Consider the following 56,644-nt stretch of genomic DNA (forward strand, 5'->3'; position numbering starts at 1 on the left):
GCCCTGCTTGAACAAGCGTGCATAGCCTTCTTCGGTGGCAGCCGCGCCGCCCATGCCTGTGCCGATAAAGCAACCGAGCATGTCTGGGCTGAAGGCAGCCAAATCAATCCCAGATTGCTGCAAGGCTTGCTCAGCGCTGTACAAGGCAAACTGGCTGACCCGGTCGAGCAAAGCCAGCTCCTGGCGGCTAAAATGCTGTTCGGGTTCAAACTGGCACTGGGCAGCAATGCGCGTTTCGAGTTGCTCGGCAAACTCGGCCTTGAGCGCACCAATGCCTGACACGCCATTCAACAGGTTTTGTTGAAAGGTCTTCACATCGTTGCCTAGCGGCGAAACGATGCCCGACCCCGTGATCACCACCCGGCGCGGCATGCTCATTATGCACTGGCCCCGGTTTTGAGTAAGTCGTCCAGCATGCGCACAACGTCATCCACGGTAGCAATCTCTTCGGAAGGGTTAGGCACCTTGATGCCGTATTGATCCTCTGCCTGGAAGATAATGTCAAAAATATCCAGCGAGTCCAGGCCCAGGTCAACCAGTTTGCTTTCTGGTGTAATCGTCTTCTGGTCTATCTCCAGCTTGGCGGCAATCAGGCCACTCACCACTTCAAATGTATTCTGCATAAGTACTCCTTACTGATCTCACTGTCCGCGATCAGGCATTCATCACGGATAAACAAAATTCTGCGCTACGTCTGGCGATGTCATCCTTACGCTTGTCCAGTGTCACCACGTGGTAGGTATCGCCGATATAAAAGGTTTCCACATGCTTGCTGGCAATTTCTTTTTCTACCAGATAGGCATTTTTCAGGCTGGCCATGTCATCCTCGGTCGAGTGCACGATCAAGACCGGGCACGTCACTTGCGGCAGCTGCTTGCGCGATGCGCGGATCAATTTGACACTCTGGTAGATGACCGTGGCCGGGGTTTTGAAATAACCGATTTTTTCTGAGGTGCGGGCATCTTTGTTTTCAAGCACGGCCGCCACCATGGCGCGCGTACGCTCACACTTGATGCCGTAAGGTGCGGTTTCTTCCCACTGCATGAAATAACGCAAGGGCGAATACAACACCAAGGGCAACAAAAAACGCTGCTTGAACAAGGGGATATTCCAGCCGTCATACACAAACGTCGCTGACAACAGCACCACGCCAGCCACTTCTTTGCCGTGTTTGGCAGCCACCAGCAAGGCAATCAGCGCACCCATGGACAACCCGGAAACAAACACGCTTTTATAGTGTTTGCGCATCTCCAGAAATACAGTTTCAATCGAGCTAAACCATTCCTGCCAGCTGGTACGCGCCAGCTCTTGTATTGAGGCACAATGGCCAGCCAGGACGGGGCACACCACAGACAAGCCTTTGCGTGCAATTTGCTTGCCATAATGTTTCATTTCTGCAGGCGTACCGGTTAAGCCGTGTACCAGCAAAACGGCGGCATCTTCTGACTGTTGCAGCCAAAAACCGTTTTCGCCTACCATTTGTTGCAATGTGTTCATGTGTTGCTCCCTAACAACCCAACGCCGGCCACGATGAGCAAAGCTCCCAGCCAGCGCTTCTTACCAATCTGTTCATTTAATGCCAATCGTGAAACCAGCATGATCAATACAATGGTGATGCTATACATCGGAAAAGCCTGACTCAGCGAAGAGGCAGACAAATAGGTGATCCAGATCACGTACTCCACCACATACACCAGCAATCCTGCCGTGACATGCCAGCGGGTGAGACTGGCCTTAAGCAACGCCATCGGCGAATCTGCTGCCGATGTTTCTGCCTCTGGTTGCATGGCACCGAGTTTAAACAAAGTGGTTCCCAGTGTATCCAGCAAGACGGCGGCGACAAATAATGCGCCCGTTTGTATCATCATGCTTGCCCCCTGAGCGCATGCAACAAGCGCAGGTTGGCCGCGGCATTGACCTGTGCAGCCGCCTGTAATGCCTCACGTGGATGCACCTTACGGTCTAAATAAGAGGCGATCCACTTAAGCGGTGAGCGGAACCGCACTGGCGAAAAGTCGCCCACCGTATCCGCACCCACCACCTGTTTATGCTGGCTAAGTGCCTGAATCACGGCGGTAACCGTCGCCAGCGGCAGGCTCCCCTGCTCCCAGTTTGTCTTGGCATCTGCCGCTTGTAAGCAATCTTTATCCACACTGATATACACCTGCTCAGTCGCGATCAGCGACAGCACTTCTTGAATGCCTGCCGCCTGGTCTTGCAGCAACTTGCTGTGCAAAAACAGGGGCTGCGGCGTATTCACTTGCACTTTGCGATAAGGCAATAACAGGATTTTTTGCTGCAAAAAACTTTCCACATCACCTTTTTTAAACTGGTCGTGGTCAATATCGCCACTTTCGAGGCCGATGATGATCACGCGCTTGACGTGTGGCAATCGGGCCAGCTGATAGACCCAGGTGCCGCAATGATATTGATGCGGAGGTTCCATCCAGTCGGGGTGGTTGTCGAACAGCACCACCGTCAATGGCGACTCAAAACGCGCAATTAAAGCCAATGAGATATGGTGGTAGTCGCCCGAGCCAATCAGTGAAAACTGCGGCACGCTTGCACGCGGCCGCAGCTGGCTGGCCATGGCAGCAAATGCTTTGGCGGAGGCCCACAAGCGTGTTGCCGTTTCATGCTGGCGCATGGCATGCAGCACCGGCTGGACCCCCTGCGCATTCAGCATGGCCAGCTGTGCCTGGATGCTGCCATCAAAATCGTAAGCGACCACTTCCATCTCAAGCAAGTTACTCTGCGCCGCAACGCTTAAGCAACATTTCAAACAGCTGGATACCCAGGTCGATTTCTTCCTCGGTAATCATCAGCGAAGGCGCCAGCGTGATCACGTTTTTCTCGTAGCCACCGATATCCAGCACCAAGCCATACTGCTTGTCACCAATCATCAAATCGCCTTTCAGGCCTTCGTTAAACATGCGGTCAGCCAAGGCGCGGCTTGCGGTAAAACCGTCGCTCTCGCACAACTCGATTCTGAGCGCCAGGCCCAGGCCGCTGACATCGCCCACGCACTTCCAGCGCGACTTCAACTCATGCAAACGCTTGAGGAAATGCGCACCACGTTGACGTACATGCGGCTCAAAGTCAGATTCTTGCGTCATCTTCAACACTTCGAGCGCCACGGCAGTCCCCAGCGGATTCGAAGCAAAGGTGGAGTGAGTAGAGCCTGGCGGGAATTTTTCCGGCGAGATCAACTCTTCACGCGCCCAGATGCCTGACAGCGGATTCAAACCGTTGGTGATCGCCTTACCAAATACAAAAATATCCGGCACGATGCCAAAGTTTTCCCAAGACCACAATTTACCGGTACGGTAAACGCCCATCTGAATCTCATCAGCCACCAGCAACACATTGCGTTTTTTCAGCGAGGCTTGCAGCTTTTGCATGTAGCCCTCTGGCGGAATAATGTAGCCGCCGGTGCCTTGCATAGGCTCAATATAAAAGGCGCCAAATTCGCACTGTTTGGATTTTTCATCCCAGAATGACTGATATTCGGTATCAAACAGTTTTTCAAATTCTTTATGGCAATAGGTATCGCAAGTCTCTACCTTCATGTCATACGGACAACGGAAGCAGTATGGATACGGCACGAAGTGCGCGCGGTCAGCAAAGTTGCCAAACCGGCGGCGGTAACGGTAGCTGGAAGTAATCGCAGAAGCGCCTAGCGTACGTCCATGGTAGCCGCCCATAAAGGCGAACTGATGGGTTTTACCAGTATGGTTACGCACCACTTTCAAGGAGTCTTCCACCGCCTGCGCGCCACCCACGTTGAAGTGGACACGGCCTTTGACCCCGTATTTGTCTTCCATATAGCGGCAGATAATTTCTGCCAGCTCGACTTTTTCCTTGTGCAGGTATTGGCTGGCCAGCTGTGGCAAGGTATCAATCTGCTGTTTCAAGGCATTGGCAATGCGCTCGTTTTTGTAGCCAAAGTTCACGGCGGAATACCACATTTGCCAATCGAGGTATTTCACCCCTTTTTCATCATACAAAAAGCTGCCATCACAGCCCTCAAACACTTTCGGGGGGTCGGCATAGTTCACCGTGTCACCATGTGAACAGTACTGGTTGTTCTTATCGAGAATTTCTATAATTTTTTGGTCCATAATGAAATCGCCTCACTAGGCAGTTTGGTGGGTAAGGGTGGTTGAAATCTGACATTCCGGCCAGTTTTGCAATTCGGCCACAACGTCGTTAAAGGTTGAAAACGGAATAAAAGGTATCTGGTTTTTTTCGCAGTGCTTGACCAGTGAGCCTTTGGCAAACACGACGTCTGCGCGCTTGGCCAGACAGGCATCTGACTTGCCATCGCCAATCAGCACCACTTTTTCACCAGGATAGGCTCGCTGCGCATTGGCAATCGCACATTTGCAATTGCCATTGCCGCCTGCGCAATCGGGCTGGCGGTTAGGAAACGTCATGCGGATGCCTTTGGGTTCAAAATTCAGACGGTTGGCAAACACCGGCACCTCAGGGAACGCAGAGTGTTGCATGGAAACCTTGATCGCGTGATCCAGGCCATCACTGGCAATCACCACACGCGCAAACTGGCGGGCAAATGCATGAAACTGGCAGAAGCTGCGGTCTAGCTCTATGGTACGGAAGAAACTTTCGAGGGCAATGTGGTCAGCCTCAACTAAGGCCAGCTGGTTGCTCATGCAGGTGACGGCATCAATCTCGCCCGCCAGCCACGATTGCTCATACTGCTGCCAACGGTCATCGGCAAACTTCTCCAGCAAGGCATCAATCGTGTCCGACTTTGAAATGGTGCCATCAAAATCTACAATAAATAACATCACCCTCTCCTCGTTTGTTCAGCGACATCCCGCGTACACCATAAAGCTCGCGGCTGTGCTGCCCTTGAAATATTGATCACGGTGCCATCATGCAATCAAATTCTTACGAAACACTTACAGCGCTTGATAGGCAAATTTGATGTAAGCAAGCTGTAAGTCTGCTTGAGGCAAGCTAGCAGCATTCTTGAAGTTGGACCCAAATCAATGCGTATTCTGCTGGTAGAAGATGATGTGGTACTCGGCGATGCCGTGGTGCAATCGCTGGTCAATGCGACTTACGCAGTTGACTGGTTCAGAAATGGCAAAGATGGCGTGTTGGCGGCACAGTCGCAAACCTATGACCTGGTTTTGCTGGATTTGGGCCTGCCGTTTTTAACCGGTTTTGAAGTCATCCAACGCTTGCGCAGCGGCAAACAATCCGTGCCTATTATTGTATTGACGGCGAATGACAATCCTGACGATATCGTCAACGCCTTTGATATGGGTGCTGACGACTACCTGATCAAACCGTTCCGGTTGCCGGAACTGGCTGCCAGAATCCGCGCGCAAATCCGTCGCGTGAATGCGCATTACTCCTCAAAAATCACCATAGGCCCGTTAGAACTGGATACCAAGGAGCATAGCGTTCACCTGAATGGCGAGAAACTCAACATCTCGCCACGCGAGTTTTCGTTACTGGAGACCCTGGCGAATAAATGCGGCAAGCTGGTGACCAAAGAAGCGCTGATTGAAAGCCTGTGCAACTGGGAACAGGATATCGGCCAGAATGCGATTGAGGTGTATGTGCACCGTTTGCGCAAAAAACTGGGCGATGGCGAGGTGTGTATCTCCAACGTGCGTGGTTTGGGCTATATCATGGAACAAAAAAAGACATGAATAGATTGTTCAAATTGAGCCAGGGCCGCACCCTGCGTAAACAGCTATTCTTGTGGGTGACCATCCCCATGTTTATTTTGGTGCCGTTGGATACCACCATTTTATATAAGGTGGGTAGCCATTTTATTGAGCAATCGTTTGATGAGATGCTGGAAGATATCGCCAATGATGTCGTTGCCATGATCAGCGAATCCGGCAAGAGCCCGGAAAATTTCAGAATGAGTACAGAATCGCAAACGGTGCTGTTTTCTGACAAGGATGACAAAACCTATTTTGCCATTTACGACGCACAAGGCCATTACCTGAGTGGCGATGCTGCCCTGCCCTTTAACATTAAAGACACCTTAAATCACCGTCATTTACGTTATGCCAAAGCACATGGTGAAGTCGTGCGACTACTCACCTTGAGAAGCAAGATTGTCGATCCTTTGAACCAGGCTCACACTTACTCTGTGCTGATTGCAGAGACCGTGAACAAACGGAATGATTTGCGCAGCCGGATTCTGTTCGCCATCATCCTGCCGCAATTGTTACTGTTGCTGGTCTGCAGCGTCATGTTGTTGGCCGGGGTGACCAAAGGTCTCAGGCCACTGCACGAACTCAACGAAGAAATCGCCAAGCGCTCCAGCACGCAATTGGAGCCCGTGATGCTTAACAATGTACCCGAAGAAGCGATGGTATTGATCAACTCGATCAACCTGCTGATGGGTAGACTCAACAATGCCATCCTGGCGCAGAACCAGTTTATTGCCGATGCGGCCCATCAATTGCGCACACCGCTGGCGGGCATACAAGCCCAAGTGGAGCTTGCGCTACGGCAGGACCAGCCGCAGCATCAGCTTCGCATGATCAGCGACAGCGTGACCAAATTGACGCACATCGTCAACCAGCTGTTACGGCTGTCCCACAACCAGCCGGAAGCTGCCAATATTATCGCGCTCAAGCCGGTAAACCTGCTTGCGCTGGCCCAAGATGCCTGTGTCGACGTCATTCATTTTGCGCTGCAAAAAAATATAGATCTTGGCCTGGAGTCTAGCGCTGACGGGCCTTTGCCCGACTTCACCATCAGCGCTGACAAGCAACGCCTTAAAATCCTGCTGGTTAACTTGCTGGATAATGCGGTACGCTATACTCCCGAAGGCGGCAAGGTGACGCTGTCAGTGATTGCGCTGGACAAATGGATAGACGTCAAGGTTGAAGACAATGGCATCGGCATCCCGGAACAGGAGCATGCCATGGTCTTTGAACGCTTCCACCGCGTGCTCAACCATGCACAGGAAGGCAGTGGATTAGGCTTATCTATCGTCAAGGAAATTGTGGCGCTGCACGGTGCCAGCATTACGGTCAGTGCAGGCGCACAAGGCGTGGGGACAGTGATGTCTGTGCGTTTTCAACGGCCAGGCAGCGACGCCTCTGCATAAGACAATCAGGCGCAAGCACCCTTTCCCTGCAGTAAACCTCAGGATTTCATTTTACGTGCCGGACGGCTGGATGCTGCCGGGCGGCCGGGGACTGAATCCAGCGTGGCATATAAATTAATCAGGCTGCGTTGCTGGCCATCCGCACAGAGCTGAAAATGAATCAGGTACTGTTTACCTACCCGGATAAACTGGTGTGCCGCCTGAATTTCTTCTAGCGACAACACGGGGTTTTCGCCGACATTGGTCGCTACATCCAGGGCATTGCCCTGCCAGTCAAACTTGATTTTCTCTGGCGTCATGCCGCTTTCACTGTAAGCCACTGTTTTAATTCTGGCCGTGGTGACCTGTTGCTGGCAATCCGGTGACACTTCATCCATATTCACCAGCGCGATGACCGGTGGTTTAATTGCAGATTTGGCCGTGCGCTTTGCGTCAACCTCATTCATGCCGCGGCTAATGACTTTGGCACTATCACTGGAGGCCAAGGCGCATGAGCCTGGCAAGCACAGTCCAAACAGGCAAGCGATGCCCGCCCACCATGTCGCCCGCTGCTGTGTAATCCCGCGCATGACACCTCCTCTTAAAGTTGTAGAACCCAGCCAGCTGGCATTCAGGTTATGCAGATACCCTGCTGTTACACAACAATATACCCACATTTGCTGGCTTGCCAAGCACTTTTATTGTTGCAAATGTTTCATGCCGGAGATTTATGACGGTTTGTAATCTACCCATCTTACGTCAGCGTTTTCTGACTGCCAGTCACGCCACAGGCTGATAGTGCACATGTCACCCTTTTTTTATCATTAGCATGTATTTAAACTTTTAAGAAAGGTCGAGCATGCTTTATTACGCACTCTTGTTTCTGGTCATTTCATTTATCGCCGGGCTATTAGGGTTTAGAGGCGTTGAGTCGGGCGCGGCCACGATCTCAAAAGTATTTTTCTTTATTTTCCTGTTACTGGCTATCGGCATTGCGCTGGCAACGGTACTTGGCATTAGCTTGATCGCTTAATGACTAGGCGATACCAGCAGCGGTGAGCCCCCATCTGCTGCTGGTGCGCGTCTTGATCTGTCGTCAGGACGCGTTTTATCTTTACGCTGGCTTGGGATCGCGGCGATAATAGGGCATGGTTTCTCGTCACCGCTCTCCCCACACGCCCACTATCCTTGATCCACAGGCACTCAGTTTGTGGATGGAGCCCTTAGCGCAATGCTTTACAGCGGGTGAATTGGCACAAATTCGGCAGGCGGCTGAGCTCGCAGCAGACTGGTATGCGCAACATCATGCCATCAACGGTTATCCCCTATTGCAACATGCTTTAGAAACGGCCGCGATCCTCTCTGACATCAACATGGATGCAGACAGCCTGACTGCCTGCATTCTGTATGCTGTGCCAGATTTTCTTGAGGACTGGTCCGTCCACTTATCCGACCGCTTCAATCCGTCCGTTGTCAGCCTGATAGAGGGCATTTCGCGCATGTCACATATTCATGCCTTGAGTGAACTGGATGGCTTGCATCATGCGGATTCCAAACCAGGCCATAAACAGACTGACCGCGCACAACAGTTGGAAGCACTGCGCAAAATGCTACTGGCCATGGTGCAAGATATCCGGGTCGTGTTGATCAAGCTGGCAGAGCGTACCCAGTTACTTCGGCATTTGTCTGGCGCCAGCCCAGCGCAACAAGTGCAGATTGCGCGCGAAAACCAGAGCATTTTTGCCCCGCTGGCCAACCGTCTCGGCGTGTGGCAACTTAAATGGGAACTCGAAGATTTATCCTTACGTTACCTCGAACCGCAGCTGTATAAAGAAGTCGCCAAAATGCTGGACGAACGGCGGGTGGACCGGGAGCAGTATATTGCAGAGGTGGTGAAGCAGCTGCAGCATGAACTGGCTCAAGCGGGTATCCAGGGTGAAGTCAGCGGCCGGCCCAAACATATCTACAGCATTGTGAAAAAAATGCGCAGCAAACATCTGCAATTTAACCAACTGTATGACGTGCGTGCGGTACGCATCATGGTACAAGATGTCAAGGATTGCTATACCGCACTCGGCCTGGTGCATCACTTATGGCAACCGATCCCAGGCGAGTTTGATGACTATATTGCCCGCCCCAAAAGTAACAACTACCGTTCCCTGCACACAGCGGTGAGCGGGCCGCGTGGCCTTGCACTGGAGGTGCAAATCCGCACCCTTGAAATGCACCAGCATTCTGAGCTGGGCGTGGCCGCGCATTGGCGCTATAAAGAAGGCGGCAAGTCTGATGCAAAATTTGACGAGAAAATTGCCTGGTTGCGCCAGATCCTGTCCTGGAAGGATGAAGTCGCTGAGCACGGTGATTTGCTGGAGCAATTCAACAACGAATTATTGCAAGACAAAGTGTACGTGCTGACTCCACAAGGCAAAGTCATGGACTTGCCCAAAGGCGCCACGCCCATAGACTTTGCTTACGCTTTACATACTGATCTTGGGCATCGCACCCGCGGCGCGAAAATCGACGGACAGATCGTCCCCTTGTATACCAAGCTGGAAAACGGCCAGCGGGTGGAAATCCTGACTGCCAAACATGGCGCACCCAGCCGTGACTGGCTGAACCCTGCCCTCGGCTTTTTGCAAAGTGCCAGTGCACGCGCCAAGGTGCGCCACTGGTTTAAATACCAGCATTTTGAAGAAAACGTCGCCCAGGGCCGGGCTAAATTGGACAAAGAATTACACCGTGCCGGGGCCAGCAGCCTGCCGCTTGAAAAAGTGGCACAAAAGCTGCAATTCCAAAAACTGGAAGATTGCCTGGCAGCGATTGGCCGCGGCGATATCAGCGAACACCAGATTGCCATCACTATTCAGGGAGAATTGAGCCCGGTTGCACAAGACAATCCGCCAGCCACCATCAAGCGCCCCAGCGCCTCGCAGGTGAACCATGCGGGCATTATGATTGAAGGCATAGGCAATGTGCAAACCACCATGGCCAAATGCTGCAAGCCGGTGTCACCAGAACCGATTGTCGCCTACCTGACGCGTCACCACAGCGTGACCATCCACCGCCAGGCCTGCTCGTTTATTACGCGCCTGGACAGTGCACGCCACAACCGCCTGCTCAATGCGCAATGGGGGAATAAACAATCTGGCGTATACGAAGTGGATATCGTGCTGGAAGCCAATGACCGTCAGGGATTATTGCGTGACATCAGCGAGCTGTTTGCGCGTGAAAAAATCAATACCACCAAAGCGAACACCCTTAGCCGCAACCATGTTGCCCTCATGCGCTTTACGGTCGAGCTGGTTGACCTAGACCAGCTAGAGCATTTGCTAGGAAGGTTAAAGCAAGTGCCAGGGGTGATCACGGCCCAGCGACAGACTTAGGCAGCTGGAACAATTTCAGGAGCGTGCGCACATTATGTCTTACCTTGATGATCCTCGCGTTTACTTTGCAGCCGAACGCACTTTACTGGCCTGGCAACGTTCAGCCATTGCCCTGATGGGGCTGGGGTTTGTGATTGAGCGTTTTGGCTTGTTTATACAGCTCATGGCAAAGGGTGCCCCAGTGTCACAATCGCAAACCACCTTGTCGCTGTATATCGGGGTTGGGTTTATCCTGATTGGTGCCTGTACGGCAATCTTTTCTGCCATCCAGTTTCTGCTGTTTTATCAATCACTCAGCACACAGGAAAAACCCCGTGGCCACGTTTACTGGCTGCCACCGGCGGTCAATCTGTTCCTGGCAGTCTCAGCGGCAGCATTAAGCGGCTGGTTAGTATTTACTCGCTAACCTTGGCAAGCAGGGATAGACTGGAGTTGCAGGGTTAAGCAGTCATTATTTTTCGGATGCGACCTTCTTTGCAATATTGACCTGGTCCCCGTCATTGAGGCCATCTGGCGGATTCTCTATCACCATATCCGTGCTTGTCAGGCCGGACTGCACTTCCAGTTTTTTACCCAGGTCACGCGCAATGGTGATTGTTTTCAAAGTCACCTTGCGGTCTTGGCCAACGGTCGCCACCTTGAGGCCATTCTGGTCAAAAATCAGCGCGCTGGCAGGGATGCTCAGGCGCGCAACGGCATCATTGAATAGCAAATTGACATTGGCAAAGCCGCCAGGCAAGAAACGGCCCGCTGCATTATCCACCAGTAGCTGTACCAGCGTTGTCCCAGAAGAGGCGTTGATCGCGCCTGAAGTCGATTGTATCGTGGCCTCGAACGTCTCACCTGCGGCTTCCGGCACGGTAAACCTGGCTTTGTCACCTGTCCGGATCTGGCCGACATAATTTTGTGGCACATTGATATAGAGGCGCAACTGGCGCGTGTTCGAGACTTCAAATAGCGGCAATAGCGTCGCACTGCTACTGCCCGCATTGATCAGCGCGCCAGTGTCGGTATTGCGCGCAGTCACCGAGCCATCAAACGGCGCGACGATGCGGGCAAAACTTTTGAGGGCGAGCAACCGGTTGACATTGGCCTCGGCCGCTTTCACGATCGCCTGCTTGCTTTGCAAGTCTCCCACTTTTTCATCGACGGCCTGGCGCGCAATCGACTGCGTCTTTAGCATTTCCTGCCAGCGCTTGGCCGTAGTTTCTGCCAGGGCAACATTAGCTTGTGCGCTGGCAAGGTCGGCCTGCGCTTGCAATAACTCCTGATCTAAATCTGGCGTTTCAATTTCGGCGAGCAGCTGTCCGCCTTTCACGCGCGTGCCAATGTCGGCTTTCCAGTTTTTTAAATACCCACTGACGCGCGCATAAATCGGTGCGCGCGCGTAGGCCTCAAAGCGCCCGGGCAACATCAGGCTGCCGCCCTGGTCTGCCTGATCGGGCGGATTAATACTCACGGTCGGAATCGCCTGCTGGTCGGTCCAGGCCTTGACGCTGGCCTCATGACTGCTACGGCTGCTGATCCCGGCGATCACAATACCGCTGGCGATCAGGGCCAAGACCAGGCCGGCCAGTTTAAGGCCGCGGCTGGCAGTGGGTGGATTATTCATGACTAGGCTCTCCTGCTTGGCTGCCTTGACCGGCATCGGGATGGTCAGGCGCAGCCTTTTGTTTTTGATGAATCGCGCTAAAGACGACAGGCACAAACAATAAAGTCGCCACAGTCGCAAAAAGTAAACCGCCAATCACGGCCCGGCCCAGTGGCGCATTCTGCTCACCGCCTTCCCCCAGGCCCAACGCCATAGGCGTCATGCCGATAACCATGGCCAACGCGGTCATCAGCACCGGTCTAAAGCGCACAAACCCGGCCTCCAGTGCCGCCGCCGTGGCATCTTGTAACGCAGCCAGCCGCTCTCGGGCAAAGCTGATCACCAGCACACTGTTGGCGGTCGCCACCCCCATACACATGATGGCGCCGGTCAGGGCGGGCACCGACAAAGGCGTGAACGTCACAAACAACATCCAGACGATACCGGCCAGCGCAGCTGGTAAAGCTGAAATAATCACAAAGGGATCGCTCCAGGATTGCAAGTTGACCACAATCAGCAGGTAAATCAACACAATCGCCCCCAACAAACCGAAAAACAGGCCAGTGAATGCACTTTGCATGGTTTGCACCTGGCCCAACATGACCACGCTGGCGGCTTTAGGCACTTGCGCTTGGGTTTCATCCAGGATTTTGCGGATATCGGCCGCCACCGCGCCTAAGTCACGGTCCTGCGTGCTGGCATGAATCTGCACCATGGGCTGGATATCATATTGGCTGATCACGGCATTGCCGACACTGCGTTTAAACGTTGCCAGCCCCCCTAATGTTTGCAGTGCCGCATCCGCACCACCAACCGGCAGGTTAGCCAGCGTGTTGAGGCTATCCAGCTGGTATTGCGGGGTTTGCAGCACAATCGGATACGTCACGCCGTTGGCCGGATTCAACCAATAGGTTGGCGACACTTGCGAGCTACCCGCCAGGTTCACCACCAGGCTGTTAGTCACGTCGCGCGTGCTGATGCCTAACTCTTGTGCACGGGTTTTATCCACGCTAATGTCAAAAGCCGGACGGCGGCGGGATTGCTGGATACGTGCATCCACTACCCCCGGCACCGCGCGGATGCGCGCCAGTAACTGGTTGGCATAGACAAAGTCTTCAGCCAGTTTACCGCCACGGATCTGCAGGTCAATCGGCGCCGGTGAGCCAAAGTTAAGGATCTGGCTGACGATATCCGCCGGTGGAAACGAAAAAGTGGTATCTGGAAACTGCTTGGGCAAGACCTCACGCAAGGTGCGGACATATTCAGCCGTCGGCGCATGCTCCGGCTTAAGCGCAATCTGGATATCGCCATCATGCGCGCCGGTGAGGCCGGTGTTGTTATAAGTCATGTTGATGCTGCTGATCGGCATGCCGATGTTGTCGACGATGGTCAGTATTTCCTCCGGCGGAATCACCTGTTTGATGGCGGCCTGGATGCGGGCAAAACGGTTGGCTGTGTCCTCAATGCGGGTACCGACGGGGACGCGGGCATGCATGAGGATTTGGCCGCTATCCACCGCCGGGAAAAAGTTACGGCCCAGCATGGGCAGCAATAAAAACGATAGCATCACCAGCAACATAAAACCGGCCATAAACAGGCGGCGATGCGCAATCGCCAGCTTGAGCACGCCATGGTAGCCCTGCCTGAGTTGCTCAAAGTGGCGTTCAAACTGCTGCTGGAACCTGACCAGAGGGTTGCGGCTGGCTTGCCCATGTTCACCGGCACCATGGGGTTTGAGCAGGTAGTTGGCCATGGTCGGCACCAGCGTGCGCGACAGGATAAACGAGCTGACCATGGCAAACATGACCGCCTCCGCCATAGGCACGAATAAAAAGCGCGACACGCCTTCTAAAAAAAACATGGGCACAAACACGATGCAAATACACAGCAGCGAGACAAACGCAGGCGTGACAATTTGCGCAGCACCATCGAGGATGGACTGCTCGACCGGCTTGCCTTGCTCAAGATGCCAGTTAATGTTTTCAATAGTCACCGTCGCCTCATCCACTAGCAAACCCACAGCCAGGGCCAGACCACCCAGAGTCATGATATTGAGCGTCTCGCCTATCGCCGACAGCCCCATCACGGCGCCCAAGATAGACAAGGGGATAGAGGTAGCAATGATCAGCGACGAGCGCCAGCTGCCCAGAAACAGCAGAATCATGAGGCTGGTGAGCACGGCCGCCAGTACACCTTCGAACACCACGCCCTCAATCGCCGCACGCACAAACAGGGATTGGTCATTGATCGGCGTCGCCACCAGTGCCTCTGGCAAGGCCGGTTTAATCTCTTCCAGCTTGGCTTTAATGCCGTCAACAATATCCAGCGTCGAGATGGCACCATTTTTGAGGATAGTCATCAGTACCGAGCGGTTGCCATCCACATGCACGATATTGGTTTGTGGTGGACTGCCATCGCGCACCTGGCCAATATCACGCATATAGACCATGGCGCCATTGACCACTTTGACCGGAATATTCGCCAACTCATCAATATTGGTCACGGCATTATTCAGGTTCAGCGTGTATTCGATACTGCCAATTTTCTGCGTGCCGACCGGCACGATCATATTGTGGGCAGCCAGTGCATTGGCGATATCCTGGGCTGACAAGCCACGGGCCTGCAAGGCAGCCGGGTTGAGGTCAATCTGGATCTGGCGGCTTTTGCCGCCATACGGGAACGGCACCCCGGCCCCAGGCACCGTGACCAGCCGGATACGCACGGCATTCAGGCCAAGGTCGGCCAGGTTCTGCTCGGTCAGCCCCTTGCCAGACAAGGCAATTTGCAAGATGGGCACCGTGGAAGCGTTATAGTTAAGAATCAGCGGCGGCGTAGTGCCGTTGGGCATTTGCCGCGTCACTGTTTGCGAAATCGCCGCCACCTGCGCATTGGCGGTGGCGATATTGACGCCCATGTGGAAAAAGATTTTGACGATGGCAAACCCATTGTATGAATTGGCCTCGATATGCTCGATATCGTTGACGGTGGTGGTCAGGCTGCGCTGATACAGCGTACTGATGCGGCCGGCCATGTCGTCCGGTGGCAAGCCATTGTATTGCCAGGCCACCGCCACCACCGGGATGCGGATATCCGGAAAAATATCCACCGGGCTGCGCAAGGCCGACAAGGTGCCAAAAATCAGAATCAGCAACGCCATCACCACAAAGGTGTAGGGCCGTTTGAGTGCAATCCCTACCACATTAAACATGTGCATCCTTTGCAATGGTGATTTCAAAACCGGCATCGCGCCAGGCATCAATGCCGCCACTCAATGGACGGATATTGCGGTAACCGCGGCGGATCAGTTTTTTTGCCACTTTAGCGGCAGTGACTTCATTCGGGCACGAGCAGTACAAAATGACAGGGGCATCTTCATCAATATCCAGCGTCAACTGGTCTGCGTCTTCCAGCGTGACAAACTGGGCGCCCGGAATCCAGCCATCCTCAACCAAGTGGCGCGCACGTGTATCCAGAATCACCGGCGCCGCACCACTGGCTATCAAGCTGTGCAATTCTTCCACACTGATACGCGCCATGCGCAGGCTTTTGAGAAAGCGTTGCCGGTCCCACCATTTGCCGGCAATAAACGCAGTCAACAGCAGTAAAACCAGGCCGGTGCCCCATTTGCCCATTTCCACCAGCGTCAACATCAGTTCATCGATGGCTGAGCTGAACAGATTGCCTAACCACAATGCAGACCCGGCCCACAGCAAAGCACCCAGGCCATCCATCAGGGCGAACAGCCAGTAACGCGTGCCGGAGGAGCCAGCCAACGCACTCGAAATAGAGGCAAAGCCTGGGATAAATTTGCACACCAGTAAGGCGGGCGGGCCAAACTTGAGGTAGAGCGCCTCCGTTTGCCGCACACAGGTGTCGGGCGACAAGGAGATTTTGCACAGTTTGCCCATGACGCGCTTACCGTACTTGCGCCCGGCGCGATACCAGATGGAATCCGCCACCAAGGCAGCGGTCAGGGCCACCAGCAGCATGGCCGCCCAAGAATACTCACCATTGCCGATCAGCACGCCGGCCAGCAACAAGGTTGGATACGCAGGCAAAGGCAAGCCCATCTGCTCCAGGAACACACTGGCAAACACAATCAGCAAGCCATACTGCTGAATCAGTTCAAGCACAATATTCATCAGGTCATTATTTTCTTAAGGGGGAGTCACACACAGACCATCACACACAGACCATCACACACAGACCATCACATACTGATCATCACATGCCCAGGGAGGCCAACATGGCAAAAGCCATAAACAATACAAAATGCGTCATGCCCTCAATCGCATTGGTTTCGCCATCATGCAGATTAATGGTTGCCACAATCAAAGTCAAAAACGTCATCACCATCTGCGTGGGTGACAACCCCACAATCAACGGCCGGCCTTCAATCAAGGCAATCGCCTCAATCACCGGCACGGTCAAAATCACGGTAGACAAGGTGGCCCCTAGTGAAATATTAACTACGGTTTGCATGCGGTCATTCACCGCCGCTTTTAACGCTGTGAGCACTTCTGGACTGGCAGCGATGATCGCCACCACAATCGCCGCCACGATCGGTGGCACGCCACTGCCGGTTAAGCCTGCATCCATGTGCAGGCTCATTTCTTCTGACAGGAATCCGATGGTAACGATGCCGGCCAGGATGTAAAGAATGGAAAATTTGACATTGGTGCTGATCACACCTGCCTGCCCCTCAGGTAAGCCAGCCTGGTGCTGGTCACGGTAGCTAAAATAATTGCGGTGGCGCCCGGTTTGCATTTTGAGGAACAAGGCATAAAACACACTCATGGTGACGATGGTAAACACCGAATAAACGCGCCAGTGCTCGGGCGGCAAAAAGGCCGGTAAGGCCATGGAGATGCCGAGCGCAGTCATGATCATGACGATGTAGGTATTGCCGGAGTTGACGTTGTACTCAACCTCGCCATATTTTATGCCGCCGACAATGGCACACAAACCGAGAATGCCATTGATATCAAGCATGACGGCGGAATAGATCGCATCCCTGGCCAGGGTGGTCGAGGAGGTATGACTCAGCATCATGACAATAATCACCACTTCGATGATCACGGCACTGATGGTGAGTATCATGGTGCCATATGGCTCCTTGAGCCGCTCGGCGACATATTCCACCTGGAATGACAGCTGAAAAGCCAGATTGATAATCAGCAAGACAAACAGGATCGCAATGGTGAGCGACTCAGGCTGGCCCATGGTCAGGATTTTGTCTGCTTGCGCCAGGGCCAGATAAGCAAGGATGGAAATAAGCAGGGACCACAGTCCCTGAGGTGGTTTTTCTTTAAGCATGCGCTTAGATTGTCATCAATGTACTGTCATCTTAACAGAGCATGCCCTTCTGTTGAATCTGGCATCAGCGCGAGGGGTTGATGACGACGGAACAGGTCATGCCGGCGACCAGCGTCAGGTCGGCCGGAATCTGGTCAAGCTGAATGCGCACCGGAATGCGTTGCGCCAACCTGACCCAGTTAAAGGTCGGGTTGACGTTGGCCAGCAGGCGCACGTCGGTGGGGTTGTCGCGGTCAGTGATGCCGTGGGCGATGCTTTCCACATGGCCCTTGAGTGTAAGATGGCTGCCCAGCAATTGTACGTCCGCGCTGTCGCCGGGGTTGATCATGCTCAGCTTATGCTCCTCAAAATACCCATAGACCCAGAACGAGTGCTGGTCGATCACCGCCAGTTTGGCCGCCCCGACCTGGGCAAAATCACCGGGACGCACCAGCAGGTTAGAGACCCAGCCGTCCACCGGTGAGCGCACTACGGTACGTTCCAGGTCGAGCTTGATTTTTTCGACCTGTGCGACGGCCGCCTCATAATCGGCTTTCGCCGCCAGCGCCCCCAGATCAGTATCTTCACGGTTTTCGCGTGAAATGACTTCATCATCTAAATGTGCCCGGCGCGAGGCCTGCTGCTGCTTCATTTCCCACAGTGATTTACGCTGCTGGCTAATGGCTTTGGCCTCGGCCAGCGCATGGGTGTAATGCAGCGGGTCTATCTTGAACAGCACCTCGCCTTTGTGTACATACTGGTTATCGTGAACCGGTACGGCAATCACCAGCCCGGCCACATCCGGGGCAATATTCACCACATCGGCACGCACACGGCCATCCCTGGTCCAGGGATAATCGGTGTAACGGATCCACAGCTTATAGCCCAGCAGCCCGGCAGCCACGGCAATGCCCAGCGTGATCCCCACGCGCAGAAACCCTGTGGTTAACTTCGTCCAGATGCGTTGCGTTTGCATGCGCCCACCTTTCAATACACCATTAAACCAAACAACGAAAACACGCCCAGAAACAGCGCCACGCGTAATAAAGCCGGATACCAGACCCGCTCGTACAGCGCCAAAGCAGCCAGCCATTTATCCAGCTGCCAGATGACCAAGGCAGCAAGTAAAAAAGCGACAAACAAGGTCGGTACATGGGCATCCAGAAAAGTCAGTTCGCGTGGGACCCATTCATGCCGCATGTTCAACCTCCTGCGCTAAGTTACTGGCCTGGTGATCTGGCGCTTCGGTCGCAATGACCAGCCGGATAAAGTGCAACTGCGTGATCAGCGTTTGCAATGATGCCGGGCTCAGGGCCTGCGCATATTCCCCGCCTTGCAGCCAGGCCAGAAAGTGATCCAGCCACTGCAACAGCTGTTGCCGGTTTTTTGGCCTGGGCTGTTTATCATTGTGCGCAATCAGCAGCAGCGTATGTTGCAGCAAGCGCTGCGCTTGCAATGGCAGAGAGCCTGCCACTGTCCGCAAGGCAATCACCGAATGCCCGATCTCCAGCGTGGCGCATAATGCCTCCACCCCCCCCACACTGTCAGCCACTTGCGGCCGGTGCAGATCGCCAGAGCGCTGCACCAAGTCTCGTGCGCGCGCTTCAAATACGGCCGCAGTCATGCCCGTATGCAGGCAAGCCTCGACCACCAATCCACGCAATTGCCGCGCGATCCGGCGCCGGGCCCAGGGGCTGGCCGCATAATCCGTGAGGCTAAACATCATGGCGGACACTCCCAGCGCAATCATCAGCGCAATCGAATCATTAAAATACCTGACCGGGTTATCGCCCAAGGCCTGGTTAAAGCCTATCATCAGGAAATAGGCAATCCCCAGACCGGCCCCCACCAGCGCCGTAGCCGGTCTGGCACTGAGCCAGGCCGTCAGCAAAATGGCTGGGGCGAGCACTAGGCATAACATCAAGTAATCATGCGCTGCGGTCAGCCAGAAGACATTGCTGATGTAAACGAGGACGATGCCTAGCACCACACCGGCCGCAAACTGCCGTAAGGTGGCCATCGGCGTGGGGCTTCCCGCAAACAAGGTGCTGGTAATCACCCCCAGGGTCATGGCCAGGATGCCGGAGGGCCAATCGATACTCATCCAGAGAGCGGCCAGTATCAGCAAGGTGAACGCCCCTCGCGTGGCAGCAATCATCACTGGCAGCCAGTCAATTTGCATCTCCACATTTGCGGCAGTGAACTCACGGCTGGCTACCTGGCGTTTGCCCGGGCTGGCCACCAGCCACAGATAGGTTTGCAGGTAAGCCGCCAGCTCAGCGGCCAGGCGCTGCAAGAGCTCGGCGCCTGTGTCCAGTTCCAGTTGCCTGGCATCCAGCAAGGCTGACAACGCCTGTCTCTGCTGGTTGAAGGCAGCCGGGAATGCTTGCTGATAGGCAGCAACCGTTGCTTGCAAATCTGCCAGTGCCCGTGGGCTGTTGGCAGGATGCCCGTTGATCAAGAAGGCATCCGCCAGCGGTTGCATCAAATCGCGCAGCGCCTGCGCCTCGTGCTGGCGCTCCCGCCGCTGCAGCCGTTGTAGCAAGCGTTGAAAGATGACATAGGTGGTGGAAACCGCCATAAAACGCATATTGAGCTGGTTAATCGTGCCGCTGTGCACGCGTGCATCATCTGTTTCAAATTGCGCAGAGGACCGGAAAGACTCCAGTTGATAGAGATCTTGCATAAACTTGGTAAACGGCTGGTTCAAGCCGACCGGGGTGCCAGATCCCAACAGCAGGCTAAAATCGCGAAACTTGCCACGCACCACGGCCTGGATGTTTTCCCACAGCCGTTGCGGCAACACCAACTCGCTGACCAGGGTGGCGCTGAGCAAACCCACCCCAATCTCCGACATACGCGTGGAGGCTATTTGAAAAGTGTGCCAGGGCGTGAGGGTGGCAGGCAAACCGACAATACACAAGGTGTAGCCTGCCAGCACAAACCCATAAGACTGAAAATGGCGGTAAACCAGCGAACCTGCGGTGCAACCGCCTATCCACAAGGCTGCCGCGATAAAAAACGGGAAACGGTCCTGCGCAAACCATGCTACCAGCAGTAACGAAAACAGGATGCCGATCCCGGTCCCGATCAAGCGGTAATAACTCTTGGTAATCACCATGCCTGAGCGGAAATGCATGACGATCACCACGGTGAGCAAGGCGGTCGCTGGCTGGTCCATTTCCATTTTCAAGGCTAACCATAAGGCCAGCCAGGCCGCCAGCAAATACTTGCATAAATAGCCAATGAGCGGAAAGTCCTGCCGGTACCAGTCTAACCCTGCCTGTTGCAGGCACATGGCCAGCCAGCGCGTGCCCTGCTTAATGGGGGACCTGTGTTGCATGCTCTTCCTCCATCACGCCCCCGCCCAAGGCAAGCATCAGCGCGGCATAAGCTTCCAGGCGCGCAGCTTCCTGCTCAACCAGCACCCCCTTTTGCTGCAATACCAGCGCGTTGGTTTGCAGGCTTTCGACCCGGTTACTGAGTCCGGCTCGGTAATTCTTAAGCGCCAGCCGGTGGGCCTGCTCGCTTTTATGCAGCGCCTGCTGGCTATGTGCCATTTCTTCTTCCACCGTCTGCATGACCGACAATTGGCTGGAAATACCCTCCAGTGCCTTGAGCAGGCTGGCGTTGTAATCTTCTACGGCCATGTCGTATAAAGCCGTTTCGGCGGAAAGATTGGCGCGGCGGCGGCCACCATCAAAGAGCGGCAAGGACATGGCAGGTCCAAGGTTACCAACCAGCCCCGCACTGGAAAATAATCCGGAAAATGCCAGCCCCTGAAAACCGATATAGCCCAGCAGATTGATATTCGGGTAAAACGCGGCTTTGGCACTTTGTATATGTTTCTGCGCTGCCTCTACCCGCCATCTGGCTGCCACCATATCCGGGCGGCGCCCCACCAGATTCATCGGCAAGCGGTCCGGCAGACCCACGCTGGCAGACAAATGCAAGGCGGGCCGCGTGATTTGCTCGCCCGCACCTGGACCGTCACCGCTTAAGGCAGCCATCTGGTTTTTAAGCAAGGTCAGGTGCAGCTCAATCACGGCCAGTCTATTCTGCGCGGCAGGCAATTTTGCCTCCAGCTGACTCAACGCTAATTGCGTATTGAGTCCGGCCGCGAGGGCCTTTTGCGCGATGGCAATTTCATGGTGCAAATCCTCCAGCGCTTCCTGCGCCAGGTCCCGCCATTGGTATTCGGCCGCCAACTGGATTTCACTCTTCACCATGGCCGCCGTGAGTTCGAGCTTGACTTGCTGCATTTCTGCTTCGGCTACACGCGTTTCATCCATGGCCGCCAGCCACGCCGACTTCTGCTGTTTCCACACATCCAGGTTGTATGACATATCCACGGTCGCCTGGTTATTCCAGTTAAACCGGCCCGCCCAGGGCTTGGGGATAAAACTCAACTCGGTAAACCGCTCGCGGGAGGAACTGACTTTGCCACCAATATTGGGCAAGGTAGCCGCATGTGACTGCTCTGCCATGGCAGTGGCTAAAGCAATGCGGGCAGTCGCTTTTTTCAGGTCAGGATGATCATGCAGGCTTTTCTCCACCAGGCGGTTAAGCTGTGCATCGCCATAAACCTGCCACCAGTGTTCGGTCGGCCAAGCCATGGTGGGCGCTTCGCTAAGGGTCTTACCGAGTGCCAAGCCTTCTTGTGTCAGTGGCTGTGAGACAGGCGCAATCCCTTTGCTGCTGACACAGCCATTCAGTAACAGCGCGACTATCCAGACGCCCCCTTGCCAGACGATGCCCGGCCCAACCCTTTCTTGCCAAAGCGAACTGCCTATCCCTAAAAAAAATGGGACTGGCAATTTGATACGCTCACGCAATGAAAACGGCAGACACATAAAGTATGGTGGTTAATAGTATGGCATCAAACTAAATAGCGAAAAATTTTTGCAGCTGACTTTATTTAATTAAATCGACCCGGCTGGCCAAGCGGGACAAGTCGGCAATCAGCGTTTCTCTTTGCGCCTTATCCAGCACATTCATAAACTGCGTCACACATTGCACATAGTCCGGCATCACTGCGTCCAGCTTTTGCTGGCCGGCCATAGACAAACGGATCAGGAACTTGCGGCGGTCTTGCGTATCCATAAACCGCGAAACCAGCCCCTCGCGCTCCAGCCCATCAATAAAGCCCGTCATGGTCGCCTTGGTCACCCCGGCCTTTTCAGCCAGGTCAGACGGCGATGAAGTGAGGTCATCCTGCCGCATCAATAACACCAGTACCCACCAGCGCCCTTGCAGCAAGCCATGCCTGGCCAGTAACGCATCCAGCGCCGTCGAAATATCCGACGCTGCACGCAAAATACTGACAAAGTCAGAAATAGCGGTAATGTCTGTGCCCGGATAACGGGTCACAAACTTCTCCAGGCTCTTGGAGGTCGGTAATTCTTTTAACAGCAACATAGTACGGATCAGTATAGTATGGCATCAAACAAAATGCAAGTGCTGCTGTTCAGCGCCTTTGTTGTTTGATGTAGGCTCAGCAACATCACAAAAAATTTAATTGACCCAGCGCAGGCTCAATCAATATCAAATATTCAGAATTGATTGAGCATAAATGATTGTTTCCGCAATCACTTCTATCTCAACTCGCTTACTCTTGGCTTGGTCACGCAGTATTGCATAAGCCTCTTCTTCTGAGATTTTTTTAGAAGCCATGAGGATTCGCTTCGCCTCATACACTGTTGCCACGCCCGCAACTTTCCGTTCCAGCCGCTGAATACGCTTACGTCCCTCGGCAATATCTTTAAAGCACTGCCTGGTAATCACCATGGACGTAAGCAAACCAAATTCGCGAATAGGGCACGCGACAACGCCTTTTACGCCTATCTTTAAGGCCAGGTTTACGATAGTTGGGTTTTCATAAGCCACAACGGCAATGATGGGTGGGCAATTTTCTGAATTAAACCAAGCATAATCCGCCACATTAAATTCAGGATTGATGGATAGAAAAATTAAATCTGTGAATTCAGATAACTCTGGTCGTGGTGGCCAGAATTGCGACGTCTTGCAGCCAATCCGCTCTAATTGTTGAAGTAGCATGTCCCCATCTTTATCCTGAGGGTGAAATACCACTACATTCAAAGATCGCAGATCTCTTAATAACTCCGAAGTGAGTCTCAAAGCCTGAGTGGGCTGGCGGTTAGTCAAATTACAGCCCCGACAATCCTGAAACCAGACGGACATCTTCAAATGTATGTGTCACTAAATAGGGATCCGCATACACTTGATTTGACGATTCACGCACAATCGTAAATTGGCCATCAGCGTTTGCTCGTCCAATTCTAGGGTTTAGATTTGTATGATGACTGAGTGGATCAATACTGATCAGGCCTTGTGGGGCATTAAACGCTGAATCCAATAGGTAGGGTAAGAGTGCTTCAATATCATCATCGTTGGATTTAGCCATCGCGTTGGCAAACAAGTGAACCTGGAAATACGCTGCTTCCCAATTCATATTGGGGATTGCGCCATGCCCGAATTTTTTTCTAAAGTTCGCTAGACACTCCCGATTGACTTGAGAGTCTACAGATTGAAAATAGGGTGAGGCTGTAAAGTGGCCTGCCGCAGCCTCAGCGCCCATTTGTGCAATTTCAGCCTCTGAGGTAGACAAACTTGCGATAGGCATTTGCTGAGGATTCAGCCCGGCCTGAGCATAGTGCTTATACAAATATGAAGTGGTTTCTCCAACCACCGTAGAAAAAATAAAGTCAGGTTTTTTTTCTTTGATATCTTCAATAATGGGAAGAAACTCGTCTTCACTGGCATTCAACTTCAAATACACCTCACCAAGGACTTCACCATCTTCATACTGGGTCAGTAATTCTTTCATGATGCGATTCGACTCATAGGGGAAGATATAGTCAGAGCCAACCAGATAAACCCTTGTACCATAATTGGATGTCATATACTCGACTAATTGCACGATATTCTGGTTGGGAGTTGCACCTGTATAAATGACGTTATTGGAGAACTCAAACCCCTCATACATGGTTGGATAAAAAAGTAGCCTGTTCCATTTTTCTACCACGGGCAAAATAGCTCTACGACTGATGGAGGTGTACCCTCCGAAAATCACCTTGACCTTATCTTCCAAGATTAACTTTTCAGCAAAAGCAGCATCGAGATCAGGATTTGACTGGGTGTCATATGAAATCGGAACGATCATTCTGCCATTGATACCGCCAGCGGCATTGACCTCATCTATCGCAAGCAGAGTACCTTGTAGTTGCGAGTTGCCAATGGCCGAGACGACACCAGTTTGGGAGTACAGAACGCCCACTTTGATTGAATGATCTTGCATTAATTTAAACCCCAACAACGTACCAAGCTAATCGGTCTTCAAGCATTTTAATTATTTATATGACCAGAAGTGACAAGCCAACCACTGCAGTGGCAGCGCCAAGATAGGCCACTATCTTCTCACGCCCTTTGAGTGAAGTGAGCATCCCCGCCAACAGAAGTAATAACGAACCTGCCACTAAACCCACCCCATATTCAAAACCTTTTGCATTAAACGGCATTTCAAGACCATGTGCATAGCCATGAAAAACAGAGAACATCCCTACTAAAGGTAATAACAATGGCAGGGACAATTTGACCCTGCATGCTAACAGCACGCCACTGACGACCAAGGTTAAAAGGATACCCATTTCACTGAAAGAAATAACCAGCCCAGCAATGGCTGCAGTACATGCTAACGCCATTGCCGAAAGGCATACCACCGGCACCAACATGATTGATTTACCATCTCTTTGACCAGCGAGCAGACCTATTGCAAACATAGAAAGCAAATGGTCAACCCCGCTAAAAGGATGACTGAAGCCTGCAAAAAAACCCATCATATCGTCGAAATGTCCAGGATGCGCGTAGGTGCTTCCGGCCCACATCATCAAAAACATCGTCACTAGATATTTTGTATCACTTTTCATATTTTCCTCATTTCCATTTAAATTGATCATTCCTACGCATCTGCCCTAATCAAGCGCAGCTAATTGCAAAGCGTCAACCATGAACTCTCGAACCAATATCCATGCTAAATCCAGCCCTTGCTTGAGGGATGCACCATCCTCCCCCAGCATCCGTATCCACACCCCGGCGTTGGATGGCAAGGTTGACACGCCCACATATAACGCCTCCATCGCAACCAATCCTGCCCGCAGCTGGGTCACCAGAGCGTCTGCAGAGACCTGCTGGGTAATCACCATGAGTGTTGCCTGCGCCTTATATTTGCCGGTAATGCCCAGAGTCTTGCTTTCGTAGGTCTCCCCAGTCAAAAAGGCGCGATCCCTTACCAGCACTTCCCCTTGGGGATTACGGACGCAGACGTCTGTCCGTAAACTCGTAAACGTCTCGCCATTGTGATTGGGGTTGTGCGCGATAAAAGAGTCGCAAAATATCACCGTCGCTGATGGATCCACTTTCAACTCTAGACTCGATCTCAAATTAGCCATCGGAAACATAATCAGAGGCCCAGGCGCATACTCACAAAATGAGCCCGGCCCTGCTTCAATCAAAACTTTCTGTTGCGCGATGTCTTTTTCCATCCTATGCACAACCGTCGCGGCCGCAGTGGTAATACGTGCCTGGCTATTCTCTGCAAGGACGATCGAAACACTGGTTCTATCACTCTCAAAAATACCGCCGCTAGTCGATTGCAAGCATAAAGTAGCCATACTGGGCGGATCATTTGGTTTGTAATATGCTCGGCATACATGAAAGGGATAAGTGACAAATTGCTCATCGATATAAGTGCGCTTACCAGGCCCAGGAGACACAAATACCAATCTGACTTGATTGCCGCCTGCTGAACTAAGCTTCATTAAAGACAAAGGCGCGGCTTCTCCACCTTCAATTGCCTCGACTATTGGTTCCACAAGCTGTAAGTGCTTAGCCCTCAAAAAGAACCTCTCTGGCAATTTTCTCGACCACCTCATCAATGCCATGACCTTTGGCGCAATTGGTGAGCAGTATTGGCTTGCCGCCTCTGACCTCTTCCCCTTCCATCAACATCCGTTCGATATTTACACCCACATAGGGTGCTAAATCCGTTTTATTGATGATCAACAAATCGCACTGCATGACACCTAGCCCGCGTTTGCGTGGAATGTCATCGCCACCTGCGACATCAATGACGAATAACCAATAATCAACGAGATCAAGTGAAAAAGAAGAAGCCAAATTGTCACCGCCACTTTCAATCAGGATGAGATCCAGATTTCCATATTTCTCATCCAGAAAGTCAGCCGCCTGGATGTTCATTGTTGGATCTTCACGGATAGCAGTATGAGGACAGGCGCCAGTTTCGACTGCCATCACCCGGTCAGGTGAAATCAGTCCGCTGCGTTGAATCCTGATCGCATCCTCTTTAGTCACTAAATCATTGGTGATGACAGCGAGTTGGGTGCCTCTTGCAATAAATCGTGGAATCAGTTGCTCAAGTAAGGCCGTTTTACCCGACCCAACGGGACCGCCAATGCCGACCCTGGCTGCACCCTTATGTGGTTTGACAGTTTCTGTATTCATCTGAACATATACCTTTGCGCCAATGGGAGTTTAGTTGAAGGCTCACAAGTGATTGGAACGCCATCAATGGAGACCTGAAAGGTTTGAGAATTGACACTGATATTAGGCAGGGTCTTGTTGTGCAGCATATTGGACTTATTGATTTTTCTGGTGCCATACGATGGAAGCAGGCCTTTTTTGAGTCCTAACTTGTCGGACAGACCAGCCTCTATTGCCAAAGGATTCACAAAGTTAAAGCTCAACTGACTTGGCGCGCCACCAAAAGCCCCCCATTGTGGACGCATAATGACTGGTTCACAGGTCATTAATGATGCAGCACTGTCCCCCATGGGAGACCAGACAATGAAACCGCCTTTCACGACTAACTCAGGTTTGATGCCAAAAAATGCAGGGCGCCATAAAACGATATCCGCAATTTTTCCACTTTCCAGTGAGCCAACATGTTCATCGATCCCAAACGCACGTGCTGCATTGATCGTATATTTAGCAATGTACCTTTTGATCCGCTCGTTATCCCCAATTCGGGAAGTTTCCTCTGCTAAACGGCCGCGCTGGTCTTTCATCTTGCTTGCCAACTGCCAGGTTCTACAAACTACTTCGTTGATACGCCCCATACCTTGACTGTCAGAGCCAAGCATAGAGATGGCGCCCATATCATGTAAAACATCCTCAGCCGCAATGGTTTGCGCTCGAATGCGACTCTCAGCAAAGGCCACATCTTCTGGAATGGATGGGTTCAGATGATGGCAAACCATAATCATATCCAGATGCTCATCGAAGGTATTGATGGTGTAAGGATTGGTGGGGTTAGTAGAAGAAGGTAAGCAGTTCAGCTCCCCGACGACTTTGATGATGTCAGGTGCATGCCCACCACCAGCGCCTTCCGTATGGTACATGTGTATTGTTCTACCCTTGACCGCGGCCAATGAGTCTTCAAGAAAACCACTTTCATTTAAAGTGTCTGAGTGAAGGCAAACCTGAAAGTCGAGTTCATCCGCAACAGAGAGGCAAGTGTCGATGACAGCGGGCATCGCGCCCCAGTCTTCATGAATTTTCAAACCAAAACAACCGCCTGAAAGTTGATCGTATATTGATTGAGGGTTGGAAGAGCTTCTCCCCAAGAATCCAAAGTTGATTGGCCAATGCTCACTGGATTGATGCATTTTGCCAACATTCCACTCCCCGGCACTGTCAATACCGACTGTAATCGGCCCTAGTGATCCGCCTATGAGCGTTGTCAGGCCGGAACTAAGGGCATGCTCGCAAAGTTGTGCGCTGTCAAAATGAACATGAACATCAATGCCTCCAGGCGTGGCAATGAGCCCTTCACCATCCCGCACCGTGGTCGCTGCGCCAATCACCAAGTCACTATCTACGCCATCCATAATGGCGGGGTTACCGGCCTTGCCAATCTTGACTATTTTCCCGGCCTTAATCCCAATGTCCCCTTTAACGATGCCGACTACTGGATCAATAATCACCACATTTGAGATCAACATATCTAATGATCCGGATGCGCTATCAAACCCGGGTGCCATTCCAAGTCCATCGCGAAGCGTTTTGCCGCCACCATGCAAACACTCATCCCCAGGGAATCCAAAATCTTTTTCGATTTCAGCGAGCAGTGAGGTATCTCCAAGTCGAACAGCATCACCAACAGTTGGCCCGTACATTGCTGCATATTCTTTACGCGTGATCTTTGCCATCTCTTACGCACCTTTAAAGTTTGATTGACGTGCCCGCTCTAAAGCGACCTCTAGCAGTTCCTCATTTTTTGTAGATCCATTGGTCAAGTTGTTTAAACCATATACTTCTGCTCTGCCGCCAAAAGCGACAAGGGTCACCACTTTGCTTTCACCGGGCTCAAAACGCACTGCGGTACCAGCTGGGATGTCGAGGTGCATTCCAAAAGATAATCTACGCTCAAAATCCAGGGCTCGATTAGCCTCGAAAAAGTGATAATGGCTGCCAATTTGGATAGGCCTATCTCCAGTATTCACAGCTTTCAATGAAACCTGTTTTCTACCGGCGTTAATTTCAATGTCTCCATCGGCTGCAATGATTTCACCAGGAACAATTTCATCCTCTGGCGCTCGCTTGAGTTTTCCTGGCCGGATTGGATCGTGCACGGTAACGAGTTTTGTCCCATCTGGGAAAACCGGCTCCACCTGAATCATCGTGACCATGGCTTCCACGCCTGGCATGACATCGTCAGTCGTGAGAATCTGTGAGCCATAACTAATGAGCTCGGCCACGGAACGTCCGTCTCTCGCCCCTTCCATAATTTCGTCAGCAATAATGGCAATCGCCTCAGGGTGATTCAACTTTAGGCCTCGCTCCTTTCTTCTACGCGCCAACTGGGCTGCATTGAATATTGCAAAGCGCTCCATTTCTACGGGTGTTAGTAACATTCATTTCTCCCTCAATGTATGCCATCAATTAAAAAACAATCTTGAATCTGCTGTTTCATGCCGCATCACAGCAATGTCTGTTTCGGGTATATAAGAATTAAGTTCTTCAAGCGGCACCAAGGGTTGCGAGAGCAAATGAGCAGAAATCTCATGCATGTTCTTGATGATGATCTGGCTATCAACATAGCCAATCAGACCCAGCCTGATGGCTGCACTGACGAAGGCTGAGCAAAAACTATATCCAGACAACACGGCTGCCTGATGCTCGGTTAAACCGACCCCAAACCACAGTAGCCCCTGAACTGCCGAGAGTTGCCCAGGCGCTTTTAGGCTTTTGACGAGTTTCTTGTATTCTTCTGCATGCGGTGTGCCTAATTTTGCATGCGTGGTTAACAAGCCAGAACCAGCGCGTTCAGCACCTGTTCTAAACTCCTTAGTAAGCGATAAAACATGTAGTTCTTTATCCACGCAAGCAACAGCTTCTAAATCCCCTCTAGCCCGGTATGCGGCGATGAGGCCTGGCAATTCACACGTGACCCAACGTCCTCTGAACTGACCCTCGATATAGGTATTTAAATCAAACGAAGATTGAATTGTTTTTTCATTGCAGAGCGTCTCCAATCCCCAGGAAAAGGAAGTTGCTCCTGAAGGAAAGAAGCTGTCTGCATGCTGCAGAGTGATGAATAGGGAATCACTACTCATGCACCAACTCAACTTTCACATCCGAAATAAAATGGAAAATGCGCTCGATATATCGTTCCTTCGGACCATTCAACATGATTCTCAAAATATCGCCCTCAAAATCCACTTTCCAGTGCATATTCCCGCAGAAATACCCAACCTCCAGCGCGGCAGCTAAGCTAGTGGGCCGCAAGCAAAGATATTCAACTTTAGCCATTTGAACGACGATGGCTTTTTTGTCTTCAAGGAGAAGTACAGCCCCATTGGACAACATCTCATTTCTGGAAAGCTGAATCGCACACTCCGTGCCTTTATCCGTCTTCATCCGCAGTCGGTGCCTCAGAACATCGTCCTTATTCAGTACCAAGTGTTCAACAACGCCATGGTGATTTAAATCGTGTAACTGCTCAGCGACTTCCTGATCAGTCGAGTTAGCAATGATTTTATTTAGTACGAGCATTCATCTGTTCCCTTAAGCTTGATAAGTACAGCGATGTAAATTTTGAGCAAAAAAAAGCCCTGTTCAGTCAATAAACTGACTGAACAGGGCTTTCCTAGCCATACACTAAACCGGCAACATTGGCGATTTGTGTAGAATTAACAAACTGTATTCAAACTATTCTCAAATACTTTCATTGTCAACATTTTTGTGTTTTTCTTTGAATAATTTCCATAAAACCCGTCATCGTCGGCTTGGTCACACCGCCTTATTTTACTAGGTCAGTCATCAATGAACTGAGATCATCCTGCCGTATCAATAACCCCATTACCCACCAGCGCAGTCTAAATATCGGAGGCTATACGCAAAATACTGACAAAACAAAATACCAGCCAGATTTTTCAGCGAATATGGTTTCAAAACCAAGACATGCCTGGTCAAACATTCAGCGCTTTTCTCAAGTTTGGCTGACTTGTGTCGTAATTCAATTGTAGCCAATACTTTTATGAGCATGCCATGTCCATTTCTATTTCGATGTCCGCTGTGAGCACTCAAATGACCAGTACAGCCAGCACGAGCGGCAGCAGCCAGTCGGCCATAGAAGCACTGCAGAAAAAGCTGACCTCCCTGCAAAAAGACCTGAAGGAAGCGATTAATACGCAATCGAAAGAAGGGCAGGCCAAAGCCAAGCTCATCCAATTGCAAATCGAGGCAACGCAAGCACAACTGGACCAACTTATCCGGCAAAAACAGGAAACGGCAGAAAAGCAGAAGCAGACAGAAGGCTCTTCAACGCTCAACCAGAACAACCATGCGCCTGCCAAGCAGAAACTCTCAATGATAGACGAATATGTTTAAACTGTTTTCGGCCCTCAGCTTTGGTGGTCGGGCCTGGCATTACCTATAAAAAAGCCCTGTTCATTTCAACAGGGCTTTTTTATCGCCAGACGGCAAGTACTCACCACTTACGTGTCATCCCCGCTTAAGCTTTCATGGAATTGATATCAATCACAAAACGATATTTCACATCACTCTTGAGCATGCGCTCGTAAGCATCATTGATATAGTTGGCATCTATCATCTCGACATCACTGACGATATTATGTTTGCCACAGAAATCCAGCATTTCCTGGGTTTCGGCAATGCCGCCTATCAGTGACCCGGCGACATGACGGCGTTGCGTGATCAGGTTGGCGCCATGGACGTCAACCGGATCCAGCGGACCGACCAGCACGATGGTTTTATCCCGCTTGAGCAAGCCAATATACGGATTGAGGTCGTGCGCCACCGGTACGGTGTCAATAATCAGGTCAAAACTGGACGCATGTTTGGCCATCTCATCAGCATTTTTTGAGATGAGGACTTCATGGGCACCGAGCTTGGTTGCATCAACCGCCTTGCTGGCTGATGTGGTAATCATCACCACATGCGCGCCCATGGCGGCCGCCAATTTAACCCCCATATGCCCCAAGCCACCCAGACCGATAATGCCAACTTTCTGGCCGGGTTGCACATTCCAGTGTTTGAGCGGCGAATACAAGGTGATGCCCGCGCAAAGCAAAGGGGCGACAGCTTTGGTATCTAGATTTTCAGGCACACTGACGACAAAATTCTCATCCACGGTAATCCGCTCGGCATAACCACCAAAGGTCAGGCCGCCATGTTTAGGATCTTTGGCGTTATAGGTAAATACGGTGTGGTCGCAATATTGCTCTTCGCCTTCATCACAGGCTTCGCAATGACGGCAGGAGTCGACCATACAGCCGACACCGACCAACTGGCCAGGTTTGAACTTGGTGACCGCTGAGCCCACCTGGCGTACATGCCCGACAATTTCGTGGCCTGGCACCATGGGATACAACGAACCGCCTCCCCATTCGTTACGTGCCTGGTGAATATCCGAATGGCAGATACCGCAGTAATCGATGTCGATCAAGACATCATTAGGGCCAGGCTCCCGGCGATCTATACTCATGGGGGCAACGGGCGAGGTTGCATTTTGTACGCCGTAGGCTGCAGTTTTCATCGCATCTCCATGTTTTAAAATGATGCCAACAAGGCTTATGCAGGCAAGATTGCCTGCACGCTCATCCACAGTCTAGCCAAGCACAGACTATCCTGCTTGCCTGCTTTTATCAAATCGTTGCCTAATCCTCTTGGATATTTTGACTGGCGACCAACAAGCTATTGCTGGACCGTGACATAAGGGTCGACCCGATGCGGACCGATAAATTCACTCGGTGAGGTAATGAGTGCCGTGCGGACTGCGCTCACCTCTTCCATCGGACTGCGGCCAAACATGCGCTTAAACTCACGGCTAAACTGCGAAGCACTCTCATAACCTACCTTGGTCGCCGCCAGGGTGGCATTCATACCATCTTGCACCATGAGCAACCTGGCTTTGTGCAAACGCGTTTTTTTCAGGTACTGGATAGGCGAAGTTGCCGTCACATCGCGAAAAGCCGCATGAAACGAAGGCACGCTCATGGCTGAAACCGCAGCCAGAGTGTCCACATTAAGGGCGTTGGCATATTCGGCATGAATCAGGCGCAAGGCTTTGCTGATGCGGCCCAAATTGCTATGCGTGCTATGCGCAGCCAGGATGGCAGAAGATTGCGCCGAGGTGAGCAGCCGGTAATGAATCTCGCGGATAATCGCCTGGCCAAGCACGGCAGCCTCCGTTTTGGATTGCAGGCACTCCAGCAATCGCACCACTGCATTGGAGAGTTGTTTGTCCAGCGCGGTAGAAATAATGCCGCTTTTGCCATTCACCTGCATCGGCGTTGTGTGCTCCAGACTCATTAATAACTCTGAGATCACCGATAAGTTAATCCGGATAGAAATGGCCAGTAGCGGCTCGTCTGGGGAGGCGATGGTTTCGCTTTCAAACGGCAACGGCACTGACAGAATCAGAAACTGCTGTGGGTTATACTGGTAGACCTCTCCGCCGAGGTAACCCACTTTTCTGCCCTGACAGACAAACACAATACTAGGTTCGTAAAACACCGGGCTGCGTGCAATCGACCGGTTCCAGCGCATGAGTTTGACGCCATCGAGTGCGGTCAGGGTAAATCCCTCTTTGGGCGTCAGTGCCGAGAGCAGAGAAATAGTTCGTTCCTTGTCGTGCGCATGCCAGCATTCATTATTCATAATATCCCCGGTTCATTGAATAATCAGGCATTGATATTACTACCAAATAGCAATAAGCAGCATATCCAAAATAGGAATAGGCAATCATTTCATATTTTTAAACTTTGCACGACTTGCGCAAGTGCTTACACTGGCTGAGCTAGGTATATTGGTTTAAATATTTGTAGAGAAGAGGATATCCGTGATGAAAAAAAGATTAATCACCTGCCTGCTAGGCGCTGTGCTTGCGACAGCGGCGAATGCATCCTGGGCAGATATCAATGATGTACGTGCCAATTTAAACAAACTGCATCTGCCGGATGGCTTTCAGATTGATGTGTATGCCGAGGTGCCGGGGGCCCGCCAGATGGCGCTGGGCACCAATGGCAATGTGTATGTCGGTACGCGTGGCAATCATGTGTATGCCGTCGTCGATAAAAACAAAGATCACAAGGCTGACCAGGTGGTCAGCATTCTGGACGATCTCAAGGTTGGCAATGGCGTCGCCATGGTGGATGGCCATTTATATGTGGCCGAGCAACACCGCATCACGCGCTATGCAGCGCCTGACTTTGACCTCACCTTGCCGTTTAAGGCCATGCGTGAAGTGGTCTATGACAAACTACCGGACAAAGCCCATCATGGCTGGCGCTACCTGGCCGTGGGCCCGGATAACAAGCTTTACGTGACCATAGGCGCACCTTGCAATATCTGCGACCCGACCGGGCTTGAGGCTTCGATTATCCGCATGAATGCCGACGGCAGCCAGGTAGAAACATTTGCCAAGGGCGTGCGTAACTCGGTCGGGATGGATTTTCACCCCGGAACAGGCACCCTGTTTTTTACCGACAATGGAGTAGACCTGCTCGGCCCCGATGTACCGCATGACGAACTCAATGCTGCCCCCAAGGCCGGGCTGCATTTCGGATTCCCATACTTTGCCGGTGGGGATGCACGTGACCCAAACTGGAAAGACAAAACGCCGCCTGCAGCGACCACCCTGCCTGTGGCAGAGTTTCAGGCACACAGCGCCAACCTGGGCTTTAAGTTTTACACGGGTAAGCAATTCCCGGCGGAATACCAGGGCAATGCCGTGATTGCCCAGCATGGCTCGTGGAACCGCAAGGTGCCGGTCGGCTACCAGTTAGTGCGGGTGATTTTTGACGGGCAACACCAGGTCAAGGAAACCAAACCCTTTATTGACGGCTGGCTGACCGCGGACGGCGAAGTCTGGGGCCGCCCCAACGATGTGCTGCAATTGGCAGATGGCTCATTACTGGTCTCCGACGACTACAATGGCGTGATTTACCGCGTCAGCTATGACGGCAAAGCGCAATCAGCGACTACCAGCCCCAACAGCGCCAATCACCTGGAGGGGTTTATCATGCCGGAATCGGTGTTTGCCAGCCCGGATGGCACGCGTTATGTGTCTGAAATCGGAGCGTTTGGCAAAGCGGGTGATGGCAAAATCACACGCATTGCCGCCGACGGGACGCGCACGACGCTGGCAGAAGGCTTGAATGACCCCAAAGGCCTGGATGTCTTTAACGGTCAACTGTATGTCGCCGATATTGACCGCGTGGTACGGATAGACATCAGTAACGGTAAACAAACCGTAGTCGCTGCAGCCAGTGCCTTCCCGCAAAAATCGGTATTTTTAAACGATATTGAGATCGACGGCCTGGGCAATGTCTATGTCTCAGACAGCGGCGATGACAATGGCAAAGGTGCGGGGATTTTTAAACTGACACCAGAAGGCAAATTAACCCAAGTCCTCAAAGCCAATGCAGGCATTAAACGGCCCAATGGTTTGCTGATGGATGGCCCCAACCGTCTGCTGGTGGCAGATTTTGGCACCGGTAAATTGTTTGGCGTGCAACTGAGCGGCAGTAAGCCGGTGGTCACGCTGTTGAATCAGGGTTTTGGCGGCGCAGATGGTCTGATCCGTGATGCTGATGGCTTGCTTTATGTCAGCGACTGGGCAGGCGGTAATGTCTGGCAACTGGCTGAGCCCAAAGCAACCCCGCAACGCATCATCCAGGGCTACCAGTCGTCTGCGGATATCAGCCTCTCCGCAGACGGCAAATCGCTACTGGTCCCAGATATGAAAGCTGGCCGTTTGTATAGTGTCCCCATTCATTAAACCAGCCTTGCCGTATTCGGTACGCAAGCCCGGGTGACTCCCGGGCTTTTTTTATTCCCCCAAGCCGTCTGCTCTATGTCAAAATGCCAGCACGGGCCCGCCGCAGGCAGCCTCACACTCGAAAAATTTATTTTATTTGGAGACGTCGATGAATAAACTGGTGGTTGCTATGTTGCTCTCTTGTGTCTGCTTTTCTGCTTATGCAGGCACGCAACAAGAAAAAATGAAAACCTGTAACGCCGATGCTAAAACCAAGGCGCTGGCTGGCGACGAGCGCAAAGCGTTCATGAAAAAATGCCTGTCAGCCGAAGGTGCCAGCTCAGGCTTGACGGCACAGCAGGAAAAAATGAAAACCTGTAACGCCGATGCCAAAACCAAGGCACTTGCTGGCGATGAGCGTAAAGCGTTCATGAAAAAATGTCTGTCTGGCAGCTAAAGCCAGTCCTGCGAAAAAAGCCTGTGTCGTACACAGGCTTTTTTATTGCGTCGTCACAGCTATATTTACTAGCTATTTACCAGCCCATTTTATAAAGCCTGCGCGCTGTAAGGATTTAGTAAGTCATCCATTGCATGATAGGCACTTAATTTTATTCTTGGACTATTGCTGGGGTTTTGCCTGTGCGCGTCAAAAAATCTCCTTTCCTGTTTGCCTATAGCTATTGGGATCTCATCCCCGTGCTGGCAGGATGCCTGCATTTCGCCTTTTTTTTATGGATGATTGCCAATTTTCATCGCCTGCTGCTTTGGCAAAACCTATTGATTGGCGTGATCTACGCCTTTAGCATTTCATGGAATGTGAACAGCGTTTCCCATAACTTTATTCATAACGCTTACTTTAAATCTGCCCTGCTTAACCGCCTTTTCAGCCTGATGGAATCAGTCACCATGGGATTTTCACAAACCATGTATGACTACGTACACCGGCAACATCACATCGGCAACAATGACCGAAAAGATGCCCAGGGAGAGACCATCGACTGGATCTCTATTTACCGTCATGGCGAGAATGCACAGGCGGAACACCCCCTCAAATACTCATTGCTGAGCTATTTCCGCGATGATCCCAAGCGGATTTATGGCCTGATCAAAAAACATAGCCAGGCATTGGCCTATTTTGCTGTGTTTGAGGTCGTGGTCGTGACCTTGATGATCGTGGGCTTTTTGCTGTGGGATTGGCAATTCGGACTGTTTTATGTGTGCTTTTATTATCTTGGCCACTCATTGACCGCGATGAATGGCTACTATGAGCATGCTGGCGCGAATCCTGACTTGCCGATTGCCTGGGGCGTCAGCTGCTATAACAAACTCTACAATTGGCTGTGGTTAAACAATGGTTATCATGCTGAGCATCACTACCGGCCCAAGCATCACTGGACAAAGATGCATGCCCTGCATACAGAGATTGCTGACAAACAAAAGCAAGCTGGCGTCAAGGTGATCCCTTGGCCACACCCAATTGGATTTATGATGGAATTGATTAAGGAAAAATAAATGGCAGCCAAAAACAAGCCACGTTTTTTATTTGCCTACTCTTACTGGGATCTGCTACCGGTCGTCTTTGGCATTCTGCATTTTGCCTATTTGATCGGCATGTTTCTCTGGTTTGACCGCCTGCCATGGTATGCCAACGTGCTATTGGGCCTGGTATATGCCGTCAGCATTTCATGGAACATCAATGGCATCTCGCATAATTTCATCCACAACCCATACTTCAAGTCTGAATTCCTGAACAGGATTTTCAGCCTGCTGGAATCTTTGACCATGGTCTTTTCGCAGACCTTTTATGATGCGGTGCATAAACGCCACCACATCGGCAATAGCGACCGGCAGGATGCCAATGGTAATACCATAGACTGGCTCTCGATTTACCGCTACGGCAGCAACGGTGAACCTGAGAATGTCTGGGCGTATACCTTTAAAAGTTATTTCAGGGATGATCCGGCAGAAATCTACCGGGAAATTAAAAAACGCAATCCTGGCCTGGCACGTTTTGGCGTGTTTGAAATTATCTGTTCCATCCTGCTGGTGCTGGTTGGCTTCGTCATGAACTGGAAATTTATGCTGTTCATGGTGCCGTTTTATTACCTCGGTCACTGCTTGTCTTCACTGAACGGCTGGTATGAGCACTGGCGCGGCAATCCTGACTTGCCGATCGCCTGGGGGGTGAGCAGCTACAGCAAACTTTACAACCTGATCTGGTTCAACAATGGCTATCATGCAGAGCACCATTACCGCCCCAAACACCATTGGACCAAGATGCATGAACTGCATTTGCAAATCGCTGACAAACAGAAAGAAGCGGGCGTACATGTGATTACCTGGTCGCATGGCCTGGGCTTCTTGCAACCCAAATAAGGGACTTCCAGACATCCTTGATGCCAAATTAGGATAAGGGTGGAACCCGCAACCGGGAAACAGCACCCTTCTTTGGCGGTAGCGATTGCTGCAGCTGGCTTGCGGATGCAATGCGGCTACGAATGACGCTACCGGCGATGTCACCCGCACTGACTTGTTAAGAAGAAGGAGCTTTTATGCAAATTTGTCCACGTCTGTTGTTGAGCCTCGCCCCTTTTTTACTGGCGTCCTGTAGTCAAATCCCTTTTATGCAGCAGACCTCTGCACACGCCACGCTAGAAGCAAAATCAGACTCACAAGTCGCAGGTGACGTTGACCTGATTCAGCAAGGCACTAAGGTGATGTTGATCGCCAGAGTCTCTGGCCTGGCGCCAAACTCTATTCACGGCTTTCATATTCATGAAAAGGGCGATTGCTCTGCCGCGGATGGCACGAGTGCCGGCGGCCACTTCAACCCTGACGCCAATCAACATGCCTCTCAAGCTACCCCCAACCATCACTTTGGCGATCTTCCCAATCTGACAGCAGATAACACCGGCAATGTCATTTACCGGGCGACACTGGAAGATGCGAGCCTGTCTGAAGGTGCGCACGCATTGATTGGCCACGCGATTATTATTCATCGCGATGCAGATGATTATGTATCGCAACCTGCAGGTAATGCAGGTCCCAGAATCGCATGCGGTGTGATTAAATAAGCGACTAAAAACGGCGTGCCGATGCGGTCATTCCCCGCATCGGCACGCCGTTTTGTTATTCTGCACTGGTTATCTTGTTGGGATCATCACGCAATTTAAACCCTTAAGCAATCAGGTAATGATCCAGTAACAACGCAGCAAAAATCAGGCTTAAGTAGAGGATAGAATACTTGAACGTTGTTTTAGCCAGCGCATCCGAATATTGCCGGTAAAGGCTGACCACATAATACATAAACACCGCATTGAGCAACACTGAAGACAGCAGATACAGCCAGCCGCTCATCCCAAGCCCATAAGGCATGAAGGATACCACCACCAAAATCACCGTATACAGGACGATATGCAACAGCGTAAAGCGCTCTCCATGCGTGACCGGTAACATAGGCATGCCGACTTTGGCATACTCTTCACGGCGATACAACGCCAGCGCCCAAAAATGCGGCGGGGTCCAGGCAAAAATGATCAGAAACATGACTAACGCTTCTGGCGACACGGTATTCGTGACAGCTGCCCAGCCTAAAATGGGCGGCATGGCCCCAGAGGCGCCGCCAATCACAATATTTATCGGTGTGGCAGGCTTGAGAAACACCGTATAAATCACCGCATAGCCGACAAACGTCGCCAAGGTCAGCCACATGGTGAGTGGATTGACCCAGTAATACAGAATGCTCAACCCGATGCCGCCCAACATGCTGGCAAACAGCAAAGTTTCCATTTGGGATAATTGGCCAGTAGGTAAAGGACGGGCCCGGGTACGCGCCATCATGGCATCAATTTTATGCTCAACCAGGCAATTGAATGCGGCGGCAGCCCCAGATGCAAAGGCAATCCCTATCGTGGCAGCGAGCAGTACTTTCAGCGGCACCATGTGCGGCGTCGCCATAAACATGCCTATCATGGCGGTAAAAACAATCAGTGCCGTGACGCGCGGTTTACATAAGGCATAAAAATGCCGCAAACTCATTTTTGCAGCTGCCATCTGTGTGATCCATGCAGTTTGCATCGCCTACTCCCCTTTGTTTTAATTTACTTATGCTTCAATCTTGCGTTAATTGCCACCAGGCAAACCCCTAGCAATGCCGCCCCAGCATTATGCATGACAGCCAAAACTAAGGGTAATTGTAAAATCAGATTGGCAATGCCCAATCCAATCTGGCAGAGCAAAATCAGCAGCAACCCAACACATAACCAACGCGGGATTGCGGATTGCCATAATAGCCTGAGGCTCACCAGCAACCAGGCAAACACCACAAGCGCGCCCAACCGGTGTACCCATTGAATCGCCGTCAATGCATTCAGGTGCAACTGGCCGCCATCGCGGCTTTCACCCAGTGCACGCGTCAGATGAAACGCCTCTCCCATATCCATCTCTGGCCACCATGCCCCATGGCAGGTAGGGAAATCGGTACAAGCCAGTGCCGCATAATTACTACTGGTCCAGCCGCCTAACAGCACCTGCATGATCCAAACCAGTAAAGCCAATTCTAACCAACGCAACTGCCAAGCTTTGAGCACGAGACGCTGAATCGACACATGGCGAAAAGCAATCCAACTTAATACGGCCAATGTCGTCATGCCACCCAGCAAATGTAAGGTGACGATGACTGGTTTAAGTAATAAGGTGACCGTCCACATCCCAAGCAGTGCTTGCAACACGATCAGACCAACCAATCCTGCCGAAAGTTGCCACGGCGTTTGTAGTGCTCGCCGTTGACGGTAAGCCAATATCGCAATTAGCAACACCAACACTCCCAGACTGCCCGCAAGATAGCGGTGTGCCATTTCCTTCCAGGCCTTGGCATGTTGCAATGGTTTATCCGGGTAGGCGTTTTGGGCAGAGGCAATCGCAGCCTCACTTTGCGGCACCGTCAATGCCCCATAACAGCCTGGCCAATCCGGACAACCCAAGCCTGCATCTGAGAGCCGCACATAGGCCCCTAACACTACCACACAAAAGGCCAGCATCGCGGCCAACACACTTAATCGTTTAAACATCCACTATCCAGCCCACGAAGCTTTTAACAATTTCACCAAATCCTTGCGTATCCATTTGGCCTCCAGCTCGGGGCCGTACTGCATCATGATATTGCCAAGTGGATCAATAAAATACACACGGTGCGCCTCTAATGTGTTCTGCCCACCACCGCTCAACAGGCTGCCTAACTCAACGATCTGCTGGGATTCACCGTTAAGAATCAGCATATCTGGGTAGCGCGCACGGATCTCAGCGGTGTCTTTCTGCTGTGTAATGAGTACACGCTGTACGCGGATCATGTCTTTATACAAGGAAACATAAATCTGCCTGAGGTCATACAAGCGCTGCATACAGCCAGAATCACATTCCCGCGCAATAAACACCATACTCCATTTATCTTGCCAGAAGGCAGGTTCGACTTGCTGCTTATCACTGACCCAGTGGGTGGCGTGGGCGATCGACACCGGCGGTTGAATCAGTTGACCATGGCTTTTGCCGCTAGGACGCCAATCAAACTTGTACATGGCAACCACGACCAGTAACGGCACGGTAAAAAATACCGCCAGCAATAAAAATACCATGCGGCCTTTACGTTGCTGCACAGGATCCAAGGCAACTTCTGTCAAATGTTCCTGCATACTCAAGACCGTTTTTCTATCATTTGATAAAGACCTATCATCAAGCTTGCCAATGCAAACCCAAACCATTGATAGGCATAACTCATGTGTTTTTCAATTTGCCCGCCAGGGACTTGCCAAACCCGGACAAAACCCGCCTGCATTGCTGGATCTAACTTGAGGGTCACATCCGCAAACGAATATGGGACATGCTGCCGCAGGTAAGAGAAGTCAATCACAGGTTGCACCGGCTGCCAGTCTGCAGTGGCTTTGTCCAATCTAAACCCGGTTTTAGTGTGTTGCCAGAACAAGCCTTGGATGATTTGTTCAGCCTCTGATGTCTGAATCTCTGGTGTTTTCTGATGGTCGGCAAAGCCTGCTATCCAGCCCCGGTTTACCCAAATGACATGCTTTTGATCCCCCAATAACAAGGGAGTAATAACGTGGAATCCAACCCGGCCATCCAGCATCTGGTTATCGAGGAAAAAGCTGTATTGTGGTAAATAGTGGCCTTTGATCACCACGGTTTGCAGGTGTAGTGCCTCAACCTGGCGGGGAACATCCAGATCTTGCGCGCGCAATTCGATGGCATTGCCGTGTGGTTTCAACGCCTGCATGATGGCCTGCTTTTGTTCAGCTTTGTGCCACTGCCACATACCCAACCGCAGGCAACTCCATATCGCCACACCCATCATAACCACCACCATCCAGCGCAGACGAAAAACATAATTTCCCAAGGGTATTTGCATTTTCTAGCTTACAGCCCATAATGTCATCACGTTAACGAGAGATCACATCATGTTCATTAAAATTGCCACCATTTTAATACTGATCGTCATTATAGGCAGCCTGTTTTCTGCCCTGCTTTTTTTACTCAAAGACAAACGCGGATCTGACCGCACCGTCAAAGCACTTACCTTACGTATTGGTCTCTCTATCTTTCTTTTTCTGGTTTTGGTCATTGCCGCGCATTTTGGCTATGTCGGCCACACACTATAAGCACGCCCTCACCAGTCGCTCCAAAACATTTACTCAAGAACAAATATCCAGACAAGAAAGGGCGCGTTTTGCGCCCTTTTGACTCGTTAGAGCATATAAACAAAGATATACAAACCGAGCCAGACCACATCTACAAAGTGCCAGTACCAGGCAACGCCTTCAAAACCAAAATGATGCTCAGGCGTAAAGTGCCCTTTAATACTACGCAGCCAGATCACAATCAACATGATGGTACCGATTGTGACGTGGAAGCCATGGAAGCCAGTTAACATGAAGAACGTCGCACCATAGGCGCCAGACTTGAGCGTCAGCCCCATTTCAGTATAGGCATGATGATATTCGGCTGCCTGACAGCACAAGAAGGTCACCCCTAGCGCGATTGTTAAAAACAGCCCCACAATCAATTGCTTACGGTTGTTTTTGATCAGCCCCCAATGCGCCCAGGTAATCGTGGCCCCAGAACTTAATAACAACAAGGTATTGATCAGTGGTAAACCGCTCCAGGTCATGGGGTGGAATGCGGCGTTGGGCTTATAGGTTTCACCAAGCACGGTGCCACCAGGGCCTTGCGAAGGCCAATTACTCAAGAAATCCTTATACGGTGTAATGTCAGGTGCATAAGAAGCCAAATCAGGCACTGAAAGCACACGCATGTAGAACAATGCGCCAAAAAACGCCGCAAAAAAAGCCACTTCGGAACAGATAAACACGATCATGCCGATACGGAAAGACTTGTCTTCCCATTTTTTATACTGACCGGTCACGCTTTCAGTGACGACAGTACTTAACCATTTAAACATCATGGACAGGACAATCGCCACCCCCAGATACATCATGTACTTGCCTGGGGTTGCCAGATAAGACAATGCCGGGTTTTTGATAGACCCATCCAGGCGGGTATCAGAGCCAGTGACATTAAATACAAAGCCACTGGCCATAGACAGCAACCCGACTGAAATCAACGCCGGGTAGATGCTACCGTGCGGGACAAAATAGTGATTTCCTGAATGACTAGCCATGCATTAGCTCCCTATCCTTTATTTATATTGCCTATTATTGTTTACTGACTTGCCGGAAAAAATGAATACGACAAAGTCATCTCTTGTACTTCTTGCGGCAAGTCAGCACTGATAAAAAAACGCAAAGGCAGTGCTTTTACTTCCCCTGGTTGCAGTGTCTGTTTCACAAAACAGAAACACTCGATCTTTTTCAAGTGTGCCGATGCCTTACCTGGCGTCACACTTGGAATGGCTTGGCCAGCGACTACGGCATTGGTAGTGTTTTTCGCCTCAAACATCACCGTAGTGACCTGGCCTGGATGCACCACCACGCTGCTTTGCTTGGGGTAAAAATTCCAGCCCAAGCCAGGCATCACCGATGAAACAAACTGCACAGTCACTTCACGCTTTAAATCCACTACAGCCTTCGCAGCAGTCTCTGCAGTATTCTTTGTTTTGCCGTTCAGCCCGGTGACCGAGCAAATCACGTCATACAAAGGCACTAGCGCAAACGCAAACACCAATGCACCTACAATGACCCAGACCAACTTAATCGCCAATCTTTTATTGGCGGCCACCTGCTTTTGCTCTAATGCCATAACAATGCCAGCGGCCGATTACTTCCAGATCGTAAACATTGAAACCAGATACCAGCCGATTGCGATGATTGCCAGCAGCCAGGCTACCTTTTTATTATTTGATTGCTTACGGTCGGTCACAACGTCTCCATCTTCTTCGATCAGGTCAGTGATTAAATCTACCACTGACCTGCATCAGCATCACTTAACCACTGGCTGCTCGGTAAAGCTGTGATACGGCGGTGGAGAGGGCAATGTCCACTCCAGGCCCTGCGCACCTTCCCAGACTTTATCCGAGGCCTTCTGGCCACCTTTGACACAGCTGATGATGATGTAGACAAACAACAGCTGTGAAAGCCCCAGTGCAAATGCACCGATGCTCGAAATCATATTGAATTCGGCAAATTGCAAGGCATAGTCTGGAATCCGGCGTGGCATCCCTGCCAAGCCAACGAAGAATTGCGGGATAAAGGTCACATTGAATGAAATCGCTGTTAACCAGAAATGTAATTTACCCAGCTTCTCGTTATACATATGGCCAGTCATTTTGGGCAGCCAGTAGTACACACCCGCCATAATGCCCATGATGCCACCGGCAAACAGGGTGTAGTGGAAGTGCGCCACCACAAAATAGCTGTTGTGATATTGCGCATCTGCCGCAACGTCAGCCAGCACCAACCCCGTCAAGCCTCCAACTCCGAACAACACAATCCAGCCTACGGTGAACAACATCGGTGTTTCAAAGCTCATCGAGCCTTTCCACATGGTGCGGATCCAGCAATAGAACAGCACAGCCAATGGCAAGGAAATAGCCATAGTGCTATACATAAAGTACAGTAAAGCAGGCACAGGCATCCCCGCTGTAAAGAAGTGGTGTGCCCAGACGACAACCGCCAACGCACCAATTGCCCACAGCGAATACACTTGTGCTTTGTAGCCGTACATTGGTTTACGGCTGAATGTTTGCAGAATTTGTGGGATAAAGCCCCAAACTGGCAACAGCAGGATATACACTTCTGGGTGGCCAAAGAACCAGAACAAATGCTGGAACATGATCGGATCACCGCCGCCTGCTGCATCAAAGAAGTGTGTCCCAAAGTGACGGTCTGTCAACAGCATTGTCACTGCACCAGCGAGCACGGGAATCGTCGCAATCAGCAAAAACGCAGTGATCAACCAGCCCCAGGCAAACATTGGCATTTTCATCAACGTCATGCCAGGGGCACGCATGTTGTATATGGTCACAATGATATTAATAGAGCCCAGCACCGAAGAAATACCTAGCAGGTGAACCGCAAAAATCGCAAAATCCACGCCGATACCGCCCTGCACAGATAAAGGGGGATAGAATGTCCAGCCTGTTGCTAACGCACCATCGCCTACACCGAACAGTGCCAGCGTAAACGGCAGCGTTAACAGAATCGCTGAGGGGGGCAGAATCCAGAAACCCCAGTTATTCAAGCGTGGCAAGGCCATATCGGGCGCACCGATCTGCAACGGCAGCATCCAGTTGGCAAACCCAGTGGCTGCAGGCATCAGCGCAGCAAAAATCATAATCAGCGCATGCACACCAATCAACTGGTTAAAAAACTCTGGGTTCATCAACTGCAATCCCGGCTTGAACAACTCGGCACGGATACCAAGAATCATCGTCCCACCGACCAAGAACATAATCAGTGAAAACGTCAGGTACATGGTCCCGATATCTTTGTGGTTTGTCGTCGTCAGCCAACGCATGATCCCGGTTGGGTGATCGTGATGCTCATCATGATGTGCTACTGATGTAGTACTCATAGTGCTCTCCTAAATCAATCGCTTAAATATTTATTCACGGGCTGCTTTAACTTGCGCCGGTTGCAACACTGCATCTACTGCTGCCGAGTTACCCAAGGCATTCCGCTCATAGGTAATCACTGCTGCAATTTCAGTATCATTCAAGGTCGCCTTCCAGGCAGGCATGACGCCCTTACCATTCAGCACACGGTCGAGGTGACTGTCTTTCTGGTATTTACCATCCGCGCCAAAAATAGCGCCAGTGGCAATTTTGCTGCCAGTCAGCGCCGGGAAGGCTGGGGGCAGGCCTGCACCAGTCACCTGATGACACACAGCACAGTTTTTCTCATAAACAACCTTGCCCTGCGTGACCAACTCGTCTTTGGTCATTTCTTTGACATCATTAGCAGCTTTTTGCTCATCCTGTTTTTTATTTGCCCACTGCGCAAACTCTTCTTTAGAAACCGCATTCACCACCACAGGCATATATCCATGACCCTTGCCGCATAGCTCTTTACATTGGCCGCGGTACACACCAGGCTTCTCAACCTGCACCCAGGTTTCACGAATAAAACCAGGCACTGCGACGCGTGAAGAGCCAAATTGCGGCACCCACCAGTTATGCAACACGTCAGAGGCAGTCATCAAAATGCGCACCTTCTCGCCTACCGGCAGCACCAGCGGATTATCCACTTCCAGCAAATAATGCTCGCCTTTTTCTTCTTCGTTATGCATTTGACCGTTAGAGGTTGCCAAGTTGCTGACAAACTTAATCCCCTTCGCATCGCCATCGAGGTATTCATATTGCCAGCGCCATTGCGAACCGGTGATTTTGATCACCATGGTCGATTGGTCGCGGGTATCCTCCATCATCACGACACTGTGATAAGCAGGAATCCCCATGATGACGAAGTCAATCAGGAGCAGAATTGCAAACGGGATCAGGGTCCAGAAAATTTCTACTGCAGTTGAGGGGGCTTTATCGGCGACGGGTTTGTAGCCTTTGCTGTGACGGTGGGTCACAATCGAGTAAATCATGATTGCCAACACCACCACAAAAATCACGGCAGTGATCAGCATGAATTTATTATGTACGTGTAGGGTATCCAAAGCCATCGGCGTGACTGGCTCCGGAAAATTCCAGGTGTAGTCAGCATGCGCACTTAAAGACAAGAACCATGCAACCGCACCAACCCCGAGTTTCTTCATCCCTTGCATCTAATCGCTCCAAAATCCAGTTATCTAGTTTTTAGAAGTGTTCGTTTGAGATGAGAGGCCAGGGCTTCGCGTTGCGCATCATCCATGGTATCTCGACCAAACTCGACTTCTTGATTATGGGACCCTATCCACAGTGACGTCTTGCCGTTCTCACCTTCCCTGAGCGTTATACGGGTCCAGTAGCGCTGAAACCGAACGTGTTTTATTTTCCCCAACACACTTTGTTCGATTTCAATATGATCCTCAACGAAAGTGATTTTTTCGTAGTCACCGCTATGACGCAGCACCACCACAAACGCCAGAACCACCAACACCAATTCCAAGCCAGCAAATGGCAACACCATCCAGGCACCTATATGCAAAAAAGCCATGGCAATCAGCCCCGAAAACACGCCCAAACTCAGCAACAACTTCAACACACTTTCCGATGAAGCCGAGGCATTTGGCCTGGTAACGCATTGTGTTTCGCAAATAGATAACATGTTTGCCAACCCAGAATTCAGCTTGTATCAACCAAATTACGTTTAGTTACAAATTTGTTACATGTTGTAAATTAGCACAAGATAATCGCAGTGACAAGACAAAAAATGCCCGGTGCCAATGTCATCAATGTAAATTTATGAATAGCCACGCTTAACAAAAAAACACTCTCACTCTACCAATCTCACAATTGCACTCCGCCTCACAGCCCCTTAAAAACGCGGCAAAGCAATTCAAAACCTTGGTTCTGCCATCAAGATAGTTGTGCTCACCCGCACCGCAAAATGTCACTTAAAAGCACAATCAAGAAAATATTCCGGTGGGTGTTGTCACATTTTTGTTGTTGCTTAAGCCACCATTCATGATTAAGCTAAACAACTCTCGGAACTGAAATGCACTCCGGGTGACGTGCGCAAAGCCTCAAAACTTGGCGCATTCAAAGCAGTTTTTTGTGTTGATTGATTAGAAATGCCAGTAGCGGGACCGCCGTCCACGATAGTGTATTTTTAGTTTTAAGACCGGCCCCACTGCCAGCAGCAATGAATGATAGCCATCATTTTTGACGGGGGCCAAACACATGGGCATACAGCATATTTCAGCCAACAAAATACACGCTGACGATGAATTTTTAATTCGCAAAGTCCCAATCCACATCATTCCGGACTGGCTACACTCCGGCGTCACTGACATTCATCTCGGTGGCCGTGCCAGCCTGTTTTATGGCATTTTTTTTGCGGCAACAGGCATTCTGTTACACACCATCTTCGCTGAAAATTACTGGCTGCTCGCCGGGCTCACTACCGGGTTTTTCCTGCTAGGACCATTTCTGGCCATGGGGCTATACGACCTGAGCAGACGCATGGAAGCAGGCGAACCGCCAGCCCTCACGCCCACCCTCACCGCTTGGCTACCCAATCTCATCAACATCACTCTGTTTACCGTGTTGCTGGTATGTTTGTTTTTAAGCTGGGTACGGCTCTCCATGACCATTTTTTCGCATTATTTTCATGGCGCGCTACCCACCTTTAGCGATGTCGTCATCAACGTATTCACCTTCAAACAGCCCGTTTTTCTGTTGGTTTATTTTGCCAGTGGCGCCCTGTTTGCCGCTGCCATTTTCAGTATCAGCGTCATTGCCATGCCCCTCATGCTAGACAGAAACACCAGCGCCTGGACCGCCGCCATTACCAGCCTGCGCACCTGCGCCCGCAACCCCGTCCCCATGCTGCTATGGGCTTTTTGTATTGTCGTGCTAATCGGCTTTGGCCTGGCGACCAACTTTTTAGGTTTAATGCTGACCATGCCCGTGGTTGGGCACGCAAGTTGGCATGTCTATCGGGATTTGATTGAGGTAAAGCACTAATCTACGCTTCTAACTCTTGATAAGGCAAACAGGGATCATGTCAACTTTCCCAGACCATTAATAGCCCATTAAGGCTATCGCAACTCACTTCTAGATTTCTTCTAAATTAGGCATAATCTTAAGAGCATTATTACGCTGTTTAATAACAATAAAAAATAATTAAACAGCGGTAGCTGCATCGCTCTAACAATAAAAAAGCAATTCAAAGCGTTAGTAGCATTAATGAGTTTAAACGCTGAAGTTACTCCAAGCTCATACAATCCTAGTGGCTTTGATTTAGTTTATAGCTTAATTAGGTAGCTTTACTCGGACATGTAAGATGCAAATCTACTTATCACCATACTGATGGCTTGATTAATAAAGTGGAACAATCGGTCTTTACTTAACACATCCGAATATATCAAGAGTCAAAGGACTAGCCTTCAAGTCATAACTAATATCAAATTAATCTGTTAACTTTTAAGTCAAAAATAATTCTTAATTTAGAACAACCACATTAATAATACAGGGAGTAGTAATGAAGAGAAGTAACTATCAAATAGCCAAAACTTTATTGATATCAGGCTTAATTTTCAGCACATATATCGGTACGATTCAAGCTGCTCAACCGTCCTATAAACTAACGGACCTTGGCGCACTGACCACTACGGGAAGCAGCGCTGCTGTTGATATCAATAATCATGGTCAAATCGTCGGATATAGTTGGGCCGCTGGCCAACAAACCTCAGCTACAATCTGGGATAAAGGGCAAATTTCACTACTTGGAGGACACGCATTAATGTCTTCGGCAACAGCTATTAATGACTCAGGCGTTGTTGTCGGATACAACGAGACAAGTAGTGGTCAAAATGCAGTAGTATGGACAAATGGACAAGCCACTATACTAGAAAGCAATACGGCAATTGCTCTTGACATTAACAGCCACGGGGTCATCGCTGGAGCAACTTATAATAGCGGTCCTACAATCTGGATTAATGGTACGATGGAACAACTACCTATCATTAATTCGTATTATTTCAGTGTTGCAAGAGGCATCAACAATTTAGGACAAGTCGTTGGATCGTATGAATTAACAACTGCAGATTGGCAAATATACACTCGGGCAGCACTGTGGTCTAATGGAAACGGTATTGATATAGGCGCAGCTGACGGATTCAGCTCAAGCTACGCTGAAAAAATTAATGACGCAGGCGACATTGTAGGTCAGAGCCATAATGGTTTTAATGGGGGAGCGCATGCTACCTTGTGGCGTAATGGAGTAGCTATCGATCTGGGAAGTTTAAATGACGGCACTGAGGCCAGTTTTGCAATGGATATAAACAGCCATGGCCAGATCGTCGGATATAGCCAATCAGGTTTATTCTCTCCCGAAAATAATGCACGAGCTGTCATTTGGTTTGACGATCTCAATCCAGTAATGCTGGACACATTAATTGATCCGCTTGACCCACTCTATGGTCAAGTGTCGCTATACACAGCTAAGGGAATCAATGACTTAGGACAGATCGTTGGATATGGATTGATCAATGGGAAAGAGCGTGCTTTTTTACTGAGTCCACTTACAACGGTGCCTGAACCAGAAAGCCTAGTAATGCTAATGGCTGGTTTAGGCTTAATAAGCCTATGTGTTCGTAACAGAAAAAACTAAAAGAGAGGATTTGTTTTGAAAATTGTTAAATATGTTGCTCTGACTTTGCTGAGCTTTGGTACGATAATCGCATCAGCTAGCGCACACGCTATTAATCGACTGGAGATTGAGTACTATGGCAATCTGCAAGATTCAACGTGGGGCGTAACAAACTCATATGTTTTCACTGATGCGACGGGAAATTTTTGGGCTTACACTCCATACTCAGGCAATCCAAACTATGAGCAGTCAGTCAGTTTTATATATGAGTCAAACGTTCGTTTTGAACGGTGGATAACTTTAGCCTTCTCACCAGATACTCTTGGCTTAAATCGATTAATTCCTGGCATTTATGAAAATGCAGTAAGATTTCCCATGAACACATACGGTCCCGGACTGGACTTTAGTAATACAGGCCAGGGATTTAATACACTTGAAGGTCGTTTCCAAATCTTTGAAATCGAGCGAGATTCTACGGGTAGATATACATCATTGGCAGCGAGTTTTGAAATAACAGGCAATAATGGAACAAGCAAATACATAACAGGAAAGCTTTGGTACAACACAGATGTTTTCGTTGGTCAAGTAGGTACAGTAAGTACAGTCCCAGAACCAGAAAGCATCGCTATGCTATTCGCAGGTTTGGGTCTATTAGGTGTTGTAGTACGCCGTAAGCAAGCTTAACTGAGGCTTGATGAATCAAAGGCCGGGATAACCGGCCATTATTCTTTCCCAAACGCAGGTAGAGGTTTACAAACCTGATTCAGATAGCTATTCATTTGAGTTTATATTCAAGCGTAGCAATTCATGCTGGCAGCTTATATCTATAACGGACCATTCTATTTGATGCTACCTGCTCATATTCATGGTCGCCGGCTGGTTGTAAGTATGATCAAACCTATGCCTCCGATTATACTTCCAGCCATCGTAAGCACTGCTGCCACTTCTATCTCCAATAGATAGACAGCAATCCAAGCTCCGGCTGAAGCAATAAAACCACCTATACGAAAAATCCGTCACCCTCCTCTCGCTATTTCCGGGAGTTTTCTTTCAACAAAATCGGTAAATACATAAAAGATTAGAGGAGCTAGAACACAAACAATCTGAGCAATAATCAGCTTTGAGTTAATATTTTCCATAAATTTCCAAAATCGCATCAATCTAAAGATCGGATTACCCAGATGACGGTAACGAAAACGCCACCCTTTAGCACCTTTACTTGGTATCAGTATGGATAGGCCTTGACCGTCTGTGATCGAATAATTTTTCTCAGCTGGTTTAGCATTGCGAAGCTGTGTATCAGTGAATGCCATATGTATATGTCAAGCGACGGTATGATATGAAAAAAGGCCTAGATTTTCATCTAAGCCTTTTAAATTCATACTATTTTGAGTCTTTTTGGTACTACTTGAGAGTACTTCGTGGTGCCGGGAGCCGGAATCGAACCGGCACGCCTTGCGGCGCTGGATTTTGAGTCCAGTGCGTCTACCAGTTCCGCCATCCCGGCATGGGATATAATGTTGGACATCAAAGACCGCTATTATAACCATAATTTTGACTTATGAGAACTCTAGATTTCGATTTTTATCTTCCATCCCATTTAATTGCCCAATATCCACTCCCTAACCGCTCAGAAAGCCGCTTGCTGGAAGTCAATGCGCAAGAGGTTTCCATTAAGGATAATTTGTTCAGGCAGATTGGCGAACAGTTTGCAGCTGGCGATGTACTAGTCTTGAACGATACCAAAGTGATCAAGGCGAGATTGTTTGGCCAGAAAGCCACTGGCGGGCAGATTGAGGTGATGATAGACCGCGTACTGTCAACGCAAGAAGCTTATGCGCAAATCAAATCATCCCGCTCCCCCAAGGCAGGTAGTATGCTGCACCTGGCGGGCGAAATGCAGGCTGAGGTGCTTGGCAGAGTGCAGGATATGTTCCATATTCGTTTATTGGGCGAACAGTCATGGTATGACTTTTTGGAGCAGTATGGCCAATTGCCATTGCCGCCATATATTGAGCACGCGGCAGATGCGACGGATGATAGCCGCTACCAGACGGTGTTTGCCAAGCATGCGGGCGCAGTGGCGGCACCGACGGCAGGCTTGCATTTTGATGAGGTGCTGTTGCAAGCATTGATGAATAAAGGCGTCCATGTGCGTTATGTAACGCTGCATGTGGGTGCGGGAACGTTTCAGCCGGTGAAAGTCGATAATATCGCCGAGCACCACATGCATAGCGAGGTTTACCATTTGCCGGAAGAGACGATTTCCACCATCTTGGCCGCCCGTGCGGAAGGCAAGCGAGTCACAGCCGTGGGCACGACTTCATTGCGGACACTGGAAAGCGCAGCACATGCAGGCAAGCTGTTTGCGCACCATGGCGACACGGATATTTTTATTACGCCAGGATTTGAGTTTAAACTGGTGGACCGGTTGATCACCAACTTTCACTTGCCCAAGAGCACGTTGATGATGCTGGTCTCGGCATTTGGCGGTTATGACTTAATGCGCGAAGCCTATGCGCACGCCATTGCCCAGTCTTACCGCTTTTTTAGCTATGGCGATGCCATGCTGATTACGCGCAAACAATCCGCCAAGCGTTAAACTTGCAGACTAAAATAGCGTCTACTGAATACTGATAAAAACTAGGATACGGAGATATGCAATTCATCCCAAAAACATTGAGCGGCCTGGCACTGCTATGCCTGTCGCTCAGCATCCAGGCCGACATTTTGCCTGAGGCCGAGATCGGCATCAAAATCCCGCTGGCTAAAAAACCGACTACACGCCCGATGGGTGTGGCCTACTTGCCTGCCAATCAGCACTATTACATTGCCGATGGTGGCTTGGCGCCCATGGGCAGTGAGTTTGAAGCGCCCATCTCAAAGTCTGAAGTGCATACGTTTACCAGCGAGGGGAAATATGTGCAGTCGGCAAAGCCCGGCTTTGATAACCGCTCCCTTTATTTCAACCCTAATACAGGCAAGATTGAAACCATTACCTACAACATTTCCAGCGCGGTAGGTTTTTTGCCCAATACAGGCATTTTTAGCCTGGATGTGGCGGAGAATGGCGAACTACTTGGCACCTCGGGCGAAATCTCACAATTCAACCCGGCCTTTGGCGACGCGGGCACCATGCCAAGCTACGATCCGGTGAGCAACCATTATTTTGCCAAGCAAGAAAGAGGCAATCTGGTATTTGTGGTAGATCCCAAGCAACGCGAAAAACTGCAAGAGATCAAGCTAGACTTTGCCAAAGCCAACGTGGCGCATGATGACATCAGCGACCACTTTGTCGCATTCACCGGCGTGGCGGGCAATGAGCTGGCCTTGTTAGACGTAGACCATAAAGCGGCACTGATTTTTGATTTGAACGGGCAATATGTGGGCAAGAGCGCCTTGCCAAAGACAATGAAACTGCGCTCACAAAATCACTTTAACGGACTAGGCTACACCAACGGCATGCTATTCGTTTACCATGAGTCTGAAGGTGAGTTTGGCACCTACTACGGATTCAAGGTCGTTAAATAAAGGCAGTCATATAAAAAAACCGCGCACAATCAAGCGCGGTTTTTTATTGGTAGCAAGGGTGCGTGTTACTGACCGGTCATATTGACCTTCATCACCTGGGCAGCAGGGGTGTAATGCCAGTGATTACGCCAAGCCCCCACCACCAGGTTAGGGTACTCCGGCTTGCCCAGGCTGCCATTGTAGCGGCCCAGGGCCCGGTAATAATCCCCGCGCTCAATATCCAGATAATGGCGCAAAATTGTGCAGCCATAACGTAGGTTAAGGCGCATATCAAACAGGTTATGCTCAGGCGTACCGATAGATTGCACCCAGAAAGGCATCACCTGCATATAACCTCTTGCGCCTACGCTAGAGACTGCATATTTTTTAAACCCGCTTTCGACATGAATCAGGCCTAACACCAGCTGCGGATCCAGCCCGGCGCGGGTGGCTTCATAATGCACGGACTTGAGAAAGTCTTCACGATAATGCGCATCAGGGATGCGCTTGGCCAGGCGGGCTGACATTTCTTGCAACCAGAATTGTGCCGCCTGTTCAGAATCAAAGAGTAAGCGTGGCGCAGCCAGGTCGCTGACGGATTTCTGCATCACCGCTTTAACGCTATTGGCCAGCGGCTCTTCTTTTTGATTGCCCGCCATGGAAGGCGCCGCCCAGACACACAGGCCGGTGACCAGCAAAGCAAACAGATAAACAAACACTTTTTTCATGTTGCCTATTGTAATCACAAGCGGCCTGCCCTTGGTTGGCAAAAAGAGGGAATAAATCCCGCTAATTATTCAGCAAGCTTGCCCTGCAAAAAAGCCACACAATCAGCCACTTGCAAGTTTTGTGCTTCTGCATCGGTACGGCCTTTGTATTCCACTTTGCCTTCAGCCAGGCCACGGTCACCAATCACCACCCGGTGCGGGATGCCCATGAGGTCACTCTCAGCAAACATCACACCTGGACGCTCGCCACGGTCATCCAACAGCACGTCTACCCCGGCTTGCAACAATTGTTGGTAGAGGTCAAATGCAGCTTGTTTCACCGCGTCGCTCTTGTCCAGGCCAATCGGGCAAATCACCACCGCAAACGGCGCCATGCTCAAGGGAAAAATAATGCCCTTGTCATCGTTGCCCTGCTCAATGGCGGCACCGACAATCCGCGATACGCCGATACCATAACAGCCCATTTCCATCACTTGCGATTGGCCGTTTTCATCCAGGTAAGTCGCCTGCATGGCTTCTGAATATTTGGTACGCAATTGGAAAATATGGCCCACTTCAATGCCGCGGCACAAATCTAGCGTGCCTTTGCCGTCTGGGCTGGCATCGCCGGTCACCACGTTGCGGATATCCGCAACGATCACTGGTTCAGGCAAATCCCGGCCAAAGTTGACGCCGGCCAAATGAAACTTAGGCTTATTGGCACCGCAGACAAAGTCACTCATCAGGGCGACAGTCTTGTCTGCCACCACACGCACATTCGCGTTTACGCCTACCGGGCCAATAAACCCTGGCGGGCAGTTCAGGTTAGCGCGGATTTCTTCTTCGGTGGCCAGGCGGAATTCCTTGACGCCTTCCACTTTGCCAAACTTCACTTCATTGAGTTGATGATCACCGCGCAATAAGGCCAGTGTAAAGACGCCATCGACTACCAATGCCACCGACTTCACGGTTTTGCTCACAGGCACTTGCAGCAAGTTGGCCACGTCTTCACAGCTGGTTTGCTTAGGGGTATCTACCTCACGCATTGCCTCAGTAGCGGCAGCCCGGCTGCCAATGGCAACGGCCTCAGCCAGCTCGACGTTGGCGGCGTAATCAGAGTTTTCGCAGTAAGCCAAGGCATCTTCACCACTGTCTGCCAGTACGTGAAACTCTTGCGAGCCATCGCCACCAATCGCGCCAGAATCTGCTTTCACTGCGCGGAACTTCAGGCCCAGGCGGGTAAAAATATTGCTGTATGCGCTGTGCATGGTGTTATAGGTGTTTACCAGGCAATCGACGCTGGTATGGAAAGAGTACGCATCTTTCATCAAAAATTCGCGAGCGCGCATCACACCAAAGCGTGGGCGGATCTCATCACGGAATTTGGTTTGAATCTGGTAAAAATTAAGCGGCAACTGCTTGTAGCTGCTGATTTCTTTACGCGCAATGTCAGTAATCACTTCTTCATGGGTTGGACCAAAACAGAAATCGCGCTCGTGCCTATCCTGAATTTTCAACATTTGCGGGCCAAATACTGCCCAGCGGCCAGTTTCCTCCCACAGCTCTTTAGGCTGTACAGCGGGCATCAACAGCTCCAGCGCGCCAGCCTTGTTCATCTCATCGCGCACAATGTTTTCCACCTTACGCAACACACGCAAGCCCAGCGGCATCCAGCTATACAAGCCGCTACCCAGCTTTTTGATCAACCCGGCACGCACCATGAGTTTGTGGCTGATCAGTTCAGCATCTGAAGGGGCTTCTTTTTGGGTGGCAATGAAAAATTGTGAGGCGCGCATAAGAATGTGTTTTTAATAGAAATCTAAAGGCGGAATTTTAGCCTTAAACAAAGACTTAGTCAGTAATAAACCATCGTCATGATTAAAGATTCATCTCTAACAAAAGCCCCGATCTCTTGAGAAGTATATTATTTACATTTATACAAAATTAATATAGATTCATCGCTACGACTAGTGATTTACATACCGCGTCGGTTGTGTTTTGCAGCATTTAATGAAAGTCCTGTATTTTTATAATTCTAGAAAGGCTT

The 56,644-nt window shown here is 50.7% G+C and carries 57 protein-coding genes and 1 tRNA gene (1 of these 58 only partly in view); 17 read left to right on the plus strand and 41 right to left on the minus strand.

Features of this window, described 5'->3' with window-relative positions; all coding sequences use genetic code 11:
- The 7 genes in view from ACIDF8_RS10995 to ACIDF8_RS11025 are tightly spaced (at most 31 nt apart) and all read right to left on the minus strand, a layout consistent with a single transcriptional unit that may run on beyond the window.
- A protein-coding gene (locus ACIDF8_RS10995) for a beta-ketoacyl-[acyl-carrier-protein] synthase family protein (protein WP_412010658.1) crosses the window boundary here: on the minus strand, positions 1–378 show its beginning. It extends 861 nt beyond the left edge of the window; 378 of the gene's 1,239 nt are visible here — the first part of the coding sequence; its start codon is at positions 376–378; its stop codon lies off the left edge, out of view.
- Positions 378–623 (minus strand): phosphopantetheine-binding protein, encoded by a 246-nt coding sequence (locus ACIDF8_RS11000; RefSeq protein ID WP_412010659.1) that lies wholly within the window; start codon positions 621–623, stop codon positions 378–380. The genes ACIDF8_RS10995 and ACIDF8_RS11000 overlap by 1 nt, the downstream gene beginning before the upstream one ends.
- 31 nt (positions 624–654) lie before the next feature.
- A complete protein-coding gene (locus ACIDF8_RS11005) occupies positions 655–1,497 on the minus strand; it encodes an alpha/beta hydrolase (RefSeq protein WP_412010660.1) in 843 nt (280 codons plus the stop codon).
- On the minus strand, positions 1,494–1,868 hold the full coding sequence (locus ACIDF8_RS11010; protein WP_412010661.1) for an EamA family transporter: 375 nt from the start codon (positions 1,866–1,868) through the stop codon (positions 1,494–1,496). The genes ACIDF8_RS11005 and ACIDF8_RS11010 overlap by 4 nt, the downstream gene beginning before the upstream one ends.
- Positions 1,865–2,737 (minus strand): arginase family protein, encoded by an 873-nt coding sequence (locus ACIDF8_RS11015; protein ID WP_412010728.1) that lies wholly within the window; start codon positions 2,735–2,737, stop codon positions 1,865–1,867. The genes ACIDF8_RS11010 and ACIDF8_RS11015 overlap by 4 nt, the downstream gene beginning before the upstream one ends.
- Positions 2,738–2,747: 10 nt before the next feature.
- Complete coding sequence (locus ACIDF8_RS11020; RefSeq protein ID WP_412010662.1) at positions 2,748–4,121, minus strand: aspartate aminotransferase family protein; 1,374 nt, start codon at positions 4,119–4,121, stop codon at positions 2,748–2,750.
- A gap of 15 nt (positions 4,122–4,136) precedes the next feature.
- Entirely contained in the window at positions 4,137–4,811 is a 675-nt protein-coding gene (locus ACIDF8_RS11025) for an MtnX-like HAD-IB family phosphatase (protein WP_412010663.1), read from the minus strand.
- 204 nt (positions 4,812–5,015) lie between these two features.
- Here ACIDF8_RS11025 and ACIDF8_RS11030 point away from each other — a divergent pair, with 204 nt between their 5' ends.
- Positions 5,016–5,687 carry a response regulator transcription factor gene (locus ACIDF8_RS11030; protein WP_412010664.1) on the plus strand — a complete coding sequence of 224 codons (672 nt, stop codon included), beginning with the start codon at positions 5,016–5,018 and terminating at the stop codon, positions 5,685–5,687.
- On the plus strand, positions 5,684–7,108 hold the full coding sequence (locus tag ACIDF8_RS11035) for a sensor histidine kinase (protein WP_412010665.1): 1,425 nt from the start codon (positions 5,684–5,686) through the stop codon (positions 7,106–7,108). The genes ACIDF8_RS11030 and ACIDF8_RS11035 overlap by 4 nt, the downstream gene beginning before the upstream one ends.
- 38 nt (positions 7,109–7,146) lie before the next feature.
- Here the strand turns inward: ACIDF8_RS11035 and ACIDF8_RS11040 are convergent, their stop codons facing one another.
- The gene (locus ACIDF8_RS11040; RefSeq protein ID WP_412010666.1) at positions 7,147–7,677 is read right to left on the minus strand and encodes a hypothetical protein; all 531 of its coding nucleotides are present in this window, start codon (positions 7,675–7,677) and stop codon (positions 7,147–7,149) included.
- A gap of 269 nt (positions 7,678–7,946) precedes the next feature.
- Here ACIDF8_RS11040 and ACIDF8_RS11045 point away from each other — a divergent pair, with 269 nt between their 5' ends.
- The 3 genes from ACIDF8_RS11045 to ACIDF8_RS11055 all read left to right on the plus strand — a co-directional run bounded on the left by ACIDF8_RS11045 (position 7,947) and on the right by ACIDF8_RS11055 (position 10,876).
- Positions 7,947–8,120, plus strand: coding sequence for a DUF1328 domain-containing protein (locus ACIDF8_RS11045; protein WP_412010667.1), 174 nt, complete (start codon positions 7,947–7,949; stop codon positions 8,118–8,120).
- A gap of 115 nt (positions 8,121–8,235) precedes the next feature.
- Positions 8,236–10,470 carry a RelA/SpoT family protein gene (locus tag ACIDF8_RS11050; protein WP_412010668.1) on the plus strand — a complete coding sequence of 745 codons (2,235 nt, stop codon included), beginning with the start codon at positions 8,236–8,238 and terminating at the stop codon, positions 10,468–10,470.
- 34 nt (positions 10,471–10,504) lie between these two features.
- Positions 10,505–10,876 carry a YidH family protein gene (locus ACIDF8_RS11055; RefSeq protein WP_412010669.1) on the plus strand — a complete coding sequence of 124 codons (372 nt, stop codon included), beginning with the start codon at positions 10,505–10,507 and terminating at the stop codon, positions 10,874–10,876.
- Between the two features lie 45 nt (positions 10,877–10,921).
- On the opposite strand, the gene ACIDF8_RS11060 is transcribed toward ACIDF8_RS11055, so the two are convergent.
- The 18 genes from ACIDF8_RS11060 to ureE all read right to left on the minus strand — a co-directional run bounded on the left by ACIDF8_RS11060 (position 10,922) and on the right by ureE (position 30,448).
- Positions 10,922–12,082 carry an efflux RND transporter periplasmic adaptor subunit gene (locus ACIDF8_RS11060; RefSeq protein WP_412010670.1) on the minus strand — a complete coding sequence of 387 codons (1,161 nt, stop codon included), beginning with the start codon at positions 12,080–12,082 and terminating at the stop codon, positions 10,922–10,924.
- A complete protein-coding gene (locus ACIDF8_RS11065; protein ID WP_412010671.1) occupies positions 12,075–15,269 on the minus strand; it encodes an efflux RND transporter permease subunit in 3,195 nt (1,064 codons plus the stop codon). Before ACIDF8_RS11065 ends, ACIDF8_RS11060 begins: the two co-directional genes overlap by 8 nt.
- A complete protein-coding gene (locus tag ACIDF8_RS11070) occupies positions 15,262–16,203 on the minus strand; it encodes a VTT domain-containing protein (protein WP_412010672.1) in 942 nt (313 codons plus the stop codon). The genes ACIDF8_RS11065 and ACIDF8_RS11070 overlap by 8 nt, the downstream gene beginning before the upstream one ends.
- An 82-nt stretch (positions 16,204–16,285) precedes the next feature.
- Positions 16,286–17,377, minus strand: a complete 1,092-nt coding sequence (locus ACIDF8_RS11075) for a calcium:proton antiporter (RefSeq protein WP_412010673.1) — start codon at positions 17,375–17,377, stop codon at positions 16,286–16,288.
- A gap of 64 nt (positions 17,378–17,441) precedes the next feature.
- Positions 17,442–18,332, minus strand: coding sequence for a biotin/lipoyl-binding protein (locus tag ACIDF8_RS11080; protein WP_412010674.1), 891 nt, complete (start codon positions 18,330–18,332; stop codon positions 17,442–17,444).
- Positions 18,333–18,343: 11 nt separating this feature from the next.
- Positions 18,344–18,556 (minus strand): DUF1656 domain-containing protein, encoded by a 213-nt coding sequence (locus ACIDF8_RS11085; protein ID WP_412010675.1) that lies wholly within the window; start codon positions 18,554–18,556, stop codon positions 18,344–18,346.
- Positions 18,546–20,699, minus strand: coding sequence for an FUSC family protein (locus ACIDF8_RS11090; RefSeq protein ID WP_412010676.1), 2,154 nt, complete (start codon positions 20,697–20,699; stop codon positions 18,546–18,548). The genes ACIDF8_RS11085 and ACIDF8_RS11090 overlap by 11 nt, the downstream gene beginning before the upstream one ends.
- Positions 20,677–22,209, minus strand: coding sequence for an efflux transporter outer membrane subunit (locus ACIDF8_RS11095; protein ID WP_412010677.1), 1,533 nt, complete (start codon positions 22,207–22,209; stop codon positions 20,677–20,679). The genes ACIDF8_RS11090 and ACIDF8_RS11095 overlap by 23 nt, the downstream gene beginning before the upstream one ends.
- 61 nt (positions 22,210–22,270) lie before the next feature.
- Positions 22,271–22,774, minus strand: a complete 504-nt coding sequence (locus tag ACIDF8_RS11100) for a MarR family winged helix-turn-helix transcriptional regulator (protein ID WP_412010678.1) — start codon at positions 22,772–22,774, stop codon at positions 22,271–22,273.
- 126 nt (positions 22,775–22,900) lie between these two features.
- A complete protein-coding gene (locus ACIDF8_RS11105) occupies positions 22,901–23,557 on the minus strand; it encodes an ANTAR domain-containing response regulator (protein ID WP_412010679.1) in 657 nt (218 codons plus the stop codon).
- A complete protein-coding gene (locus ACIDF8_RS11110; protein ID WP_412010680.1) occupies positions 23,523–24,674 on the minus strand; it encodes a transporter substrate-binding domain-containing protein in 1,152 nt (383 codons plus the stop codon). Before ACIDF8_RS11110 ends, ACIDF8_RS11105 begins: the two co-directional genes overlap by 35 nt.
- A 55-nt stretch (positions 24,675–24,729) precedes the next feature.
- Positions 24,730–25,302, minus strand: a complete 573-nt coding sequence (locus tag ACIDF8_RS11115) for a HupE/UreJ family protein (RefSeq protein WP_412010681.1) — start codon at positions 25,300–25,302, stop codon at positions 24,730–24,732.
- A 45-nt stretch (positions 25,303–25,347) separates the two neighbouring features.
- Entirely contained in the window at positions 25,348–26,046 is a 699-nt protein-coding gene (locus tag ACIDF8_RS11120; protein ID WP_412010682.1) for an urease accessory protein UreD, read from the minus strand.
- A gap of 214 nt (positions 26,047–26,260) precedes the next feature.
- Complete coding sequence (gene ureG, locus ACIDF8_RS11125; protein ID WP_313987034.1) at positions 26,261–26,896, minus strand: urease accessory protein UreG; 636 nt, start codon at positions 26,894–26,896, stop codon at positions 26,261–26,263.
- Positions 26,893–28,602, minus strand: a complete 1,710-nt coding sequence (gene ureC, locus ACIDF8_RS11130; RefSeq protein ID WP_412010683.1) for an urease subunit alpha — start codon at positions 28,600–28,602, stop codon at positions 26,893–26,895. The genes ureG and ureC overlap by 4 nt, the downstream gene beginning before the upstream one ends.
- 3 nt (positions 28,603–28,605) lie before the next feature.
- Positions 28,606–29,307, minus strand: a complete 702-nt coding sequence (locus tag ACIDF8_RS11135; protein ID WP_412010684.1) for an urease subunit gamma — start codon at positions 29,305–29,307, stop codon at positions 28,606–28,608.
- Between the two features lie 24 nt (positions 29,308–29,331).
- Positions 29,332–30,009 (minus strand): urease accessory protein UreF, encoded by a 678-nt coding sequence (locus tag ACIDF8_RS11140; protein ID WP_412010685.1) that lies wholly within the window; start codon positions 30,007–30,009, stop codon positions 29,332–29,334.
- Positions 30,002–30,448, minus strand: coding sequence for an urease accessory protein UreE (gene ureE, locus ACIDF8_RS11145; protein WP_412010686.1), 447 nt, complete (start codon positions 30,446–30,448; stop codon positions 30,002–30,004). The genes ACIDF8_RS11140 and ureE overlap by 8 nt, the downstream gene beginning before the upstream one ends.
- A gap of 495 nt (positions 30,449–30,943) precedes the next feature.
- On the opposite strand from ureE, the gene ACIDF8_RS11150 reads away from it, so the two are divergent.
- Positions 30,944–31,285, plus strand: coding sequence for a FlxA-like family protein (locus tag ACIDF8_RS11150; RefSeq protein WP_412010687.1), 342 nt, complete (start codon positions 30,944–30,946; stop codon positions 31,283–31,285).
- Between the two features lie 124 nt (positions 31,286–31,409).
- On the opposite strand, the gene ACIDF8_RS11155 is transcribed toward ACIDF8_RS11150, so the two are convergent.
- The gene (locus tag ACIDF8_RS11155; RefSeq protein WP_412010688.1) at positions 31,410–32,453 is read right to left on the minus strand and encodes an NAD(P)-dependent alcohol dehydrogenase; all 1,044 of its coding nucleotides are present in this window, start codon (positions 32,451–32,453) and stop codon (positions 31,410–31,412) included.
- A gap of 158 nt (positions 32,454–32,611) precedes the next feature.
- Positions 32,612–33,577, minus strand: a complete 966-nt coding sequence (locus ACIDF8_RS11160) for an AraC family transcriptional regulator (protein ID WP_412010689.1) — start codon at positions 33,575–33,577, stop codon at positions 32,612–32,614.
- 184 nt (positions 33,578–33,761) lie between these two features.
- Here ACIDF8_RS11160 and ACIDF8_RS11165 point away from each other — a divergent pair, with 184 nt between their 5' ends.
- The 5 genes from ACIDF8_RS11165 to ACIDF8_RS11185 all read left to right on the plus strand — a co-directional run bounded on the left by ACIDF8_RS11165 (position 33,762) and on the right by ACIDF8_RS11185 (position 38,752).
- Complete coding sequence (locus tag ACIDF8_RS11165; protein ID WP_412010690.1) at positions 33,762–35,699, plus strand: SMP-30/gluconolactonase/LRE family protein; 1,938 nt, start codon at positions 33,762–33,764, stop codon at positions 35,697–35,699.
- A gap of 148 nt (positions 35,700–35,847) precedes the next feature.
- Positions 35,848–36,135 carry a PsiF family protein gene (locus tag ACIDF8_RS11170; RefSeq protein WP_412010691.1) on the plus strand — a complete coding sequence of 96 codons (288 nt, stop codon included), beginning with the start codon at positions 35,848–35,850 and terminating at the stop codon, positions 36,133–36,135.
- A gap of 182 nt (positions 36,136–36,317) precedes the next feature.
- Entirely contained in the window at positions 36,318–37,190 is an 873-nt protein-coding gene (locus ACIDF8_RS11175) for a fatty acid desaturase family protein (RefSeq protein WP_412010692.1), read from the plus strand.
- Entirely contained in the window at positions 37,191–38,054 is an 864-nt protein-coding gene (locus tag ACIDF8_RS11180) for a fatty acid desaturase family protein (RefSeq protein WP_412010693.1), read from the plus strand.
- Positions 38,055–38,230: 176 nt separating this feature from the next.
- Entirely contained in the window at positions 38,231–38,752 is a 522-nt protein-coding gene (locus ACIDF8_RS11185; protein ID WP_412010694.1) for a superoxide dismutase family protein, read from the plus strand.
- Between the two features lie 103 nt (positions 38,753–38,855).
- Here the strand turns inward: ACIDF8_RS11185 and cyoE are convergent, their stop codons facing one another.
- From cyoE to ACIDF8_RS11205, 4 genes are read right to left on the minus strand one after another with little or no spacing between them, the layout of a single operon-like run.
- On the minus strand, positions 38,856–39,755 hold the full coding sequence (gene cyoE / locus ACIDF8_RS11190) for a heme o synthase (RefSeq protein WP_412010695.1): 900 nt from the start codon (positions 39,753–39,755) through the stop codon (positions 38,856–38,858).
- 23 nt (positions 39,756–39,778) lie between these two features.
- Positions 39,779–40,747 (minus strand): COX15/CtaA family protein, encoded by a 969-nt coding sequence (locus ACIDF8_RS11195; protein WP_412010696.1) that lies wholly within the window; start codon positions 40,745–40,747, stop codon positions 39,779–39,781.
- Between the two features lie 3 nt (positions 40,748–40,750).
- On the minus strand, positions 40,751–41,365 hold the full coding sequence (locus tag ACIDF8_RS11200; RefSeq protein WP_412010697.1) for an SCO family protein: 615 nt from the start codon (positions 41,363–41,365) through the stop codon (positions 40,751–40,753).
- Between the two features lie 2 nt (positions 41,366–41,367).
- On the minus strand, positions 41,368–42,093 hold the full coding sequence (locus ACIDF8_RS11205) for an SURF1 family protein (protein WP_412010698.1): 726 nt from the start codon (positions 42,091–42,093) through the stop codon (positions 41,368–41,370).
- 49 nt (positions 42,094–42,142) lie between these two features.
- Between ACIDF8_RS11205 and ACIDF8_RS11210 the strand changes: the two genes are divergently transcribed.
- Entirely contained in the window at positions 42,143–42,343 is a 201-nt protein-coding gene (locus ACIDF8_RS11210) for a twin transmembrane helix small protein (protein ID WP_412010699.1), read from the plus strand.
- Positions 42,344–42,429: 86 nt separating this feature from the next.
- Here ACIDF8_RS11210 and ACIDF8_RS11215 read toward each other — a convergent pair whose 3' ends face one another.
- The 5 genes from ACIDF8_RS11215 to ACIDF8_RS11235 all read right to left on the minus strand — a co-directional run bounded on the left by ACIDF8_RS11215 (position 42,430) and on the right by ACIDF8_RS11235 (position 47,392).
- Complete coding sequence (locus ACIDF8_RS11215) at positions 42,430–43,362, minus strand: cytochrome c oxidase subunit 3 (RefSeq protein WP_412010700.1); 933 nt, start codon at positions 43,360–43,362, stop codon at positions 42,430–42,432.
- A 41-nt stretch (positions 43,363–43,403) separates the two neighbouring features.
- Positions 43,404–43,940 (minus strand): cytochrome c oxidase assembly protein, encoded by a 537-nt coding sequence (locus ACIDF8_RS11220; RefSeq protein WP_412010701.1) that lies wholly within the window; start codon positions 43,938–43,940, stop codon positions 43,404–43,406.
- A 180-nt stretch (positions 43,941–44,120) separates the two neighbouring features.
- Entirely contained in the window at positions 44,121–45,713 is a 1,593-nt protein-coding gene (ctaD, locus tag ACIDF8_RS11225) for a cytochrome c oxidase subunit I (protein WP_412010702.1), read from the minus strand.
- A gap of 30 nt (positions 45,714–45,743) precedes the next feature.
- Positions 45,744–46,910 carry a cytochrome c oxidase subunit II gene (gene coxB, locus ACIDF8_RS11230; protein WP_412010703.1) on the minus strand — a complete coding sequence of 389 codons (1,167 nt, stop codon included), beginning with the start codon at positions 46,908–46,910 and terminating at the stop codon, positions 45,744–45,746.
- 20 nt (positions 46,911–46,930) lie between these two features.
- A complete protein-coding gene (locus tag ACIDF8_RS11235) occupies positions 46,931–47,392 on the minus strand; it encodes a DUF2244 domain-containing protein (RefSeq protein WP_313986986.1) in 462 nt (153 codons plus the stop codon).
- Between the two features lie 575 nt (positions 47,393–47,967).
- Here ACIDF8_RS11235 and ACIDF8_RS11240 point away from each other — a divergent pair.
- The 3 genes from ACIDF8_RS11240 to ACIDF8_RS11250 all read left to right on the plus strand — a co-directional run bounded on the left by ACIDF8_RS11240 (position 47,968) and on the right by ACIDF8_RS11250 (position 51,064).
- A complete protein-coding gene (locus ACIDF8_RS11240; RefSeq protein WP_412010704.1) occupies positions 47,968–48,753 on the plus strand; it encodes a DUF2189 domain-containing protein in 786 nt (261 codons plus the stop codon).
- A gap of 517 nt (positions 48,754–49,270) precedes the next feature.
- The gene (locus ACIDF8_RS11245) at positions 49,271–50,401 is read left to right on the plus strand and encodes a PEP-CTERM sorting domain-containing protein (protein ID WP_412010705.1); all 1,131 of its coding nucleotides are present in this window, start codon (positions 49,271–49,273) and stop codon (positions 50,399–50,401) included.
- 15 nt (positions 50,402–50,416) lie between these two features.
- Positions 50,417–51,064 carry a PEP-CTERM sorting domain-containing protein gene (locus ACIDF8_RS11250; protein WP_412010706.1) on the plus strand — a complete coding sequence of 216 codons (648 nt, stop codon included), beginning with the start codon at positions 50,417–50,419 and terminating at the stop codon, positions 51,062–51,064.
- A gap of 332 nt (positions 51,065–51,396) precedes the next feature.
- On the opposite strand, the gene ACIDF8_RS11255 is transcribed toward ACIDF8_RS11250, so the two are convergent.
- Entirely contained in the window at positions 51,397–51,693 is a 297-nt protein-coding gene (locus tag ACIDF8_RS11255; RefSeq protein ID WP_412010707.1) for an Arm DNA-binding domain-containing protein, read from the minus strand.
- A 109-nt stretch (positions 51,694–51,802) separates the two neighbouring features.
- Positions 51,803–51,887 (minus strand) — tRNA-Leu (locus tag ACIDF8_RS11260).
- A gap of 54 nt (positions 51,888–51,941) precedes the next feature.
- Between ACIDF8_RS11260 and queA the strand changes: the two genes are divergently transcribed.
- Both queA and ACIDF8_RS11270 read left to right on the plus strand, forming a co-directional pair.
- A complete protein-coding gene (gene queA, locus ACIDF8_RS11265; protein ID WP_412010708.1) occupies positions 51,942–52,982 on the plus strand; it encodes a tRNA preQ1(34) S-adenosylmethionine ribosyltransferase-isomerase QueA in 1,041 nt (346 codons plus the stop codon).
- Positions 52,983–53,038: 56 nt separating this feature from the next.
- The gene (locus ACIDF8_RS11270; RefSeq protein WP_412010709.1) at positions 53,039–53,911 is read left to right on the plus strand and encodes a hypothetical protein; all 873 of its coding nucleotides are present in this window, start codon (positions 53,039–53,041) and stop codon (positions 53,909–53,911) included.
- A gap of 65 nt (positions 53,912–53,976) precedes the next feature.
- Here the strand turns inward: ACIDF8_RS11270 and ACIDF8_RS11275 are convergent, their stop codons facing one another.
- Entirely contained in the window at positions 53,977–54,618 is a 642-nt protein-coding gene (locus ACIDF8_RS11275; RefSeq protein ID WP_412010710.1) for a lytic transglycosylase domain-containing protein, read from the minus strand.
- Between the two features lie 65 nt (positions 54,619–54,683).
- Entirely contained in the window at positions 54,684–56,393 is a 1,710-nt protein-coding gene (locus ACIDF8_RS11280; protein ID WP_412010711.1) for a proline--tRNA ligase, read from the minus strand.
- Positions 56,394–56,644 lie beyond the last annotated feature (251 nt).

The organism is Methylophilus sp. 3sh_L (assembly GCF_046766015.1).
In the GTDB taxonomy this organism is placed as follows: domain Bacteria; phylum Pseudomonadota; class Gammaproteobacteria; order Burkholderiales; family Methylophilaceae; genus Methylophilus.

Excerpts from the sequence above, each read along its gene's own strand:
- ACIDF8_RS11000 (WP_412010659.1), bottom strand. The coding sequence starts at position 623 with ATGCAGAATACATTTGAAGTGGTGAGTGGCCTGATTGCCGCCAAGCTG.
- ACIDF8_RS11005 (WP_412010660.1), bottom strand. The coding sequence starts at position 1,497 with ATGAACACATTGCAACAAATGGTAGGCGAAAACGGTTTTTGGCTGCAA.
- ACIDF8_RS11010 (WP_412010661.1), bottom strand. The coding sequence starts at position 1,868 with ATGATGATACAAACGGGCGCATTATTTGTCGCCGCCGTCTTGCTGGAT.
- ACIDF8_RS11015 (WP_412010728.1), bottom strand. The coding sequence starts at position 2,737 with ATGGAAGTGGTCGCTTACGATTTTGATGGCAGCATCCAGGCACAGCTG.
- ACIDF8_RS11020 (WP_412010662.1), bottom strand. The coding sequence starts at position 4,121 with ATGGACCAAAAAATTATAGAAATTCTCGATAAGAACAACCAGTACTGT.
- ACIDF8_RS11025 (WP_412010663.1), bottom strand. The coding sequence starts at position 4,811 with ATGTTATTTATTGTAGATTTTGATGGCACCATTTCAAAGTCGGACACG.
- ACIDF8_RS11030 (WP_412010664.1), top strand. The coding sequence starts at position 5,016 with ATGCGTATTCTGCTGGTAGAAGATGATGTGGTACTCGGCGATGCCGTG.
- ACIDF8_RS11035 (WP_412010665.1), top strand. The coding sequence starts at position 5,684 with ATGAATAGATTGTTCAAATTGAGCCAGGGCCGCACCCTGCGTAAACAG.
- ACIDF8_RS11040 (WP_412010666.1), bottom strand. The coding sequence starts at position 7,677 with ATGCGCGGGATTACACAGCAGCGGGCGACATGGTGGGCGGGCATCGCT.
- ACIDF8_RS11045 (WP_412010667.1), top strand. The coding sequence starts at position 7,947 with ATGCTTTATTACGCACTCTTGTTTCTGGTCATTTCATTTATCGCCGGG.
- ACIDF8_RS11050 (WP_412010668.1), top strand. The coding sequence starts at position 8,236 with ATGGTTTCTCGTCACCGCTCTCCCCACACGCCCACTATCCTTGATCCA.
- ACIDF8_RS11055 (WP_412010669.1), top strand. The coding sequence starts at position 10,505 with ATGTCTTACCTTGATGATCCTCGCGTTTACTTTGCAGCCGAACGCACT.
- ACIDF8_RS11060 (WP_412010670.1), bottom strand. The coding sequence starts at position 12,082 with ATGAATAATCCACCCACTGCCAGCCGCGGCCTTAAACTGGCCGGCCTG.
- ACIDF8_RS11065 (WP_412010671.1), bottom strand. The coding sequence starts at position 15,269 with ATGTTTAATGTGGTAGGGATTGCACTCAAACGGCCCTACACCTTTGTG.
- ACIDF8_RS11070 (WP_412010672.1), bottom strand. The coding sequence starts at position 16,203 with ATGAATATTGTGCTTGAACTGATTCAGCAGTATGGCTTGCTGATTGTG.
- ACIDF8_RS11075 (WP_412010673.1), bottom strand. The coding sequence starts at position 17,377 with ATGCTTAAAGAAAAACCACCTCAGGGACTGTGGTCCCTGCTTATTTCC.
- ACIDF8_RS11080 (WP_412010674.1), bottom strand. The coding sequence starts at position 18,332 with ATGCAAACGCAACGCATCTGGACGAAGTTAACCACAGGGTTTCTGCGC.
- ACIDF8_RS11085 (WP_412010675.1), bottom strand. The coding sequence starts at position 18,556 with ATGCGGCATGAATGGGTCCCACGCGAACTGACTTTTCTGGATGCCCAT.
- ACIDF8_RS11090 (WP_412010676.1), bottom strand. The coding sequence starts at position 20,699 with ATGCAACACAGGTCCCCCATTAAGCAGGGCACGCGCTGGCTGGCCATG.
- ACIDF8_RS11095 (WP_412010677.1), bottom strand. The coding sequence starts at position 22,209 with ATGTGTCTGCCGTTTTCATTGCGTGAGCGTATCAAATTGCCAGTCCCA.
- ACIDF8_RS11100 (WP_412010678.1), bottom strand. The coding sequence starts at position 22,774 with ATGTTGCTGTTAAAAGAATTACCGACCTCCAAGAGCCTGGAGAAGTTT.
- ACIDF8_RS11105 (WP_412010679.1), bottom strand. The coding sequence starts at position 23,557 with ATGTCCGTCTGGTTTCAGGATTGTCGGGGCTGTAATTTGACTAACCGC.
- ACIDF8_RS11110 (WP_412010680.1), bottom strand. The coding sequence starts at position 24,674 with ATGCAAGATCATTCAATCAAAGTGGGCGTTCTGTACTCCCAAACTGGT.
- ACIDF8_RS11115 (WP_412010681.1), bottom strand. The coding sequence starts at position 25,302 with ATGAAAAGTGATACAAAATATCTAGTGACGATGTTTTTGATGATGTGG.
- ACIDF8_RS11120 (WP_412010682.1), bottom strand. The coding sequence starts at position 26,046 with ATGGCTACTTTATGCTTGCAATCGACTAGCGGCGGTATTTTTGAGAGT.
- ureG (WP_313987034.1), bottom strand. The coding sequence starts at position 26,896 with ATGAATACAGAAACTGTCAAACCACATAAGGGTGCAGCCAGGGTCGGC.
- ureC (WP_412010683.1), bottom strand. The coding sequence starts at position 28,602 with ATGGCAAAGATCACGCGTAAAGAATATGCAGCAATGTACGGGCCAACT.
- ACIDF8_RS11135 (WP_412010684.1), bottom strand. The coding sequence starts at position 29,307 with ATGTTACTAACACCCGTAGAAATGGAGCGCTTTGCAATATTCAATGCA.
- ACIDF8_RS11140 (WP_412010685.1), bottom strand. The coding sequence starts at position 30,009 with ATGAGTAGTGATTCCCTATTCATCACTCTGCAGCATGCAGACAGCTTC.
- ureE (WP_412010686.1), bottom strand. The coding sequence starts at position 30,448 with ATGCTCGTACTAAATAAAATCATTGCTAACTCGACTGATCAGGAAGTC.
- ACIDF8_RS11150 (WP_412010687.1), top strand. The coding sequence starts at position 30,944 with ATGTCCATTTCTATTTCGATGTCCGCTGTGAGCACTCAAATGACCAGT.
- ACIDF8_RS11155 (WP_412010688.1), bottom strand. The coding sequence starts at position 32,453 with ATGAAAACTGCAGCCTACGGCGTACAAAATGCAACCTCGCCCGTTGCC.
- ACIDF8_RS11160 (WP_412010689.1), bottom strand. The coding sequence starts at position 33,577 with ATGAATAATGAATGCTGGCATGCGCACGACAAGGAACGAACTATTTCT.
- ACIDF8_RS11165 (WP_412010690.1), top strand. The coding sequence starts at position 33,762 with ATGAAAAAAAGATTAATCACCTGCCTGCTAGGCGCTGTGCTTGCGACA.
- ACIDF8_RS11170 (WP_412010691.1), top strand. The coding sequence starts at position 35,848 with ATGAATAAACTGGTGGTTGCTATGTTGCTCTCTTGTGTCTGCTTTTCT.
- ACIDF8_RS11180 (WP_412010693.1), top strand. The coding sequence starts at position 37,191 with ATGGCAGCCAAAAACAAGCCACGTTTTTTATTTGCCTACTCTTACTGG.
- ACIDF8_RS11185 (WP_412010694.1), top strand. The coding sequence starts at position 38,231 with ATGCAAATTTGTCCACGTCTGTTGTTGAGCCTCGCCCCTTTTTTACTG.
- cyoE (WP_412010695.1), bottom strand. The coding sequence starts at position 39,755 with ATGCAAACTGCATGGATCACACAGATGGCAGCTGCAAAAATGAGTTTG.
- ACIDF8_RS11195 (WP_412010696.1), bottom strand. The coding sequence starts at position 40,747 with ATGTTTAAACGATTAAGTGTGTTGGCCGCGATGCTGGCCTTTTGTGTG.
- ACIDF8_RS11200 (WP_412010697.1), bottom strand. The coding sequence starts at position 41,365 with ATGCAGGAACATTTGACAGAAGTTGCCTTGGATCCTGTGCAGCAACGT.
- ACIDF8_RS11205 (WP_412010698.1), bottom strand. The coding sequence starts at position 42,093 with ATGCAAATACCCTTGGGAAATTATGTTTTTCGTCTGCGCTGGATGGTG.
- ACIDF8_RS11210 (WP_412010699.1), top strand. The coding sequence starts at position 42,143 with ATGTTCATTAAAATTGCCACCATTTTAATACTGATCGTCATTATAGGC.
- ACIDF8_RS11215 (WP_412010700.1), bottom strand. The coding sequence starts at position 43,362 with ATGGCTAGTCATTCAGGAAATCACTATTTTGTCCCGCACGGTAGCATC.
- ACIDF8_RS11220 (WP_412010701.1), bottom strand. The coding sequence starts at position 43,940 with ATGGCATTAGAGCAAAAGCAGGTGGCCGCCAATAAAAGATTGGCGATT.
- ctaD (WP_412010702.1), bottom strand. The coding sequence starts at position 45,713 with ATGAGTACTACATCAGTAGCACATCATGATGAGCATCACGATCACCCA.
- coxB (WP_412010703.1), bottom strand. The coding sequence starts at position 46,910 with ATGCAAGGGATGAAGAAACTCGGGGTTGGTGCGGTTGCATGGTTCTTG.
- ACIDF8_RS11235 (WP_313986986.1), bottom strand. The coding sequence starts at position 47,392 with ATGTTATCTATTTGCGAAACACAATGCGTTACCAGGCCAAATGCCTCG.
- ACIDF8_RS11240 (WP_412010704.1), top strand. The coding sequence starts at position 47,968 with ATGGGCATACAGCATATTTCAGCCAACAAAATACACGCTGACGATGAA.
- ACIDF8_RS11245 (WP_412010705.1), top strand. The coding sequence starts at position 49,271 with ATGAAGAGAAGTAACTATCAAATAGCCAAAACTTTATTGATATCAGGC.
- ACIDF8_RS11255 (WP_412010707.1), bottom strand. The coding sequence starts at position 51,693 with ATGGCATTCACTGATACACAGCTTCGCAATGCTAAACCAGCTGAGAAA.
- queA (WP_412010708.1), top strand. The coding sequence starts at position 51,942 with ATGAGAACTCTAGATTTCGATTTTTATCTTCCATCCCATTTAATTGCC.
- ACIDF8_RS11270 (WP_412010709.1), top strand. The coding sequence starts at position 53,039 with ATGCAATTCATCCCAAAAACATTGAGCGGCCTGGCACTGCTATGCCTG.
- ACIDF8_RS11275 (WP_412010710.1), bottom strand. The coding sequence starts at position 54,618 with ATGAAAAAAGTGTTTGTTTATCTGTTTGCTTTGCTGGTCACCGGCCTG.
- ACIDF8_RS11280 (WP_412010711.1), bottom strand. The coding sequence starts at position 56,393 with ATGCGCGCCTCACAATTTTTCATTGCCACCCAAAAAGAAGCCCCTTCA.